Raw genomic sequence first — 56,429 nt, 5'->3', positions numbered from 1 at the left:
GTGATGCCCTCCTGCGCGGGGATCGGCATCGTCACGATCTGCATGTTGACCTTGCGGAGCTTCTCCACGAACGGGACGACCGTCGTGAAGCCGGGCGACCGCACCTCGCCGACGGCCCGTCCGAGGCGGAACACCACTCCGCGCTCGTACTGCTTGACGACCCGTGCCGCCGCCGCGACGTACACCACGCCCGCGGAACCGGCCGCAGCCGCCGCCACCAGCAGTTCCTGGAGCATCCTGGCCCCCTCGCGGAGAGGTCCGGGCAGTGTGTCTGTCCGTTCCTCCCACGATATGCCCGGTACCGTCCCGGGGCCACGACCGGCCACGACCGGCGAGGACCGGCCACGGGGGCGGCTACCGGTACGGCCCGGCCGGAAGGGAGCGGGAGCGGGCCCCGAACCGGCGCGGGCTAGGCGTTCTCGACCAGTTTCTCGGCGTCCCGGGCCAGCGCGGTCAGCCGGGATATCGCCCGGAAGTACTTCTTGCGGTAACCGCCGTTCAGCATCTCCTCGCTGAACAGCCGGTCGAAGGGCTGCCCCGAGGCCAGCACCGGCACCTCACGGTCGTAGAGCCGGTCCGCGAGGACGACGAGCCGGAGGGCGGTCGACTGGTCCCGCACCGGCCGCACCCCGGTGAGGCAGACCGCGCGGAGGCCGTCGGTCAGCGCTCCGTAGCGGCTGGGGTGGACGTGGGCGAGGTGGTCGAGGAGGAGTGCGAAGTCGTCGAGCGAGGCGTCCTGCGCGGCGTAGGCGGCCTTGGTGACCTGCTCCTCGGAGTGCGGCGCCGGTGCCTTGGGCAGGCCGCGGTGGCGGTAGTCGTCGCCGTCGATGCGCAGCGCGCGGAAGTGCGCGGACAGGCCCTGGATCTCCCGCAGGAAGTCGGCCGCCGCGAACCGGCCCTCGCCGAGCTTGCCCGGCAGGGTGTTGGAGGTGGCGGCGAGCGCCACGCCCGCGTCGACGAGCTTGCCCAGCAGTGTCGAGACCAGGACCGTGTCGCCCGGGTCGTCCAGCTCGAACTCGTCGATGCAGAGCAGCCGGTGGCCGGAGAGCGTCTGGACCGTCTTCTGGAAGCCGAGGGCGCCGACCAGGTTCGTCAGCTCGACGAAGGTGCCGAACGCCTTGAGCGCCGGCTCGGCCGGGGTCGCGTGCCACAGGGAGGCCAGCAGGTGGGTCTTGCCGACGCCGTAGCCGCCGTCCAGGTAGACGCCCCGCGGGCCGGCCGGGGTCTTCGGTGCCCTGGCCCTGCCGAAGCCCAGGAAGCCGCGTTTGGCGCCGCCCGCCGGGTGCGCCCCGCCGAGTCCGGCCGCGAAGCGCTCCAGGACGCCGACCGCCTCGGTCTGGCTGGGCCGGCCGGAGTCCGGGAGGTACGTGGCGAAGCGCACGGAGTCGAAGCGCGGCGGCGGCACCATCTCGGCGACCAGCCGGTCCGCGGGGACGTACGGCTCACGGGCGCACAGGGACAGCGGGGCCGCGTCTGCTATCTGGCTGATCCCGGAGGCTGCGGTGGAGGACGACACGGTCACCCACTCTAGGGCCTGTCCGCGGGGGACGGCCGGGCCGGGGCGGGCGGCCCCGGCGGGTGCCAGGGCGGGCGGCGGCCCGCGCTCGGGGCCGGGGGGCCGTGCGCGCCGGGACGGCGGCGGCCGGCGCCGCGCGCACCGCGGCGAGGGCTCTCACCTGCGCGGGGGCGGTCCGCGACGGGCGAGCGGCGGGGCGTCGAGGTGCGCGTGCCGGAGCGCGCGCCCCCGTCCGGACCGGCCGGCGGGGGCGCATGCCGTGCCACACTGCACGGCATGCGACGCCTGTTCCCTGTGACCGACGAAACAGCACTTCCCGCCTCCGGTGAGGCTCCTGACGCGCGTGCGGCGGACCGGGAGTGGGCTCTCGCGGAGCTGGCGGCGGCGTACGCCTACCCCGCGGGCGCCGGGCCCTGGCTGCGCGCCAACATGGTGTCCTCGCTCGACGGCGCGGGCCAGCACGAGGGGCGCTCGCAGCCCCTCTCCGGCCCCGCCGACATGCGGATCTTCGGCACCCTCAGAGCGTTGGCGGACGTCGTGCTGGTCGGCGCGGAAACGGTACGCCAGGAGGGTTACCGCCCGGCACGCGCGCGTGCGGAGTTCGCGGCGGCACGGCAGGCGGCCGGACAGGGGACCGTCCCGGCGATCGCGATCGTCACCGCCAGTCTCGATCTGGACTTCACGCTGCCCCTCTTCACCTCGCCCGAGGTGCCCACCCTCGTCCTGACGGGTGCCCTGGCCCCTCCGGAGCGGATCGCGGCGGCCGAGAAGAGCGGTGCCCGGGTGGTGATCGCGGGTGACGGCACCGGCGTCGATCCCGCCCGCGCGGTCCGCGCTCTGGCGGAGCTGGGACACACCCGGCTGCTGACCGAGGGCGGCCCCCGGCTGCTCGGCCAGCTGATCGCCGCCGGGGTGCTCGACGAGCTCTGTCTGGCGCTGTCGCCGACGCTCACGGCGGGGGGCGCGCAGCGGATCGCGGGCGGGCCCGCGATCACCGTTCCGCTCCGCTTCGAACTGGTGTCCCTGCTGGAAGAGGCCGGGTTCCTGTTCGGGCGGTACCGCCGGTCCTGAGAACGGCCCCGGGAACGGCGGAAGCGTCCGTTCCGCTCAGCGCGCGACGGGCACACTGAATCCGGCAGTACCCGTCGGATCACGGGGCAGGATGGTTTCCGCAGGGCCGGTCGCGGTCCGCGCGGGAGAGCGGGCCCACGGGTCCTCGAAGGAGAAGGGGCGCCTGGTGTTCACAAGCGTACTGATGATCGAGAAGGCCCTCACGTCCGCCGACGTGGAGTTCGTCACCACCTTGCACGGGGACGAGCCGGTCACCTTCCATGTGCTGCTCCAACCCCGCGGCGACCAGGCCGACCGGCTGCTGCGGGCCATCGACGACGTGGCGCTGGGCGAACTGGACGAGGCGGCGCACGAGCGGGAGACCCCCGAGGGCGAGGACGCCGCCGCTCTCGGCGCGCGCGCCTTGGAGGTGTCCCTGGCCGCCCTGCGCGCGGCGGGCAGCGCGGCGGAGGGCCTGATCGTCGAGGACCATCCGCTGGACGCGCTCAGAGCAGTGGTCGACGAGGTCCACGCCGACGAGGTCATCGTGCTCACCGACCCCCACTACGTGGAGGAGTTCTTCCACCGCGACTGGGCCTCCCGGGCGCGGCACAAGGTCGGCGTACCGGTGCTGAAGCTGTTCTCGCACAGCAAGGCGTGAGCGCCGCGGGCGGCCCGCGCGCCGGCGAGCGTGCGGGCCGCCCGCGCGCGCCTGCCGGCCCGGAGCCCGCCGCGGCCACGCCGCAGGCCGCCCACCGGCCCGCCCCGCCGTGCTCGGCCGCCCGGCCGGTACGGTCCGGCGCCCCCTACGCGAGGCGGCCCCCCCGCACCGCATAGGCTGGCGCCGAACGTCCGCCGTACCAGTACGCACAGGGAGACACACATGGCACCCGGCCTTCCCGCCGCCATGGACCGACCGCACTTCATCGGCATCGGCGGGGCCGGAATGTCGGGCATCGCCAAGATCCTCGCCCAGCGCGGGGCGCGGGTGGCGGGCAGCGACGCCAAGGACTCGGCGACCGCCGACGCCCTCCGTGGCCTCGGCGCCACCGTCCACATCGGGCACGCGGCCGGCCACCTCGCCACCGACGCCACCTGTGTGGTCGTGTCGTCGGCGATCCGCCAGGACAATCCGGAACTCGCCCGCGCGGCCGAACTGGGCATCCCCGTGGTCCACCGCTCGGACGCCCTCGCCCGCCTGATGGACGGGCTGCGCCCGATCGCCGTGGCCGGCACGCACGGCAAGACGACCACGACGTCGATGCTCGCCGTGTCGCTGACCGAGCTGGGTCTGCGGCCGTCGTACGCGATCGGCGGGGACCTGGACGTCCCCGGCTCCAACGCGCTGCACGGCGACGGCGAGATCTTCGTCGCCGAGGCGGACGAGTCGGACCGCAGCTTCCACAAGTACGCCCCCGAGGTCGCGATCGTCCTCAACGTGGAGCTGGACCACCACGCCAACTACGCCTCCATGGACGAGATCTACGAGTCCTTCGAGACGTTCGCGGGCCGGATCGTGCCGGGCGGCACCCTGGTGATCAACGCCGACAACGAGGGCGCCCGGGAGCTGGCCCGGCGGCTGCCCGACTCGGTGCGGACGGTGACGTACGGCGAGTCCGAGGACGCCGACGCACGGGTTCTCTCCGTGACCGCCCAGGGCCTCAAGAGTGAGGTGAGGGTCCTGCTGGACGCCGAGGAACTCACCTTCACCGTCTCCGTCCCCGGCCGGCACTACGCGCACAACGCGGTCGCGGCCCTCGCCGCCGGTGTCGCGCTCGGCCTCCCGGCCGCCGAACTCGCCCCCGCGCTCGCCGCGTACACCGGCGTGAAGCGGCGCCTCCAGCTCAAGGGCGAGGCGGCGGGCGTCCAGGTGATCGACTCCTACGCCCACCACCCCACGGAGATGACCGCCGACCTGGAGGCGATGCGCGCGGCGGCCGACTCCGCGCGGCTGCTCGTCGTCTTCCAGCCCCACCTCTTCTCCCGCACCCAGGAACTCGCCAAGGAGATGGGCCAGTCCCTCGCCCTGGCGGACGCCTCGCTGGTCCTGGACATCTACCCGGCCCGCGAGGACCCGATCCCCGGGGTCACCAGCGACCTGATCATCCAGGCCGCACGGGTGGCGGGCGCGGACGTGACACCGGTCCACGACAAGGCGGACGTGCCCGAGGCCGTCGCGGGAATGGCCAGGCCCGGTGATCTCGTTCTCACCATGGGAGCGGGCGATGTGACAGACCTCGGCCCGCGGATCCTGGACCGTCTGTCGAAGTGATCGAAGCGAGGGGTTGAGGCTCATGTCGTACGACGTCGAGAAGCCGGACGAGCAGTGGCGCACGGAGCTGACCCCGGCCGAGTACACGGTGCTGCGCCGGGCCGGCACCGAACCCGCCTTCACCGGTGAGTACACCGACACCAAGACCGAGGGCGTCTACTCCTGCCGCGCCTGCGGAGCCGAACTCTTCACCTCCACCGAGAAGTTCGAGTCGCACTGCGGCTGGCCGTCCTTCTACGACCCGAAGGACACCGACGCGGTCGAACTGATCCAGGACCGTTCGCACGGAATGGTCCGGACGGAGGTGCGCTGCGCCCGCTGCGGCTCGCACCTCGGCCATGTCTTCGAGGGGGAGGGCTACGCCACTCCCACGGACCAGCGGTACTGCATCAACAGCATCTCGCTGCGGCTGACGCCGCAAGAGGGCTGACCGGAGAGGGCAGTAGCGATCGGCGCGGTCGTCGTCGCCGGTGGACGGACGGGCGACCGGCCCGTCCGTCCACCCCGGCCGGCGTCGGGGTCACTCCCGTACGCCGGCCAGTGCCACGACCCCGCGCCGCAGTGACAGCGCGGCCGGGAGCACCGCGGAGACCACGGCGAGGATCGCGCAGGCGCCCGTCGCCGAGCCGACCGCGGCCCATGGGACGACCAGCGGGCCGCCCACCGAGAGCAGCGCCAGGGCGGCCCGCATGCCGAGCAGGTCGAGGACGGTCGCCAGCAGCCCCAGCACCCCGCCGACCGCCACGACCAGCAGCGCCTCGGCGGCGACCAGGCGGAGCACCTGCCCGGTGGTGGCCCCGGCCAGCCGCAGCGCCGCCTGCTCCCGCACCCGGTCGGAGGCCGACATCACCAGGGTGTTGGCGAGGGAGACACCGGTGTAGAGGAGGGCGATGCCGAGGACCAGCAGGAGGCCGGTCCGGGTCGTGGCGTCGGACCCGCGCCGACTGGCGCGCAGCCACTGGGACTTGGTCCGCACCTGCCCGCCGGACGCGGCCAGCGCCTTGGCCAACTCCCTTTGTACGAGCGCCGGTCGGGCGCCGCTCGCGACCTTCACGTCGATCCGGTCGACGGGCGCGCGCGGAGCGTTGGCCGGGGTGACGTAGACGCCGTTGTCGCCCGTACCGGCGGACATCACCGCCGCGATCCGCAGCGACGTGCGGGTGCCGTCGCCGAGCCACACGCTCACCCGCTCTCCCACGGTGTGCCGCGCCCACTCCTCGTTGACGATGATCGAGTCGTCGTCGAGACCGGCGACCCGGCCGGCGGTGACCGGCAGCCGTACCGTGGCGGCGAGCGGTCCCGGCACGGCCGCGCGGGCCTCGGACCTGACGAGGGCCACCCCGTCCTCCAGGACGTAGACGGCGCTCGACGAGGTGGCGGAGACCTCGGCGCCGGGCACCGCCCGCAGCCGCTCGACGGTCGCCCGGTCGAAGCCCGCGCCGCCGGCCGGTGAGACGACGAAGTCGGCCCGGGTCCGCGCCCGCAGCTGGGCGGCGTCGGCCTCGCGCAGGGTCGCGGTCGCGCCGAGCAGCGATCCCGCGAGGGCGACCGTGACCAGCACGGGGGCGGCGACGGCGGCGGTACGGCGGACCGCGGCGGTCGCGTTCTCGCCCACCACCACGCCGTACGCCCCGGGCAGCCGGGCGGGCAGCCAGGCGAGCGTCCGGCACAGCGGGCGCACCAGCAGCGGCGTCAGCAGCGCGACCGCCGTGATCAGCAGCATGGGGCGCGCGATGTACGTCTTGCGGTGCAGCAGGTCGCCCGGCGCGGAGACCAGCGTCAGGACGAGGGTCAGGAGGGCGGTGAGGAGGAGCGCCCCGCCCAGCAGCCAACGGCCGCGCGTCATCGACTCGTTGTCCACGGACGCGTCGCGCAGCGCCTGCGTGGGAGCGGTCCTCCCGGCCCGCCAGGAGGCGGCCACCGCACCGCACAGCGCCACCGACAGCCCGCTCCAGAAGGCCACGTGATACGGCCAGAGGTGCTCGCCGATGCTGAACCAGTCCGGCGCGAGACCGTCCTGGACGACCCGGCGGGCCAGGCGGGGCGCCGCGTACGCGCCGAGCACGCAGCCCGTCGCCGAGGCGAGCACGCCGACGGCCAGTGCCTCGGCGAGGACCGTCCGGCGCAGCTGTCCCGGGGTGGCGCCCGTGGTGCGCAACAGGCCGAACTCCCGGCGCCGTTGGGCGACGGCGAAGGCGAACGTGGACGCCACCACGAACACCGACACGAAGCCGCTGATCCCGCCGGCCGTGCCGAACATCGCGTTCATCGCGACGAGCGCCTCCCGGTCCCGGTCGGGATCGGCGTCCGCGAGCCGCCGCGCCGGCCCGGTGAGCACGCCGACGCCGGGAGTGCCCGCCACCGCCCCCAGTACCGCCGAGGCATCGGCCGCCACCACCAACTGGGTACTGTCCGGGGCGAGTCGGGCCGCGCGTTCGGCGGTGTAGAAGACGGCGTTCTCGAAGCCGAGCCCGCGCACGGTGCCGACCACCGTCACGGTGCCGGACCCGGTGCGCAACTCCGCTCCTACGGCAGCCCAGTCGCCGCTGATGACCACCTCGCCGGCCGTCTCGGGCGCTCGGCCGGCGTCGAGCCGGTACGGCGCGAAGGCGGCGGTCGGCCATGGGTGGCCCACCAGGTCCGCGGGCGCGCCCTTCGCCCGGACGGCGAAGGAGCGGTCCTCGGTCACGGTGCCGAGCCGTCTCAGCGCGGCGAGGGTCCTCGCCGGTACGGGGTTCGGCCGGGCCAGCCGCGCGCTGCGGACGCCGTGCGGGGTGGCGACCCGCACGGTGTCCCGGCCCTGCACCACGACGGGGGCGGCGGCGAACCGTTCGGGCCGCCGCTCGGGCGCGTCCAGCGACGACGCCAGGGCGAGTCCCATGACGGCGATCAGCGCCACGCCGAGCGAGAGCGCGACGAAACTGCCCACGAAGGTGGCCCAACGGGCGCGCAGCGTAAGGAAGGTGACGCTCAGCACGGCACGGCCTCCAGCTCGGTCAGCCGGGTGGCGATGCCGGCCGCCGTGGCGCCCGCCAGCTCACCGCTGACCCGCCCGTCGACCAGGAAGACGACCCGGTCCGCGCGGGCGGCGGCCACCGGGTCGTGGGTGACCATGACGATTGTGCGGCCCTCCGTGTCGGCCATGGCGCGCAGCAGGGACAGCACCTCGTGGCCGGTCCGCGAGTCGAGCGCGCCGGTCGGCTCGTCGCCGAAGAGCACCTCCGGGCGGGTGATCAGGGCGCGGGCCAGTGCGACGCGCTGCTGCTGGCCGCCGGAGAGCTCGGCGGGGCGGTGCGCCGCCCGGTCGCCGAGCCCGACCTGACGCAGCACCTCGCGGACCCCGTCCTTCGGCGGGCGCCGGCCGGCCAGGCGCAGCGGCAGGGCGACGTTCTGTTCGGCGGTGAGCGACGGCAGCAGGTTGAACGACTGGAACACGAACCCGACGCGCTCCCGCCGCAGCAGCGTCAGCCCCCTCTCGCTCAGCCCGGTCAGTTCGGTGCCGCCGACGGTGACCGAGCCCGCGGTGGGCCGGTCGAGGCCGGCCGCGCACTGCAACAGGGTCGACTTCCCCGACCCGGAGGGCCCCATCACGGCGGTGAACGTGCCGCGCCGAAAGCCCAGCGAGACCCGGTCGAGGGCGGTCACCCGGGCGCCGTGCGCCCCGAACACGCGGCTCACCGCCCGTAGTTGGATCGCGTAGTCGGTCATTTCTCCCCAAGTCCCGCTCGTTCGCTGCCGTTCCACCGGCGGCGCCGGCGACTCCACGAAACCGTGTGCCGGCCCTCGCGCGCAGTGCGGCGGAACGGAGACCTGGGGTAGGGCTGGGCCTACCTTCCCTACCCCCGCTGGACCGATGGCGGCGCGGCCGACCCGCCTTCTACGGTGAGCCCATGCGTCCCCGAAACCTGTGGCAGGCCATGTCCCGGCCGGGCTATCTGCTGTCGCCGTGGCCCTGGCGTGCCGTCGCCTACCTGGCGACGGGCGTGGTCGCGGGCGTCGGCGTGCTGGTGGCGCTGGTGTTCCTGGTGGCGGTCGGCGGCGTCCTCACGCTCGCGCTGGTCGGGGTGGTGCCGCTCGCCGTCACCCCTCTCGTCGGCCGGCCGGTGGCCTCGGCCGAACGCCGCAGGCTGCGGTTGGTCGACCACGCACCGGCTCCCCGCCCGCCGCACCGGACACCTCCGGCGGCGGGACCGTGGAGCTGGTACACCACCCGGCTGCGGGAACGGCTCACCTGGCGGGAGTTCGGCCACGCGCTGCTCTTCGCCGGGCTGTTGTGGCCCGCCGAGGCACTGGTGGTCACCGTCGCCCTCGCCGTGCCGCTGGCGTTGACGCTGACCCCGCTGCTGCTGGCCACCGCGGGCGACGGCCGGGGAACGAAGGTGCTCAAGCACTGGACGGTCTCGGAGTGGCCGACCGCCGTCGGCGTCGCCCTCCTCGGCGTGCTCCTGCTGGCCGCCGGAGCGTACGTCCTCGGGGTCGCGGCCGGTGCCGCGGCCGGACTGACCCGGCTCCTGATCGCCCCGCACGACGCGGAGTTGGGTGTACGGATCGTCGAACTGACCCGGTCCAGGGTCCGGTTGGTCGACGCCTTCGAGGCGGAGCGGCGCCGGATCGAGCGGGATCTGCACGACGGTGCCCAACAGCGCCTCGTCGCGCTGACGATGACCCTCGGCCTGGCCCGCCTCGACGCGCCGCCGGGGCCGCTCGCCGGCCAACTCGCCACCGCCCACGCGGAAGCGGGCAAGGCCCTCGCCGAACTGCGCGAACTCGTCCACGGTATCCACCCCAAGGTTCTCACCGACTACGGTCTGGCGGCCGCCGTCGCCGACGCCGCCGACCGCAGCACGGTCCCCGTCGACGTCGACCTCCACCTGCCCGGCCGACTGCCGCCGGCCGTCGAGTCCGCCGCCTACTTCGTCGTCTGCGAGGCCCTGGCCAACGTCGCCCGGCACAGCGGCGCCGGCCGCGCGCGGGTGACCGGCGGACACAGCGGCGCGCGGCTGTCGCTGGAGATCCGTGACGACGGACACGGCGGCGCGGACGCCGGCGCCGGTACCGGACTGACCGGTCTCGCCGACCGGATCTCGGTCCTGAATGGCAGACTCGCCCTGTCCAGCCCGCCGGGCGGACCGACCCTGTTGCGTGTGGAGATCCCTTGCGAACCCTGCGAGCCGACCGCTCCCTGCGGGTAGTCCTGGCCGAGGACAGCGTCCTGCTGCGGGACGGGCTCATCGGTCTGCTCACCCGCTGCGGGCACGAGGTGGCCGCGGCCGTCGGCGACGCCGTGGCGCTGCTCGCCGCCGTCGCCGAGCACCGGCCCGACATCGTGGTGACGGACGTACGCATGCCCCCCGGCTTCCAGGACGAGGGCCTGCACGCGGCCGTGCGACTGCGCGCCCAACACCCGGCGCTGCCGGTGCTCGTCCTCAGTCAGTACGTCCAACGCGCCTACGCAGCCGACCTGTTGGACTCCGGTGACGGAACGGGCGTCGGCTATCTGCTCAAGGACCGGGTCGGCCAGGTCGAGCAGTTCGTGGACGCGCTCGCCGAGGTCGCGGCCGGCGGCACGGTCGTGGACCCCGAAGTCGTACGGCAGTTGCTGCGCAGGCGCCGCGATCCGCTGGAGCGGCTCAGCCCGCGCGAGCGCGAGGTGCTGGCCCTGGTCGCGGAGGGCCGGTCCAACGGCGCGATCGCCAAGGCGCTGGTGGTGTCCGAGGCCGCCGTCGGCAAGCACATCGGCGCCATCCTCATGAAGCTGGACCTGCCACCGGCGGAGGCGACGCACCGTCGGGTGCTGGCGGTCCTGGCGTATCTGCGGGCTTGAGAAGGGGAGCCGCGGCGGGGGCGGGCCACTGCGCGAGGGAGATCATCCCGGTCACGCGGCGGATCAGATAACCGGCCAGGGGCAGTTCGGCGAAGACCGCCAGGGCCACCGCCGACCAGACCTCCGAGGTGCCGAAGGCGAGCGAGATGTCGAACCAGGCGTCGCAGATCAGCAGGGTGGCCGTGGCGAGCGCGGCCACGATGACGGCGCGGTGACGCAGCCGGCCGAGGATCGCGGTGGACGCCATCGCGACGACGAGCAGGGCGTCGAACCCGACCCAGGTCAGACGCCAGTGGTGCACCTTGTACCCGGAGGGCAGCGAGAGCCCGAGCAGGATCGTCCAGGGGACGAGGCCGACGGCACAGACGGTGAGCAGTTCCAGGGTGTGGCGCCGGTGCCGCCGTATTCGCTCGGCGAGGTCGGGGTCCGGGGCCGGCGCCGCGGCCCCTCCACGACTGCCGGTCTCTGTGTCATTCACGTGGGCTGATCCGTTCCGGTCGTTCCGAGGGACACCGGACGGAATTCTCGCAGGCCCTGTGCGTCCCGGTGTCCGGGGGCCGCCGATGATCCAGCCCGGTGCTGCCCACCCTGAGCCCGGGTCCGCCGCACGTCAAGCGGCCCTCGCGGAGGGCGGGGGACGGCGTCCGTCGCTCAGAGGACCCCACGGTGGGCGAGCGCGGAGAGCACGAGCGCGCCCGGGAGCAGGGGGACCCAGACCGCGATGACCCGGTAGCCGATGACCGTCGCGGTGGAGATGTCCATCGGGGCGCCGAAGCCGACCAGGGTGACGACCAGCGCCGCGTCCACCGGGCCGATGCCGCCGGGGGCGGGTACGGCGCCGGCCACCGTGCCGGCCGCCAGGAAGGCCAGCACCACCTGTGCCCACGACAGCGGCAGGCCGAGCGCGGCCCCGACCGAGGCGATCACGGTCGCCTGGAGCACCGGCATGGCTGCCGCGCCGCCCCAGAGGGCCAGGACGCGGGCGGGACGGGTGTGCAGCAGCCGGGCGTCAATGAGGGCGGTGCGGACGAGGTCGGACGCCGGACGGCGCAGCGACCGTACGAACGTCAGCAGCAGGGCGGCCGTGGCGAGGGCGGTCGCCGACCCGGCGACGGCCAGCAGCAGGGTCCAGCCGTCCGGGAGGAGGCGGCCGAGGGGCGGCAGGTCCGGGCAGGCCAGCACGGTGACGACGAGCACCAGGGTCTTCGCCAGCGGCTTGACCAGCGAGTACAGGGCGAGGGACGCCGTGGCCCTGGCCGGGGGAATGCCGCGGCTCTGGAGGAAGCGCAGGGTGACGGCGTGCGCGCCGAGGCCGGCCGGCAGCGCGTGGTTGGCGGCGCCGGCGGCGAACTGCGACGCGAGCAGCGGTCCGAACGGCAGCCGCTCGGGCAGCGCGCCCTGCCGGACGCAGGCGGCGGCCACCCAGCCCAGGGCGGTGCAGAGCGCGGCCGACAGCAGCCACCGGGGGTCGGCGGTGGCGAGCCGGGCGGCACCGTCCCACACCGCTCGCCGGTCGACCGCCGTCCACACCGCGACCAGCAGGAGCGGCAGCAGCGTCAGGACCCGGGTGACGAGCCGGGCGGCGCCGGGCGAGCGGAGCGGGGAACGGGGGGAGGCGGGGGCCGGGACGTCGTCGAGCGGGAGCAGGGACACGGCGCACGCCGTCCTTCCGCGTCACGCCCCTGGGGACCGGGGCGGACGTGTGCGAGGCGAAGCGGGAGCAGGAGGGGACGCCGGATACGTTCCCCGCCGGTGTGACGCCGCGGTGTCCTGGAGTCGACGGGGCGTGGGCGGACCGGCGACCCGGGCGGGCGCCGTACCGCCGTACTCGCGCGGCTGCTTGCTCGTGGCCGCCATGGTCGGCGGCGAGCCACGACCCGAACCGGCTCCTCGTCGACGCGGCCCCGCCGGGCGACGCCCTCCGGCCGCTCTCTCGGCGGTTCAGTCGCGCCGGGCCACCAGACGGTAGGCGTTCGACACTCCCAGCCGGTGCGAGAGCGGCTTGACGCCGAGGCGGTCCAGGAGGGTGGCCAGGAGCAGCGCCGGGATGCCGGCGATCAGGACCGCGGCGCGGAGCGCGCGGGCGAGGGCGGTCGGCGGGTTCGGCAGCCAGGGGAGGTCGTCGCGCGGAGCGGTCGCGTCCAGCGCCAGCCAGACTCCGGCGAGCAGGTCGACCGGGTCGTGCGGTTCCGCGTGCTGCTCGGCCACGACCGTGAAGCCCAGCTCGGTGAGCCGGCCGCGCAGGTTCGCCACCGGCACGAAGTGCAGATGCTGCGGCTGGAGCCAGGGCAGCCACCAGCGGCCGAGGAGACGGGCGTAGCGGCTGTCGGGGTCGGGCACCTCGATCAGCAGATGGCCCCCGGGGCGGATCGCCCGGCGTGCCGCCGCCAGTTCGCGGTCCGGTTCCGTGCTGTGTTCCAGGTAGTGGAACATGCTCACCACGTCGTAGTGGCCCTCGAAGCCGGGGGCGAGTTCGGGGAAGCTGCCCCGGTAGCCGCGCTCCACCCGCCCCGCCTTCTCGGCGAGTTCGGCGCCGTCGGTGAAGTCGAGCCCGTCGAACACCGTCTCCGCGTAGACCGTGCGGGCGGCGGCGCAGAAGTGGCCGTGACCGGTGCCGACGTCCAGCCAGTTCGCGGGAGCCGGCGAGAAGGGCACCAGCGACCGGGCGCGCTGCTCGTACATCTTCGTGCGGGCCGCGAAGGTGTTGCCCAACTGCTTCTCGCCCAAGCCGTCGTAGAAGTCCCGGTAGTAGAACTCCAGCCCGGCCGGGCTGAGTCGGGGGTTCTGGAAGGTGTGCCGGCACGCGGCGCAGCGGTCCAGGACGAAGGTGCCGGGCTTGTGCTGGATGAGGTCCTCGGTGCGCAGCCGGGTGGTCAGCCGGGGCGATCCGCACCAGGGGCAGGTGGTGCGCCGGGGTTCGAAGAAGCGGTCCAGCCCCTCGGCCAGATCGGCCTGGTAGGCGGGGCGCACCGCGGCCACGCGCTCGGTGCGGTTCGGGGGCACGGTCTCGGGCTCGCTGCTCACTGGTCCTCCTCGGGGGACGCGCCGGTCGCCAGTCGTTCCAGATGGTCCGCCGCCGCGCGGGTGCCGCCGGCCGCGCGGAACGCCGTGCGGATCCGGCCGGCGGCGGTCCGGTAGCCGGGTTCGTGGAGTACGGCGTCCAGGGCCGCGCCCAGTCGGGGAGCGGTGACCCGGCCGAAGCGGACCCGGACGCCCGCGCCGGCGCCGGTGACCTGCGCGGCCACCACGGGCTGGTCGTCGCGGATCGGGGCGACGACCAGGGGGACGCCGTGCCAGAGGGCCTCGCAGACCGTGTTGTGCCCGGCGTGGCAGACGACCGCGTCGACCCTTTCCAGGAGCGGGAGTTGGGGGACCGACGGCAGGACCAGCAGGTCCTTGTCGGGTGCGCCGGGGGTGTTCAGCGCGCCTCCGGGGTCGGCGATCACCGCTTGGACGCGGTCGGTTCGGTCGCGCAGCGCGGTCACGCACTCGGTGAGGAAGCGGGCGCCCACGTCCGGGTTGGCGGTGCCCAGGCTGACCAGGACCTTGGCACGGGCCGGGTCCAGCCACTCCCAGGGGAAGTCCGGTACCGCCGGGCGGGCGGCGATCGACGGGCCGACCCAGCGGATCCGGTCGTCCCCGCGGGCGTCGGGGCCGACGAGTTCCGGGGCGCTGAACGCCAGCACCAGGCGGGGCGAGAAGCGGGGGTCCGGGCCGTCCGGCGGGGCGCCGACGCGGACCCGCAATCCCTCCAGCAGTCCGTCCAGCCAGCGCGCGACCTTGGGCATGCCCGCCAGTACGTCGGTGAACTCGGCCGAGGTGGTGGCCGAGGTCGCCCACGGCAGGCCCAGCCGCTCCGCCACCAGCCCGCCGGCCAGGGCCTGTTGGTCGGCCACGACGGTGTCGGGGCGGAACTCCGCCACGGCCGCGGCGACGCCCGGCGCCATCTCCTCGGCGAGCGGCACCAGGAAGTGCTCCCACAGGAACTTCAGCGCCTCCGGGCCGCGGATCTCCGCCGGACGTACGCCGTCGCCCTCGCCCGGCACCGGTCCGGCGCACGGGAACACGGTCGCCGTGGCGCCCGCGAGCCGCCGTACGAGTGCGGGATCGGCGCACGCCCACGCCATCTCGTGGCCGCGGGCAGCCAGTTCGGACGCCACCCCGGCCGCCGGGTTGATGTGGCCGACCAACGGCGGCACCACGAACAGGAACCGGCTCACCGGACCGCCGCCCCGGCCCGGTGGGCCGCGCTCGCCCCCTGGATCAGCGACAGCACATGGCCGCCGACCACGCCCGCCGCCTCCACCAGTACCGAGTGCTCGTGCCCCGGGACCACGACCGTCCGGCAGTCGGGCAGCACCGACTCCAACCACGGTGCCAGCAGGGCCAGTTCGGAGTCACCGCCGTAGACACCGAGCACCGGACAGCGTACGGCAGCGATCTGAGTGTCCGTCAGCACGCGGCTGGCCGGGATGTCCTGGGCCAGGGTGGTCTCCCGGGCCAGCCGGGCCGCGCCCCGTGCCAACCGGGCCGTGTTGTGGCTGCGGTTGGCACTGATCCAGGCGAGCGCGTCGGACTCGTTGTGCGCGAGTTCGTGCACGACCCGGCGCAGGATGCCGCCGAGTTTCGGCGCCCAGGCCGCGGTCGCCGGTTCCGACTCGATCAGGGAGAGACTCGCCGCGCGTTCCGGATGCCGGGCCGCGTACCCGAACGCGACCGTGCCGCCGTAGGAGTTGCCGACCAGATGGACCGGGCCGGTCAGCCCGAGGCGGTCGAGGAGCGCCTCCAGGTCGTTCACGCCGTCGTCGAGGGAGTAGCCGTCCGCCGGACGTCCGCTGCGGCCGTGGCCGCGCAGGTCGTACATGACCACGTCGAGGCCGGCCAGCGCGAACGGCGGCGCGAGGGTGAAGTAGTAACTGGCCAGGCTGTCGGTGAGCAGACCGTGCACGAGGACCACGGTGGCCGTCGGGGGGCGGCCGTCGGGAGGGCCCATCCGCTGTACGTGCAGCCGGAGTTGACCGGTGTCGACCATCGCCATGGGTCAGCCCGCCTCGGCTGCCTTGAGGCTCTGCACCACGTACTCGACCAGCCGGCCGACGGTGAGTTCGATGATCTCGTCGAACTCCATCCCGGCCAGGAATTCGGCGAAGTTGACCTTCGTGCCGTAGTGCTCCTGCAACAGCCCGGCGAGGGTCACCAGGTCGATGCTCTCCAGCTCCAGATCGCGGTTGAAGGTCGTCGTCATGGTGATCTCGGCGTCGTCCAGGCCGTACTCGTCCTCCAGGAGGGCGGTGAGCATACGGGTGATGTCGGCCAGGACGGCGTACTCGTCGGGGGCGGCCTGCTCGTCGGGGTTCATCGGGCGTACTCCTCTTCGGGTGTCGGTCCGGTCGTCCAGGCCACCACGTAGGTCCTGTCCGGCAGTCCGGGGGGATTGCCGGCCGGCTCGCAGTGCACCGGGTAGGCGCGTTCCAGGCGTCCCGAGACCAACAGCTCGCGCCCGTCGGCTGCTTCGAGGACGGTGAAGTCGCGAGGGCGGCCCCGGAAGCCGGTGCCCTCGGCCTTGGCGACCGCCTCCTTGGCGGCCCAGAAGCGGGTGAACCACAGCGCCTCGGACTCGCCGGTGGCGGCGATCCGGGCCCGCAGCAGGGCGAGTTCATCCTCGCCGAGCGCGGTGGCGAGCGTCGACGCGTCGCGCTCGACGACCTCCTCGATGTCGATCCCGGGACCGGGTCCCGGCCGGTGCGCCCCTGCGATCGCCACCCCCGTCTCCCCGCTGTGGGCCAGCGAGACGTCCAGCTGGGGGAGGATCCGGCCGTGCAGTCCGCTCACATACGGGCGGCCGGTCTCGTCGTTGCGGACGCGGATCTCGGCCGGGAAGACCGGGCCCTCCCCGTGGTCCCAGAGCCACCGCCGCACCGCGTCCTTGACGGCGATCCGGCCCAGCAGCCACTGCCTGCGACCGCGCGGGGGATGGCCGGCGTACTCCGAACGCTCCTCGCGGCTCAACGAGTTGCGCATGATCAGCTCGCGGGAGGCGAGGTCGGGCCAGCGCTCGTGGACCATGGTCCGGCCGCCGGGACGGCTCTCGGAGAGGGTGTTGCGGTCGGGGAACCGCTCCACCGGCCGGGTCTGCGGGTCGTTGTCGAACCGCCGGTCCTGCCAGCCGGTCAGCTCCGCCCACACCTCGCCCGCCACGGTGAGCTGCGCGTCGGCCTCCAGCAGGGTGTCGGTGAGGGAGGTGATCCGCACCAGGCACTCCACCTCCGTACCGGGGGGCGGGTGGGGGCCGTAGAAGCGCATCTCGTTCATCTGGACGGGGAAGACGACGGTGCGTTCGGTGCGGCTCGACATGATCCAGTAGCCGAGCAGCTGACCGACGTTGTCGAGCAGCGCGCCGGGGGCCGGGGGTGTGGTGATCACGCCCCGCACATGGTGTCCGCCGATCGCGGTGAGTTCCGTGATGCCCTGGAACGCCGGTCCGTGGAACATCCAGCGCTCGTCGTAGAGGTGGGACGCGGTGTGGTCGGGGGTGCGTTCCGTGCCGGGGTCCGTACGGCGGGCGGGACGCGCCGACGGGTAGTGGGCGGCGAGTTCCACGACACCGCGGGCCTGCGGGCCGAAGGAGACGGCGAACCGGTCCGCGCCGACGGGCGTCGCCGTGACCGGAATGTCGACCGCCGGCGTGGCCGTCAGCCAGCGCTCGAACCGTGCCCCGTGCACCGCCACCGCCCGCTTCCCCGGGGCGGCTTCCTCGGCCGCGTCCATCAGGTGCCGCACGATCGTCGTGGCCGGCACGACCGGCCAACGGTCCTCCACCTCGGGCCAGTCGGCCCGCTGCGGGAAGAAGCAGTGGTCCAGGAGGTAGGGCATGGTCTCGGGGGAGACGCGGACCGTGGTGCGCCGGGCGGTGGGAGTGGCCGGGGCCGTGGGCGGGCCGGCGGTCGCGGGGCTGGTGACGGGCGGGAGGGCGGCCGGGGCCGGGGGGTGGTGGCGACCGCTCGCGGCGATCACTTCCGCCGCCGTGTCCGCCGTGTCGCGCAGCAGGGCGCCGAGTTCGGCCGCCGCCGGGAAGCGGGCGGCGAGCCCGTCCAGCGCGGACGGCGACCCGGTGCGGGGCGCGCCGCCGACGGGCTGAGGCCCAACTCCGTTGCGTGTAGTAGGAGTTGTGTTGCCCGCCATCGCTGTGGACAGCTCGGCGCGCAGCTCCGGCAGGGCGGCCTGTCCCTCCAACGACACGAGCGGGCCGCCGAGTTCGAGCCGCACCGGCGACCGGTCCCGCCGTACGGACGCCCCGGCGCCCCCGGCGCCCCCGGCGCCGCCGGCCGTCACGGGGTCCACCGTCCCGCCCACGGTCCACAACGCCGTGACCACCCGCCGGAGTTGGGCCAACCCGGAACGGTGCGGCGAGTTGGCGGCCACCACCAGGTGGTCGCGGCCGGTCAGGGTCGCGTCCACGAGGGAGCCGAGCCCGCCCGTGCCGACCTGCACGAAGGCGCGGTGGCCGGCGGCGTGCAGGGCCTCCACCAGCCCGCGGAAGCGGACCGGTTCGAGGAGGTGGCGGATGAAGAGGGCCCGGATCGCGCTCTCCTCGGCCGGGTACGGCGACGCGGTCGTCCCCGACCAGAGGGGGACATCCGGCGGACGCAGCCGGAAGCGGTCCGTGGCCGCCTCGATCGGCCCGAGGTAGGGCTTCAGCATCGGTGTGTGGAAGCCGGAGCGGAACGGCAGCACCTGGCTGATCACGCCCCGGGCGCGGAAGGACCGTACGAACTCCGCCACCGCCTCGTCCGGTCCGCACACCATCGACTGGCCGGGCGCGTTGTCGTGCGAGAGCACGATCCCGGCCGCCGTTCCGCCCGCCGCGAGAGCGGCCGTCACGGTGCCGGCCGACGCGCCGATCGCGCCGAAGGCGAGGCCCGGCACGGTCAGCGCGTCGGGGTCGAACGACTCCATGAAGTCGCTCACCTCGTCCGCCGAGTACACCCCGGCGGCGATCATCGCCGACCACTCGCCGACGCTGTGCCCCGCCACCGCGTCCGGGACGACCCCCATGCGGCGCAGCGCGGTGTCCAGGAGCCGGCCGACACCGATCACGCCGAAACCGTGCCGGCCCACGTCCCCGACCCGGGCCGGGCCGTCGCCCCCACCGGCGTCGCGCAGCCCGAAGTGGGCGGCCACGTCCTCGACCCGGGGCGCGAAGTCCCCTTCCAGGCCCGGGAAGAGGAACACCAGCTTCCCCACCCCGTCACCGAGCAGCGGGTCCGGCGCGAACCACACGTCGCCGCGCCCCTGCCACGCCCGTCCCTTGGCGAGGACCCGGCGGGCCAGCGCCAGCCGTTTGGCGTTCGGGGCGACGATCCCGAGCCGGGACCGTCCGGCGGCCCGGTCCGAAGAGGGGGACGGTGTACGGGCCGAGGCCGCCAGCACGGCGGAGTCGTCGGCGTCGAGCAGCGCGGCGAGCGCGGCGGGGCTGTCGGCGGCGAGCGCCAGCACGCGTTCCGGTTCGTCGACGACCAGCGTGGCGGAGCGCTTCGCCGGGGCACCGGGCGCCTCCTCCAGGACGACGTGGGCGTTGATGCCGCCGAAGCCGAACGCGTTCACCGCCGCCCGGCGTACCGCCTGTCCCGCGGTCAGCTCCCAGGGTGCCGCCTTCTCCAGCGGGCGGAACCGGGTGGCCGCGAGCCCCGGATGCGGGTCCTCGCAGTGCAGCGTCGGCAGCAGCATGCCGTGGTGGACGGCGAGGGCCGCCTTGACCAGCCCCGCCACCCCGGCGGCCGGCATGGTGTGCCCGATCATCGACTTCACCGAGCCGATCACCGCGCCCCCGCCGCTGTCGCCGGGACCCCCGAACACCTCGGCGAGGGTGGCCAGTTCGGCCGTGTCACCGGCCGGGGTCGCCGTGCCGTGCGCCTCCAGCAGCCCGATCGAACCGGGCAGCGCGGGGTCCAGCCCCGCCGCCCGCCACGCCTGTCGTACGGCGTGGGTCTGGCCCCCCGGGTCCGGGCTGACGAGACTCGCCGTGCGGCCGTCGCTCGCCACCCCGGTGCCCCGGATCACGGCGTAGATCCGGTCGCCGTCCCGTTCGGCGTCCGCGAGCCGCTTCAGTACGACGACCCCGGTGCCCTCGCCGATCAGGATGCCGTCGGCGCCCCGGTGGAAGGGGCGGATGCGCTGGCTGGCGGAGAGCGCGCGCAGTTGGGAGAAGACGCTCCACAGGGTGATGTCGTGACAGTGGTGCACGCCCCCGGCGAGCATCATGTCGCAGCGGTCGGAGCCGAGTTCGCGCACCGCCTGGTCGACGGCGACGAGCGAGGACGCGCAGGCCGCGTCCACGGTGTACGCCGGGCCGCGCAGATCGAGCCGGTTGGCGATCCGGGACGCCGCGAGGTTGGGCACCAGGCCGATGGCGGACTCGGGACTGTCCGGACCGAGCCGGTCCGTGAACGCGGTCCGGATCCTGTCGAGTTGGTCCGCGTCCAGGCCCGGCACCAACTCGCCGAGCGTCCGGATGAGTTGGCCCGCCGTCCGGACGCGTTGGTCGAGCCGGACCAGACCGGGGGTGAGGTAGCCGCCCCGGCCCAGGACGACGCCGACACGCTGCCGGTCCGGCAGGCGGTCCTCGCCGCCCGCGTCGGCGATCGCGGACGCGGCCACGTTGAGCGCGATCAGCTGGTCGGGTTCGGTGCCGGCGACGGAGTTCGGCATGATCCCGAACCGGGTGACCTCGACGTCGGCCAGGCCGTCCACGAACCCGCCGCGCCGGCAGTACACCCGGTCGGCGACGGCCGGTCCGGTCGCGGCGTCCGGCCGGTAGTAGCCGGCGTCCCAACGCCCGTCCGGCACCTCGCTGATGGCGTCGGTCCCGTCCAGCAGGTTCCGCCAGTACGCGTCGAGGTCGGCGGCGCCCGGCAGCAGCACCGCCATTCCCACGATCGCGACCGGCACCTGACGGGCCGTCACCAGCCCGAAGCGGTGTAGACGACGGCACCGGCCGACTCGTCGCCCCAGGCCAGCTCGCGCAGCAGGGCCGCGGTGCCCTCCTCGGGGTCGATCAGTCTGATCCCGCGCCGGGCGTACTCCCGTCCCAGCTCCGGGGTGACCATGCCGGTGTGGCCGCCGGTCGGCGCCCAGGGGCCCCAGTGCACGGTCAGCGCGCGATGCCCGGTACGGGCGGCCCACGCGGTACCGAGGCTCTGCAAGGCGTCGTTGGCGGCGGCGTAGTCGGCCTGGCCGCGATTGCCGAGGACGGCCGAGATACTGCCGAACAGCACGGTGAAAGCCGGGCCGTTGGGCAGTTGTTCCAGCGCTGCCAGGAGCGTCTCGGCGCCGTTCGTCTTCGTGCCGTAGACACGCTGGAAGGACTCGGCGGTCTTCTCGTCGATCAGCCGGTCCTCGATGACCCCGGCCGCGTAGACGACACCGTCGAGCCGGCCGTGCTCGGCGTGGATCTCCTTCACCGCCTGGAGCGCGGCGTCCGGTTCGCGGAAGTCGACGGACTGGTAGCGCGCCGGACTGCCGAGCGCTTCGAGCTCCGCCAGCGTGGCGGTGATCTCCCGCTGCGCCAGCAGGAGTTCGGCCGCGCGGTTGATGTCGGCGGGGGAGCGGCCCGTGCCGGCGGCGGCGAGTGCCGCGCGCAGAGCGGCGGGGGTGCGGGCGGCGGCGGTCGCCGGGTCCTCGGGTCCGGCCGGGGCGGGCGTTCTGCCCAGCAGTTCGATCCGGCACCGGGAGGCGGCGGCGAGCGCGGTCGCGAAGCGGGCGGTGATCCCCCGGGCGCCGCCCACCAGCAGTACCACCGCGTCCCGGTCGAGCCCCAGGGCGGCGGCCTCGGCGGCCCCGTCGCCGGCCGGCCCGGCACCGCTGGTCGCGAGCGGGCCGAGCGGTGCCTCGGCCAGTTCGAGACCGTGCCGTCCGGCCGTCGTGCGCAGCACGACCGGCTCGGCGTCGGGCGCCAGCAGTTCGGCGATCACCGCCTCGGCCACGGCGGCCGGTTCCGTCACCGCCAGGTCGACGACGCGCGCGAGGGTGTCCGGGTACTCCCGCGCCACCGTACGGAACAGCCCGTGCAGCCCCAACTGCCCGCCGTCCGCCCGCCGTACGGCGAGCAGCCGGCGCGGGGCGCGGCGCAGGGCCGCCCGCAGTACCGGGAACGCGTCGGGCAGCACCGGCGCGCGGGTGTCCGCGAGCGGTGCCAGGTAGAGCACGCCGTCGACCCGGCCGTCCGCCTCGGTCAGCAGGTGCTCGGGGCTGAGGGTCACCGTCTCGGCACCGTGGGAGGCGAGGCGGGCCGCGACCGCCTCGGAACCCTCGCCGGCCCCCTCCGCGAGGAGCACGAACCGCCGGCCGGCCAGTGCGCCGGCGGGGTCCGCGAGGCCGTCGGCGTCCTGGTGGGCGAGGCGGACGGGGCGCAGCCGGAGCCGCTTGGGGGCGTCGCCGCGCACCTGTTCCGGTGTCCCGTCCCGGCCGGGGGCGGCCGGCTCCGACGGGCTCGCGCCGGGCGGGGAGCCCGGTCCGGCGCTCGCGTCGTGGTCCGGCTCGGCGGCGGGCGCCGTCAGCCGGGCGGCGAGCCAGGCGGTCACCGAGGCCGCCGTCCGCGCCTTGGCGAGCTCCTCCAGCTCGGCGTCGTCGAGCGCGGTCACGTCCGCGCCGCCGCCGATGCCGAGCCGCTTGGCCAGTTCGCCGGCGATCTCGGCCCGTTTGATGGAGTCGATGCTGAGGTCCGCCTCCAGGTCGAGATCGGGCTCGATCATGTCGACGGGATAGCCGGTGCGCTCGCTGATGATCTCCATGACGGTCCGCAGCACATCGGTCTCGCTGACGGGCCCGGCGGCCGGCACGGGCTGCGGTATCAACTCAGGTTCACGCAAAGGCTGTTGGGCAGGCGCCAGGTCGGCCGCCACGGGTATCGGTCCCGGTGCGGCGGGGGCCGCCGGTACGGCCGCGGGGGCGGCGCCGAAGTACGTCAGCAGCACGTCCCGCTGGGCGGCCACCATCTCCCGGCTGGTGCGCAGGAACTCGGAGATCAGCGCGTCCCGGTCGACGGGGGCGGGGGCACCGTGGGGATCGTTCGTCGTCACAGTCGTCTCCACAACGCGTCGGGCCGGTGCGAGGGCACCGGGGAGGAGGTCACCGGCGGCGGTACGGACCAGTTGCCCGTCGACCGTCCAGCCGGGCCGGGCGGGAGCGGACGTCCGGGCCGCGTCCACGGCGTCGCGCCCGTGGAAGAGCCGTCCGGTCCGTACCGGCACCCCCGCGACGGCGAGTCGGGCCAGCGCGTCGAGCCAGCCGGGCAGGCCGCTGTCGGGCCGGGGCTCGCAGGCGACCGTACGGTGCGGACGGTCGCCGAGGATCTGGTCGACGAGCCGGGTGAGCACCGCGCCGGGGCCGGCCTCGACGAAGATCCTCGCCCCCGCCTCGTACATCGCCTCGATCTGGGCGACGAAGCCGACCGGGGCGCCGATCTGCGCGGCGAGTTCGGCCCGTACCGCATCCGGTTCGGTGCCGTACGGCCGCGCGGTGCGGTTGGACCACACCGGGAACTCGGGTGCGTGCACGGGGTGTCGGGCGAGCACCTCCGCGAACCGTGCGCCGGCGCCCGCCACCAGCGGGCTGTGGAAGGCGCAGGCCACGGGGATGCGCTTGGCCCCGAGACCCACCTCCCGTAGCACGCGCACGGCCGTGGTGACCGCTTCCGTCGGGCCCGAGATCACCGTCTGGCGGGGTGAGTTGAGGTTGGCGACGACCACCGAGCCGGGTGTGTCGGCCGCGCGCAGCGCCCGCCGGACCTCTTCGTCGCCGGCCGCGACGGCGGCCATCGTCCCGGGATCGTCCGGGCCGGTGGCCGCGAGGATCGCCGCCGCCCGTTCGGCGCTCAGCTCCAGCAGCGTCTCGGGTGCGATCGCGCCGGCCGCGCTCAGCGCGACCAGCTCGCCGTAGCTGTGCCCGGCCGCCATGTCGGGCCGTACGCCCGCCTCGGTGAGCAGCGCGTACGCGGCGAGCCCGGCGATGCCCAGCGCCGGCTGGGCGACCCGGGTGTCGGTCAGCGCGGCCTGCCGGCGGTCCCGGGCCTCGTCGTCGAAGGGGGCGGGCGGATAGAGCGCGTCGGCGTGGTCGCGGCCCAGGTGCAGATAGTGCTGGAGGTCGGGGAAGGCGATGAAGACCTCGGCGAGCATGCCGGGGCGCTGGCTGCCCTGCCCGGGGAAGAGGAAGGCGACCTTGGCGGGCGTGGCGGACTCGGCGTCCGGCTCGGCCAGATGGATCCCGGCCGTGGGGTCGTGCTCGCCCGCGAGTGCCCGGCGCAACTGTCCGAGGAGGCCCTCGACGTCCGTCGCCACGACGGCCACCCGCACCGGTTCGTGGCGGGCGTCGGAGCGGCGGGAGGCGCTCAGGGCGAGGTCGCGCAGCCGCCAGTGGCCGGTCTCGGCGGCCCGCAGGATCTCCTCGACACCGCGCAGGGCGGCCGTCCGGTCCGCGCCCCGGAAGGTGAACAGCTCGGCGGGCCACGCGTCCAGTCCCTGGGCGGGCGGCACGGCCGCGCCGTAACCACGGAGCACGGCATGGAAGTTGGTGCCGCCGAAGCCGAACGCGCTGAGCCCCGCGACCCGTTCCTCGGCCGGGGCCGCCCACGGTCTCGCGCGGGAGTGGAAGGCGAAGGGGCTGTCGCCCTCCTTCCAGGCGGAGTTGGGGCGTTGCATGTGCAGAGTGGGCGGCTTCACCCCGGTGTGCAGGGAGAGGACGGTCTTGATCAGGCCGGCGAGTCCGGCGGCGCACTTGGTGTGCCCGATCTGCGACTTGACCGAACCGAGCGCGCACCGGCCCGGCCCGGCGCCCGACTCGGCGAACACCTCGCCGAGGACCGTGAGTTCGGTGCGGTCGCCGACGACGGTCCCGGTGCCGTGGGCCTCGACCAGACCGACCTCGGCGGGAGACACTCCCGCGTTGCGGTAGGCGCGGAGGAGCGCGGCCCGCTGGCCCTCGGGGCGGGGCGCCGTCAGGCCGAGCGAGCGGCCGTCGCTGGAACTGCCGACCCCCTTGATCACGCCGTAGATCCGGTCGCCGTCCCGCTCGGCGTCGGCGAGCCGCTTGAGGACGACGCAGGCCACGCCCTCGCCGAGCGCGATGCCGTCGGCCGAACTGTCGAAGGCGCGGGAGCGGCCGGTGGGGGAGAGGGCGTGCACCGAGGAGAAGAGGACGTAGTCGTTGATGCCGTTGTGCAGATCGGCGCCGCCGCACAGCACGACGTCACTGGTGCCGCCGACGAGTTCCTTGCACGCCACGTCCACGGCGGCCAGCGAGGAGGCGCAGGCCGCGTCGACCGTGAAGTTGGCGCCGCCGAGGTCGAGCCGGTTCGCGATCCGGCCCGAGATGACGTTGGCGAGCATTCCGGGGAAAGAGTCCTCGGTGAGCGCGGGGAGTTGGTGTCCGACGCCCTCGGGGAGCGTGCCGTAGTAGGACGGCAGCACGGCGCGCAGGGTGGTGGCGTTGGAGAGGTCGCTGCCCGCCTCCGCGCCGAACACCACCGAGGTGCGCGAGCGGTCGAACTCCCGTCCCCGGTCGCCGTACCCGGCGTCCTCCAGGGCCCGCCGGGCGGCTTCGAGCGCGAGCAGTTGTACGGGTTCGATGCTGCCGAGCGAGGTCGGCGGGATGCCGTAGCGCAGCGGGTCGAAGGGGATGCGGGGCAGGAAGCCGCCCCACTTGGAGGGCGTCGCGCCGGTGCCGTCCGCCGCGTAGTGCACGGCCGGGTCCCAGCGGTCGGCGGGTACCTCGGTGACGGCGTCGTGACCGCCGAGGATGTTCGCCCAGAAGGAGGCGAGGTCGGGAGCCTGGGGGAACATGCAGGCCATGCCGACGACGGCGATGTCGAGCGGGGCGGGCGGTTCGGCCGCCTCGTCGGCGGTGCCGCCGGGCCTGGCGCGGAGCACCACTGACCGCCCGGTGAGGAAGTCCGCCGCCCCGTCCGTCACCGAGCGGTGCAGGGCGTCGAGCGTGGTGGTCGCCGAGCGCAGCACCGCCACCTCGCCGGCCATGAACATCCCCTCGGCGAGCTGGCGTTGCTCGTCGACCGGGGCGAGCGAGCCGGTCGCGTCCCGCTCCACACCCTTGCTGGCGATCCGCAGCCGGCCGACGTTGAGCCGCTCCAGCTCCTCCCAGATCTGCCGCCCGGGAACACCCCGCTCCACCAACTCGGCTTCGAAAGCGCGGTAGTCGGCGCTGAAGGGGCTCGGCACACAGCGGGTGGCGTGACCGGGCGCGGTCTCCAGGAGCGTCGTCGACTCCGCCCGCAGGACCTGTTCCTGGAAGAGCGGCCGGACGGCCCCGCGCGCCACCGCCTCCTCGGTGAAGAGATAGGCGGTCCCCATGAGGACCCCGACGGCGGCCCCGCGCGCGGTCAGCGGGGCGGCCAGCGCGGCCACCATCGCCGCCGAGCGCTCGTCGTGCACCCCGCCCGCGAAGAACACCTCGACGGACGGCGCGACCGTACCGTCGGAGCCGTCCAAGAAGTCTTCCAACACGGCGAGTTGGGCTTCCCAGAGCGGGAAACTGGCGCGCGGTCCGACATGGCCGCCGCACTCGGAGCCCTCGAAGACGAACCGGCGCATCCCCGCCTCCAGGAACTGCCGCAGCAGTCCGGGCGACGGCACGTGCAGGAAGGTGCTGATGCCGGCCCGCTCCAGCGCCTCGGCCTGGGAGGGCCGCCCGCCCGCGATGATCACGTGCGTGGGCCGCAGCTCCCGTACCCCTGCGAGCTGGGCGTTCCTGGTCTCCTCCGGCGCGAAGCCGAGGATTCCGACACCCCACGGCCGCCCGGCCACCGCGTCCCGGGTCTCGGCCAGCACCTCCCGGGTCCGTTCCCCGCTCGCCAGCGCCAGGGCGACGAAGGGCAGCGCGCCCTCCTCGGCCACGGCCGCGGCGAACCCCGCTTCGTCGCTGACCCGGGTCATCGGCCCCTGCGCGACCGGCAGCCGGGTGCCCAGCGCCCGGCTCATCGGGGAGCCCGCGACCAGCGCCCCGGCGGCCGTGTCGTCCCGCACGGTGTCCCGGATCGCCGCGGTCAGTGCGCGGATCACGCCGCCCGCGTCGCCCCACCGCTCGGCGAAGCGCGCCGCGAGAGAGCCGTCCTGCCCGACCGGCAGCAGCTGACGGCGCGGGTCCTGCGCGCCGAGCGACCGCGACACCTCCTCGTCCGGCACCCGCGGGGCATCCGGGCCGCGCCGCCGCAGCACCCGGTGACCGGCGACGACCGTGGTCTCCGAGCCATCCATCGACCGCAGCGCGGCGACCGCCGCCTCCGGCAGCCCCGACTCGGCCAGCAGCGCCAGCTGGCTGTCGAGTACGACGCCCGCCGCGCCGCCCGCCACCGCTGCCGCCGCCGTGCGGGGCCCGATGCCACCGCAGGCCCAGACCGGGAGGTCGACGCCGGGCCGGGAGAGGAGCTGTTGCAGCAGGACGAACGTGCTCGCCGAGCCCACCCGGCCGCCGCTCTCGGCACCCCGCGCGATCAGCCCGTGCGCGCCGTCGCGGACCGCCGCCAGCGCTTCCGCCGGACCGGTGACCTCGACCAACACCCTTAATCCTGGGGGCAGTTCTTCGATCCGCCAGGGCGAGTCCAGGCCCAGCACCACGGTGTGCGGACCGTCGCCGTCGCCGGGCGCGAGATCGGCGGGGTCCAGCCGGCAGTGCCGCGTGACGCGCACCCCGTACGGGCCGGGCGCCCAGCGCCGGAGACAGGCCAGCGCCTCTCGCGCTCTTCGGTCGCCGGCGCCCAGGTCGAGCACCCCGAGCCCACCGGCCCGGCTGACCGCCGCCGCGAGCCTGGCGTCCGGTTCCTGGAACGGGGTGATTCCAATGATCATTGCTTCCGCGCGTACAGCAGGCGTCATGATTCTCCGAATAAACGGTGAAACTGCACGGTGGGGGGCGTCGGCCTACAGACGGCGAATCGACTCGCAAGGGCGCACCATTTCCGGTGTGCCGCGAGAGAACCCGCGTAGATAACTGGAGGCAAGCTAGCCCGGTGTTACTCAAGGGTCAACAACGCCCAGTAGCCCAGTTGTCACAGGGGGCTGATTCGGCCACACGGGTCCGCCTGGGCAAACGCGCGAAAAACCGGCCAATGCCCTGCGGAAGCCCGGCACCGGGACCGCAGTGGCGCAAGCGGTCCAAAACTCCCGCCTATTCACTCGCGGCTCATGGCGACGAAACACGGCGGTCGGCGCGGCGGCATTCTGTAAACATTGGATGTCGATGCCGGACGGCGCCGGCAAGGCCAGTCGGTGCCACTCGCGGGCAGTCGACGGCAGGTGGTACCGGGCGGTGCCAATCAGGGAGCCCCTCCAAAAGCCCGCGCTAGAGTGGGCGCGCATGAGCACTGCGCGGGACCTGATGATCGTCACCCTGGATGTCACACCCGGCCGTCCGGTCGAATCGGGTGATCTCTCGCTCGCACTCGCGGGCGCCGAACTGATCGACCTCAACACCGACGAGTCGCTGACCCTGGACGGTGACCGGATCCTGCCGAATGTCCGGCTGCCCCAGACCGACCCGCTGCTGGACGAGGCGTCGGCGGCGCTCCTGCGGGAGGAGCCCTACGAGCCGGTCGAGGAGTGGCTGTGGCGCCGGGGCCAGGGGCTGTCCAAGGCGTACGTCGCCGTCCTGGAGGCGGAGGGGCAGATCGCCCGGCAGCGCGGCCGGTGGATCCCGGTCCGCACCGGCCGCACGGCGCTCGTCGACTCGCCCGCCCGGCAGCGGGCCGGTGCCCGCTGGGCCGCCGGCGAACCCGTCCTCGCGGCCCTTGCCGCCGCCGTGGGCATCCGTGACCTGCCCGTCGAGGACGACCCGGGCCTCACCGACGAGAGCAGGCTGACCGTGCTCGCCGCCGTCCATGACGCCGTGATGGAGCTGGAGGGGGTCCGGCAGCGACGGAAGATCGAGGACGCGGCCTTCGACAACATCTGGCGCGGCCAGTGACCACCCTTCCGGCCGACGAGATGTGACGACCGGTCACGTCCGCCCAGTGGGACTGGAGTTCGCGACCGGAGTCGGTGACCGTCCAGGATCAGCGGATCGACGCCGTAGAGCAACGGCCGTTCAAAGAAGGGGGGAAGTTGGGGCAGATGGCGGCGAGTGTGCGCATCACCAAGCGGGGCCCTGTCGCGGACGGAGGAATCGTCTACGACTGGGGAATCGACGACAGCTCTACGGGTCATGTCCTCCTCCGCGAGGACACCGCAGTGGTCCGACCCTGCACGCCGAACGCCGCACCGATCGGCGACATGCTGGCGCGCAGGGGTTCAGGGAACGTGGAGAACCCGGACCCGGCGACACGCAAGGATTTCGTCGTTGTGGTCGCGGCGCTGTTTCAGGAGTGGAAACGCACGGGTCATCCGCCTGAGACCGTGATGCGGACCTATTGGTGATGCGCACGACGTGACATCGGCCGTGCGTCACGTCCTCCACTGACTTGATCTTTCACCGTCCGGCGTCGAACGGTGCGTCGAACTTGATCACTCGGTCCGGTAACTGCCGTACGGGGGAGCGGCCTTCGTTTGAACATGTGCTTCGACGAAGGAACACACACGTCCACGACCAGGAGTCGAGCTTTTTCCACCCACTCATAGTGCGTCACCGGCCGGCTGGCGCCGGACCCGGTGGTCCGCTGTGCCCGGTGGTCCGCCGTACCCCCATCGGGAGGAAACGGGGAACTGCTCACCGACGCCACCCGCGCGGGGCCGCCGGACATCCGGCGGCCCCGCGCGGGTGGCAAGCGGTGGGCGGAGTGGCTCAGCCGACGTCTGAGGCGTCGAGGCGGTAGAGGCCGCCGCTCGTCGAGGAGCCGGTGGTGGAGCCGGACGAGGACGACGAACTGCTGCCGTAGGCCGAGGACTTGACCGCCGTACCGTGCTTCTTCACCCAGGCGGTGATCTCCGAGCCGGTGCTCTGGCCGCCGCCGCTGCTGACGAGGAGGTAGTGCAACGTGCCCGACTTCACCAGGCTCTTGAGCTTGGCGAGCGTCATCGCGTTGTCGCTGCCGGACCAGCCGCCCATGGAGATCACGGGCTGCCCCGACTCCAGGATGACCGAGGACGCCGTCTGGTCGGTGGCCACCGCCAGCAGCCAAGTGGCGCCGTCCTGGTGCTTCTTGAGGTAGGTGATCATCGCGGACGAGACCTGGGTACCGCCGCCCGCTCCCGCTCCCGCGCCCGCACCGCCGGCGTTGCCGCTGTCGGCGCCGGAGGGCGCGCCGCCGGTCGGCGGCTGTCCCGTCGGACGGCCGGCCGAGCCGCTGCCCGTCGTGCCGGAACCGCTCGGCGCCGTACCGCTCCCGGCGCCGCCGGGGCCGCCGCCCGTTCCGCCTCCGCCGCCCATACCGCCACCGGTGCTCGGACCGGCCGTCGGGTTGGTGCCGTCGGTGGCGGACGTGGCGGCCGCGACCGAGTAGGCGGCGGGTCCGGCGAGGAGGGCGACGACCGCCGCGAGGGCCGCGAGGCCCATCAGCCGGTGCCGTCGGGTGAACCGGCCCAAGAGCAGGCCCAGCACCGAGCCCACGCCCGCCACGCCGACCACGATCTCCGCGACCGTGTACCCGGTGCCGGAGCCGGAGACCCGGTGCAGCACCACGACCGCCCAGGCCGCGCTGACGGCGATCGCCAGCGGCAGCACCCAGCCCCACTTCGCCGCCGCGCCCTCGCGGAAGGCCCGGTACAGCAACACCCCGCCCGCACCGGCCAGGGCCGCGACACCGGGCGCCATGGCGGTGACGTAGTAGGGGTGGAAGGTGCCCTCGGCCAGCGAGAAGGTCAGGAAGTGGAGGACGAACCAGCCGCCCCAGAGCAGCAGCGCCGCCCTCTTGCCGTCGGTGCGGGGAGCACGGCCGCGCAGTACCAGCCCGCCGACGAGGGCGATCGCCGCGAACGGGATCAGCCAGGAGATCTGGCCGCCCATGATCTCGTTGAACATCCGGTAGAGACCCGAACTGCCGCCGAAACTCGCCCCGTTGCCCGGTGAACCGACCGACGAACCGGCGCCGAAGATCCGGCCGAAGCCGTTGTAGCCGATGACCAGGTCCCACACCGTGTTGTCGGTGGAGCCGCCGATGTAGGGGCGCGAGGACGCCGGGACGAGGTCCACGACCACCATCCACCAGGCGCTGGAGACGACGAGCGCGACCGTGGCGACGGCGAGGTGACGCAGGCGCCGGCCGAGCGGGGCGTCGGCGGCCCAGAGATAAACGACGAAGAACGCGGGCAGGACGACGTACGCCTGCATCATCTTGGTGTTGAACGCGAAGCCGATCGCGACCGCCGACCACATCAGCGGCAGCGCCCGTCCGCTGCGGACGGCCTTCAGGAGGGCCGCCGCGCCGAGCATCATCAGCAGCACCAGGATCGGGTCCGGGTTGGTGTCCCGGGTGAGGGCGACCGTGATCGGGGTGAGGGTGAGGACCAGGGCCGAGACGGTTCCGGCGACCGCGCCGAAGTCCCGCTTGACGAGGCGGTACAGCAGGGCGACCGAGCCGGTGCCCGCCGCGACCATCGGCAGCGCCAACTGCCAGGAGCCGTAACCGAACACGCGGGCCGACAGGCCCATCACCCACAGGGCGAACGGCGGCTTGTCGACCGTGATGAAGCTGCCGGAGTCGAGCGCCCCGAAGAAGAACGCCTTCCAGCTCTTGGTGCCGCTGTACACGGCGGCGTCGTAGAAGGTGTTGCCGGTGAGGGAGGTCAGGTTCCAGGCGTAGAGGGCGGTGGCGAGGAGGAGGATCGCCCAGAGGGCCGGGCGGGCCCAGCGCGGGTCCTCCTCCGGGCCCGTGAAGAGCCTTCTGGCGCGGGCCGCCGCACCGCCGTCGGCCGGCGGGCCGGCCCGGTGCGAGCGGCGGGTGTCTTCCTGGCGGGGCGGCGGGGCGAGGGTCGTCATGCCGGTGACGATCCGGGTGCCGCCTGTGCGGTCGCTGAGGCCACGCTGAGCGAGGCGTGAGAATCAGCGGACTCACAGCGAGGACACAGCGGACCCGGGGCAAAAGCCCAGGCGGCGGCAGCCGACTCCCGACAAATTCCCGCAACATGAGCGGTCTAGACTCTTCCCTCGACGGCCTGAGACGGTGGCCGAGAACGGGCACTTTCTGCCAGACCCGAAGGGTATTCGGCGTTTTGATACGGATAGATTCAGTCACCAAGCGGTACCCGGACGGCACAGTGGCCGTCGACGAACTGTCACTGGAGATACCGGACCGTTCGATCACCGTCCTCGTCGGCCCCTCGGGCTGCGGCAAGACGACGACACTGCGCATGATCAACCGGATGATCGAACCCAGCGAGGGCACGATCCTCCTCGACGGCGCCGACATCACCAAGCAGTCGGTCAACACGCTGCGCCGGTCGATGGGTTACGTCATCCAGAACGCCGGTCTCTTCCAGCACCGCACGATCGTCGACAACATCGCGACCGTGCCCCGCATGCTCGGCTGGGGCAAGGAGAAGGCGCGGGCGCGGGCCACCGAACTCATGGCCCGGGTGGGGCTCGACTCCTCGCTCGCCAAGCGGTACCCCTACCAGCTCTCCGGCGGACAGCAGCAGCGCGTCGGGGTGGCCCGGGCGCTCGCCGCGGACCCGCCGGTGCTGCTGATGGACGAGCCGTTCTCGGCCGTCGACCCCGTCGTACGCAAGGGCCTCCAGGACGAACTGCTGCGACTCCAGGAGCAGTTGGGCAAGACCATTGTCTTCGTCACCCACGACATCGACGAGGCCATCAAGCTCGGCACGATGGTCGCGGTGCTGCGCACCGGCGGGAAGCTCGCCCAGTTCGCGCCGCCCGCCGAGCTGTTGAGCGCCCCCGCCGACGCGTTCGTCGAGGACTTCCTCGGCGCCGACCGGGGCATCCGCCGGCTCTCCTTCTTCTCCTCCGCCGGCCTCGACCTCGAGACCACGCCGATCGTCGCCGTCGACTCCACCGCCGAGCAGATCGCGGCCCGCGTCGCACCCGGCGTCCCCTACCTCCTCGTCACCGACCTCGACGGCAGGCCCCTCGGCTGGAGCGAACCGGACCGGCTCACCGCCGGAGCCGTCGACCGCGGCCGACTCCTGTCGCACGGGCGCCCGTTCGCGGCGGGCAAGGACTCGCTGCGGGCCGCGCTCGACGGGTCCGTGCTCTCGCCCACCGGCTGGGCGGTCGGCGTGGACGACGACGGCCGGGCGGTCGGGGTGGTCTCGCAGCAGGCCGTCGGCGAGGCGATCCGCAAGGCCCACGCCGAGGGCGTCAGCTTCGCCAAGGCCGCCGGATGACCGACTTCTTCCGCATCCCCAGCGACCTCCAGAACAGCTACCTCGGCCTGGTCGGCCTGCATCTGCGCGAGGCCGTGATCCCGGTCGTGATCGGCCTGGTCGTGGCGCTGCCCATCGCCCAGCTCTGCGTACGGCTGCGCTGGCTGTACCCGCCGGTGCTGTGGGTGACGACCGTGCTCTACGCGATCCCGTCGCTGGCCTTCTTCGTCGTCCTCATCGACTACACCGGCCAGACCGAGACCACCGTGATGATCCCGCTGGCCGTCTACAGCCTGGTGGTCTTCGTCCCGGCGATCGTGGACGGCGTCCGCTCGGTCCCCCAGGAGACCCTCGACGCGGCCACCGCCATGGGCTTCGGACCCGTACGCCGTTACGTCCAGGTGCAGTTGCCCATCGCCGTGCCCGCGATCATCGCCGGCCTCCGGGTGGCGACGGTGTCCAGCATCTCCCTGGTCAGCGTCGGCATGCTGATCGGCAACCAGGGCGCGCTCGGCAACCTGCTCAACGACGGCCAGATCTACCACCAGCCGCGCCTGATCTGGCTCTCGGTGATCACCACCGCGGTCCTCGCCATCGTCGTGGACGCCGCGCTGGTCGTCGTACGGCTGCTCCTCACCCCCTGGATGCCGCGCGGTACCCGCAAGGCCCGCCCCGCCGAGGACCGGCCCGAACCGGCCGTGCCCGCACTGGAGGACGCAGTCCGGTGAACGTACTCCACTTCATCCACGCCTTCTTCAGCGACAGCTCCCACTGGCACGGCTACGACGGCATCCCCACCCGGCTGCGCGAGCACGTCCAGTACTCGCTGATCGCGCTTGCCATCGCCACCGTCATCGGCCTGCCCGTCGGCCTGCTGACCGGCCACACCGGGCGCGGCGGCAACACGCTCGCCCTGATCGCCACCGCCGCCCGCGCGCTGCCCAGCTTCGGCCTGCTGGTGCTGATGTTCGTGCTGATCGGCTTCGGTCTGGTTCCGGTGATGATCCCGCTGGTCGTCCTCGCCGTCCCGCCGATCCTGGTCACCACCTACGAGGCGATGCGCTCCGTCGACCCGGCACCGGTCGACGCCGCCCGCGGCATGGGCATGCACGAGGCGAACGTGCTCTTCCAGGTCGAACTCCCCGTCGCGCTCCCGCTCATCCTCAGCGGACTGCGCTCGGCGGCCATCCAGATCGTCTCCACGGCCACCATCGCGGCGTACGTCAGCCTCGGCGGCCTCGGCCGCTACATCATCGACGGCCTCTACCAGCGCAACTACGAGAAGGTCGTCGGCGGCGCCACCCTGGTCGCCGGGATGGCCCTGGTGACGCTGGGACTGTTCTGGGCGGTCGCCCGGGTCGCGGTCTCGCCCGGCGTCCGCAGGAGCAACTGACCGGCGCCGTAAGGAAAAAGACGACGCAGGGCCCGGGTGCCTTCCGGGCCCTGCGTGCGTCACGTGTCACCCCTCGGTGCGCGCCAGCGCCAGTTCCAGTACGACCAGGAGCGCGTCCCGCACCGAGCCGCGCTCCCGGGCGTCGAAGACGATCACCGGGACCCGGTCGGCGACGTCGAGCGCCCAGCGGACCTCGTCCAGGGAGTGGTCGACCCGGCCGTCGAAGGCGTTCAGGGCGACCGCGAACGGGATCTGCTTGTGCTCGAAGTAGTCGACCGCCGCGTAGCAGTCGTCGAGCCTGCGGGTGTCGACGATGACCAGACCGCCGACCGCCCCCTCCACGATGTCGTCCCACATGAAGCCGAAACGGTCCTGTCCGGGCGTGCCGAACAGGTACAGCTTCAGCGTCGGGTCGATGGTGAGACAGCCGAAGTCCATGGCGACCGTGGTCGTGGTCTTGCGCGGGGTGTGCGACAGATCGTCCACCCCCGCCGCGACCTCGGTGATCGCGGCCTCGGTGGTCAGCGGCTCGATCTCGGAGATCGAGCCGACCGTCGTGGTCTTGCCCACGCCGAAACCGCCCGCGATGACCATCTTCACCGGCAGCGGCGGTCGTACGGGGGTCTGCGCAGCCACGCCGCGGGCGACCGGTTCAGTCGTTGTCACGGAGTACTCCCCGGGAGTTGGGGATGGCGCGGAGGCCATCGATGACCCTTCGCAGGACGGATGCGTCGTGGGTGATGTCGGTGTTCGGCACGTGCACCGTCAGCTGTCCGGCGGCCCGCAGGTCCTCGGCGAGGACCCGGACCACGTTCAGGTGCAGCCGCAGCCGGGCCGCGATCTCCGCGAGGGACTGCGGCTGCCGGCAGGCGGCGACGATGTCGTGCTGCTCGAAGGAGAGCCGGTCGAGCACGTCCAGCCCCGCGGCGGTGGCCACCACCTGGGTCTCGACCGGGATCGGCCGTTCGGACGCCGCCGCCCCCGCGCCGGCCACCCGTCCGGCGGTGACCAGAAAGGGCCGTACGGCGGGAGCGGGGCGCACCGGGTCCTGGCCCCGGGGCGTCGCTCCGTCCTCGCCGGCACCGCTCGGAGTGCGGCCGTCGGCCATGGAAGGTTCTTCCTCTCTCGACCGGTCGGGGACCGGTCACCCCGCCGAGGTGACGCCGACGCTGTTCTTCAGCTGGAGGACCAGCTGGGGATTGAGCGCGGAGCCGGCGCGGTTGGCGAACAGCGTCATCTCGTAGGCGATGTTGCCGAGTTTGGCCTCCTTGTCGGTGACCACGCCGAGGACGGCGCCGCTGCCGATCGCGGAGATCAGGACGTGGCCGCCCACCAGGTCGATGATGACCTTGTTGAGACCGCCGAGACCGTAGTTGCCCGAGGCTCCGGCGGCCAGGCTGGTGATGCCGGAGACGATCGCGGCGAGCCGTTCGGAGTCGGCGTGTTCGCGCAGTTGGGACACGGCGATGAGCAGGCCGTCAGAGGACACCGCGATGGCGTCGACGACACCCGCGGTCTCCGTCGCGAAACGGTTGAGCAGCCAATTGAAGTCGGCTGCGGCGGCCTGGAGTTCGGCCGGCGTGGTGGCCTCCGTGGAAGTGTCACCTGTCGACGTACTCACTGCTCCGCTCCTTCCGGGAGGTGGTTCGGGTCGTGCGAGCGGGGGTTCGGGTACGGGCCGGTGGGCCCGCCGCCACCCGGTTCCCGCTCGCTTCCGCTGTCGCGGTGCGCCTGCTCCACCGCGGCCTCGAACTCTTCCAGCGCCGAACGGACGGCGTCCGCGTCGGCGGGCGGGAGAAGCTGACGCGCGGCCGACTGGGCGGGATCCGCGGTGCGGAGGGTGGCGCCCCGGACGCGTCGCCGCAGGGGGCGGGCGGCACCGGGGGAGTCTTCGGGGTCGGGCAACGCCCAGCCGGGGCGGGGGCGCGGCACGAACGGCGTGTTCCCGGCTACGGCCCCGGCGTTCCCGCTCCGCGCTCCGGCGCCCGTCGAAGTCCCGTCGCCGGGTACCGAGTTGCCGGGGGCCGGGGTGGCGGGTGCCGAGGTGTCGCGGGTCGGGAACGGGGTGGTGGACCGCGAACGTCCGCCGTCCGAAGCCGAGTCGGAGGGCCACGAAGCCCTCGTGTCCGGAGCCCGGTCGGTGGGTGCGGCGGTCTCGCGGACCGGTCGCCGGGTGGCGGGCTGCGAAGCCCCGTCGTCCGGGGTCGAGTCGGCGGGGGCCGGGGTGTCACGGGCCGGGTACGGCGCGGCAGCCGCCGAAGTCCCGCTGTCCTGCGCCGAGTTGGCCGGAGCCGGGGTCTCGTCGGTCGCGTCCGTGTCGTGCCGGGGCACCCTGCGGGGCAGCGGAGTGGGGTGGTCGCCGACGCGGGAGTGCTCGTCCCAGGCGCCCCTGGAGTCCGTGCCGCCGACGGCGCCGGTGGCCTCCATGGCCGAGGGCCGGGGACCAGAGACGGCGGCGGGGCCGGCGCCGGCGGTGACACCGGGGGTGATGCCGGTCGCGACGGTCTCCGCGGGGGCCTGAACCGGCCGGGTGGTCGTGTCTCCGTGCACCGGCCGTGCGGTCGTGCTCGCCGGTGCCTCGATCGCCGCGGGACGCGCCGCCACCGTGGTCACCGCGGGCCGGGCGGCCGGGGCGCCCGGCGTCATCGGGCTCATCCGCAGCAGCAGCGACGCCGGAATGGTGATCTCGGCCGTGACGCCGCCACCCGGGGTACGGGTCAGCGTCACATCGATCTCCCAGCGGCGCGCCAGCGTACCGACCACGAAGAGGCCCAGCACCTTCGTCGGCACCAGGTCCAGACGCTCGCGGCGGATCAGCCGGGCGTTCTCCTCGGCGATCCGGTCGGCGCTCATCCCCAGACCGTGGTCGACGATGACGATCAGCGCGCCGTCGCCGTCGGGGTCGGCCCGGACCACCACCTCGACCGGACTGCCGGCCGGCGAGAACGCCACCGCGTTCTCCAGGAGTTCGGCCACCATCAGCGTGAGGTCGCCGATGATGTCGGGCTCCACCATCAGCTCGGACTCGGCGCGCAGCCCTACCCGCTGGAACCCCTCGATCTGGCCGAGCGCGGCCCGTACGACGTTGGTCAGCTCGGTGGGACCGCCGTCCAGCACGGTCTCGCGGATACCGGCGAGCAGCATCAGACTGTCCGCGTTGCGGCGCAGGCGTACGGCGATGTGGTCGATGGAGTAGAGCCGCTCCAGCAGCGCGGGGTCGGTCTCGCCGCGCTCCACCGCGTCGATCAACGCGAGTTGACGAGTCGTCAGGTTGCTGACGCGGCGCCCGACGTTGCCGAACATCTCGGCCACGTTGCGGCGGCTGAGCACCTGGCGCTCCAGCAGCGCGGCGGCTGTGGTCTGCACGTGGTTGAAGGCCTCGGCGAGGTCGCCGATCTCGTCGCGCGCGGTGACGGGTATCTCGCGCAGCAGCGGTGGGCCGGTGTCCTCGGCGTCGTCGTCGGCCACCCGGGCCAGCTCGCGGCCCGCCACCTCGGCGACCTGCTTGGCCGCGCCGGTCAGGGCCTGTACGGGCCGGACCACCGAGCGGCGCACGATCACCACGAAGGTGAGCCAGAGGGCGAAGCAGAGCAGCGAGATGTTGAGCAGTATCCCGGCGCGCCAGGAGGCGTCGCTGGAACTGTCGTCGGCCCGCTGGGCGATCTGGTCGATCAACGACGTGGTGATCTTCAGCCGGGCCGCCGCCTGGGCCGGATAGAACGGGTAGTCGCTCATCGCGTCGGCGAACGTCGCGCGGATCCGGCTCGGCGTCTCGGCCTGGAGTGCGCTCGGGTCGATCTGCAGCTCGGCGTAGGCCTCGGCGATCGACCGCTGGGCCTTGTTGTGCTCGATTCCGGAGAGCTGCTCGGCCTGGTCCGCGCTGGCGAACCGGGCGAAGCGGTCGGCCTGGTAGGTGTACACGTCGTAGGAGCCGACCGCGTTGGTGAACTCGATGAGCGCGTTGCTGTCACCCGTGGTCGCCGAGAACACGCTGGTCTCGAAGGCGCTGTGGGCGGCGTCGGCGCGCAGCACCGCGTCGAGCAGGTTGCCGGTGAAGGTGGTGGAGAGGTTCTCGTTGTGTTCGAGGCCGAGGCCCTCGATCAGGCCCTCGGAGGCGTTGGCGTACGCCGGGTCGATGTTGTCCGCGGGCAGATAGCTCTGCGCGACGGTGGCGCGCAGCGTCTCCAGGCCGCTGATCTCCTTCAGGGCCTGCGCCTCGGTCGCCGGCAGCCGGTCGCCGAAGGTGGAGCGCACCTTCTCGATCTGCCGGTCGACGGCACCCTGGGCCTTGCGGTACGGGGACTGGGACGGGCTCCCGCCGTCGTGCGTGGCCTCGAAGCGGACGGAGAGCAGGACGGCCTGCTGGTGCTCGGCCTCCACCAGGTTCACCAGCTCCGCGACCTGTTCGCTGTCCCGGACCAGCCGGGCGGCGGACGACGCGTCCTGGGACTGGCCTATCTCGTCGGCGATGAGGTACGACAGCAGTACGGCGACCACGGCCAGCGGAATGCCGACCAGCAGGTTGAGCTTGCGCCTGAAAGGCCAACGGTCTGCGAAGCCCCGTATGGACACCAGGCCTCCTTCGTGGGGTGTGTCACGGTTTGCCGGACATCACGCGTGACTGTTTTTGATCCGAGCGGCCCCCGCACACCGCTGTGACCGATGCCAACTTCCGGGAGACTACCTTCTCGATGAACGATCAAGCGCGTCGCCCTACGTCAAGAATCCATCACAGATCGACCGCCGATCGCTCCCTGTCTGTTCGCGCTTCCTTCACAACTGGGCACGTATTGAGGCCGATCGGTGACCTGGCTGCTCTTGACCCGCGCGGAACACGCTGGATTGGATCGATGGAGTGCGGAGTTCGGGCCCGCCCGGGCCCGTCCTCGCCATGCCCTGAGCCAACATCCGAGCCCGGAACGGGAATTGTGACCTCCAAAGCGAAGAACAGCTGGTCCACCACTAGGTACCCCGGCGCGGCGGCCGTCGCGCTCGCCGCCACGGCCGCGCTCGTCACGGGATGTTCCTCGTCCTCCGACAGCAAGTCCTCCGATCCGCTTTCGGACGGCAAGGCGAGCGGCAACACCGTCGTCGTCGGATCGAACAACTTCGCGGAGAGCATCCTGATCGCCGACATCTACGGCGAGGCCCTCAAGGCCAAGGGTGTCAAGGTCACTTACAAGCCGAACATCGGCAGCCGTGAGACGACCTACGGTCTGCTCAAGAACGGCTCCATCACCGTGCTGCCGGAGTACAACGGCGCGCTGCTGGCCTACCTCGACGCCAAGGCCACCCCCACCACGGTCGCCGCCACCACGGCCGCGATCAACGCCAAGCTGGCGGCCAAGCTGTCCCTGCTGGAGCCGGCGCCGGCGCAGGACAAGGACTCGGTCACGGTCAACGCCGCGACGGCGAGCAAGTACCACCTGACCTCCGAGTCCAGCATCGCCGACCTCAAGAACGTGGCGAAGGACCTGGTCATCGGGGCCTCGCCGGAGTTCCAGACCCGGCAGCAGGGCCTGGTCGGCCTGAAGTCGGTCTATGGCCTGGAGTTCAAGTCCTTCAAGGCGCTGGACGCGGGCGGCCCGCTGACCGCTGCCGCACTGAAGAAGAACACCGTGCAGGCGGCGGACCTCTTCACCACGGACCCGACCATCGTCAAGGAGAAGCACGTCGTCCTCCAGGACCCGAAGAACCTCTTCGGCTTCGAGAACGTGCAGCCCCTGGTCTACAAGAGCGGTCTCTCGCAGACCGGTGTGGACGCGCTGAACGCGGTCTCCGTCAAGCTGGACACGGCGGCCCTGCTGGACCTCGACACCCAGGTCCAGTCCCAGAACAAGGACCCGCTGGACGTCGCCAAGGCCTGGCTGAAGTCGGTCGGCCTGGCCTGACCTTCCCGGCCGCGCTCCGACGTGCGGCCGACGCGGGTGTCCCCGGTCCCGGGGGCACCCGCGTCGTGCTCAGTACCCCACGTAGAACGTCGCGTCCCGCTGGTCGGTCGCCGTCGAGATCGGATCGATGCGCAGGACGTAGTCGGAGTGCCGGAGGTAGCGGGTCGGGTTGTTGTACGACCTGAAGGACGCCCAGGACGAGTCGGCCAGCCCCGCCGTCCGGTAGAAGGTGGCGTCGCCGGCGAACGTGGACGTGCCGTCGTTCACGTCCAGGCGCAGCTGGTAGTCGTAGTGGCGCAGGTAGCGCGTGGGGTAGTTCACCGACTGGAAGGACACTCCCGTGCTGTCGGCGAGCCCTGGCACGAGTTTCCACTGGGAGTCGGTGTACGGGTCGAAGGCGTACTCGTCGATCCGGCCGACGTAGTCGGAGTGCCGGACGTAACGGGCCGGGTAGTTGTAGGACTTGAGCCGGTTCCAGGCGGGGGTGCCCCACTGGGCCACGAGGCCGGCGTACTGGGCCGTGGTGATCGGCGTGATACCGCAGTGCTTGGAGTTGAGCGGCTGGGTGTAGCGCTTCTGGTCCAGAGCCGTCCAGGTGCCGGCCGCCAGGCTGCTGGTCTGCCAGGCGTAGAACACGCCGTTCGGCGACCAGGTGTCCCCCCACAGGTACCAAGTGCCGCTGGAGGCAAGGGACTTGACCAGGGTCGGCGCTTCGGTGCCGTTGTGCGAGACCGCCGTGCTGAACTCGCTGAAGCTGCCGGGGTCCAGTGAGCTGGAGCGCGCGCCCACGAGGGTCGAGTTCTTCTTGAAGTACAGGTAGTTGACGCCGTTCACCCCGACGGCGAGGTCGCCGTCGATCACGTCGTAACCGGGGTCGAAGAAGACCTGCGGCGCGCTCGCGGTCACGAAGTCGCTCGTGTAGTTGACCATGATCACGTTGTGTCCGCTGCTGTTGACGGACGAGTAGATCACGCCGTACTGACCCCGGCCCGCGTCCCAGAACGCCTCGGGCGCCCAGCTGTGGGTGTTCATGTCGTGCAGCTTCACCCGCCGGTAGCCGGTGAACGTGCGCAGGTCGGCGGAGTCCCAGACGTGGATGTACTGGCTGACGTACGTCCAGTCCGTGCCGTTGAGGTCGGTGGCGAGGACCACGAACGTGCCGTCCTGCTTGCGCAGGATGAACGGGTCGCGCAGGCCGAGCGAGCCCGCCGTCGGGGTGGCGACGGGGGCGTTCTGGTTGAGCGGGGTCCACTGGAGGCCGTCGGTGCTGACGGCCAGGTGCAGCCCGTAGTCGGCGCCCAGCATGTCCGGCGACTCGGTGAAATAGCACATCACGTACGCCGAGTCGGCGGCCTGCGCGGAGCCGGCGCCCAGGGTCAGCGCGCCGGTCATGGCCAGCGGCACGGTCGCCGCCATGCCGAGGAAGAGCCGGCGGGAGGGTGGGGGGACGGACGTCATGGAGTTCTCCAAGGGGTGCGGGTGCCCTGGCAGTTGAACGGCGTGAACGGCGTGAGCGCGGCGAGCGGGCGAGCGGGGGGAGCGCGGGAGCCCTGCGACGACCGGGCCGATATGTCGAACGTGGTTCGGGGGATCGGTCGAAAGGTAGGGAGGAGGCGCGAGTGCGTCAATCACGCGGTCGCGGTTGGCCGGAACCGATCGTTCACCTTGCCGTCCGCGGTGCGGAACCCGTGTGGATCACCGCTGTGCCGGTCCGTCCGCCGGACCGGCGAACCCCCGGCCGCACCTCACCGGGGAGGGCGGGTGAACGGGCCCTCGGTGCCCTCGGCCTCGGCCTTGGCGATCAACTGGTCGAGCAGGGCGACCAGGACGTCCCGGCACGAGTCGCGCTCCCGCGCGTCGCACAGCAGCACCCGCACGTCGTCGGGGAGCGCCAGCGCCTCCCGCACGTCCTCCGCCGGATACGGATGCTCGCCGTAGAAGCCGTTGACGCCCACCACGAAGGGGATGCCCCGGCGTTCGAAGAAGTCGACGGCCGCGAAACTCGACTTCGGCCTGCGGACGTCGATCAGGACCACCGCGCCCAGGGCGCCCAGCGCCAGGTCGTTCCACATGAACCAGAAGCGCTGCTGGCCCGGCGTGCCGAACAGGTACAGCACCAGGTCCTGGCCGATGGTGATGCGGCCGAAGTCCAGCGCCACCGTGGTGGCACGTTTCTCCTCGATCCCGTCCAGGTCGTCGACGTCCAGCCCGGCGATGGTCAGCCGCTCCTCGGTGCGCAGCGGGGCGATCTCGCTGACCGAGCCGACCATGGTGGTCTTGCCGACGCCGAAACCCCCGGCGATCAGGATCTTGACCGTGTCGGGCGGAGCGGGCGCCGGAAGGATGGTGTCAGAGCCGGCCAAGGCCGTCCCTCACTTTCTGCAGCAGGTCCAGGTCGGGGCTGGTGCGGGAGACCGGGTGCGGTGGATGGGCCGTGATCAGGTCCGCCTCCAGCAGATCGCAGAGCATGATCACCACCACGCTCACCGGCAGGTCGAGATGGGCGGCGACCTCCGCGACGGCCAGCGGCTCCCCGCACAGCCGCAGGATCCGCGCCTGCTCCGGCTGCGGCCGGGGCGCCCGCGGAGGGGGCGGGTCCGTGGCGGTCACGGTGGTGATGAGGGTGAAATCGGCGCGGCTGGGCCGGGTACGTCCACCGGTCAGCGTGAACGGCCGTACCAGACGGCCCGCCGCGTCGCCACCGCTCACCTCACTCGCCGGGGGCGGCCACAGGACCGGCATTGGCCCTCGGTGCCGCGCTCAGATGCTCGCCGATCTTCTTCACCAGCATGTTCATCTGGTACGCCACCACCCCGACGTCCGCGCTCGGCCCGGTGAGGACGACGAGGTGGGCGCCAGGACCGGCGGAGGTGAGGATCAGATAGCTGTTGGCCATCTCGATCAGCGCCTGGCGCACCGGGCCGCCCCGGAAGTCCATGCTGACACCCTTGCTCAGACTCATCAGTCCGGACGCGGTGGCCGCCAGCCGTTCGGCGTCGTCGCGCAGGAACCCGGTGGACTTGCTGACGACCAGCCCGTCCTCGGAGAGCACGACGGCCTGGTTCACCTCGGCTACCCGGTCCACCAGTCCGGTGAGCAACTGGTCGAGCTGGGTGTGTGTGGCGGGTGCGGGAGGTGTCATGGCGGTGTCCTTCATGAGCGTTCGGGGGGCGGAGTCGAGGCGAGCGTCGGGCCGTCGGGTGCGGTTGCTTCCTCCTGGTCGTACTGCGGTGACGCGTCCTCGTCACGTGCCTTGAGGGTGCCGCGCTGGAACCCGGACAGGGAGGAGGCCGCGCGTTCCGCGGTGAAGTCGACGAAGTCGTCGGAGTCGGCGAGGCTGCCGCCCTTCCCGTCCGGCCCCGCTTCCTCCAGCAACTCACTGGCCAGGCTGGTCTGCGGCACCCGGCGCGGCAGCGGGGTCAGGCCCTGCACGGCGACGACGGGCGGTACGGCGCTCTCGACGGCCCGGACCGCCTTCACGTGCCGGGCCGCGTGCGGCAGCGGCTTCTCCTCATCGACCGGGCCCGGTGCCGTCGGCGCGGAGGCCTCCCGCACCACGATCTCGTGCGGCACCAGCACGATCGCGGTCGTCCCCCCGTACGGCGAGGAGCGCAGCGTCACCGCGATGCCGTGCCGGGTGGCGAGCCGGGCGATCACGAACATGCCGAGCCGGAGGTCATCGGCGAGCGCCACCACGTCGAACTGCGGGGCCACCGCCAACTGGGCGTTGAGCGAGGCGTACTCGTCGTCCGACATGCCGAGGCCGCGGTCCTCGACCTCGATCGCCAGCCCCTTGGCGACCATCGCCGCCCGCACCCCGACGGGGCTCGGGGCCGGCGAGTACACGGTCGCGTTGTCGATCAGCTCGGCGAGCAGATGGATCACGTCGGCCACCGCGGGCGGCGCCAGGCACACCTCCTCGTCCGTGTGCACCTCCACCCGCTGGTACTCGGCGACCTCGCCCACGGCGCTGCGCAGGATGTCGATCAGCGCCACCGGTTCGGTCCAGCTGCGGCGGGGCTGCTCGCCGCTGATGACGACGAGGTTCTCCTCGTAGCGGCGCAACTGGCTTGCCGTGGAGTCCAGTTCGTACAGGCCCTTGAGGACGTCCGGGTCGTCGTGCCGGCGTTCCAGCGCGTCGAGCTTGGTGAGCTGGAGGTTGACCAGGTTCTGGCTCTGCCGGGCGATGCCGAGGATCACCTTCTGGAACCCCCGCCTGGTGTCGGCGAGTTCCACGGCGGTGTGTACTGCGGTGCGCTGCGCGGTGTTGAACGCCTGTGCCACCTGGCCGAGTTCGTCGTCGCCGTAGTCCAGCGGCGGGGTCGCCGACTCCACGTCCACCTTCTCGCCCCGGTCGAGGCGGGCCACCACGTCGGGCAGCCGGTCCTCGGCCAGACTCAGGGTGGCCAGCCGCAGACCCAGCAGCCGGCGGGAGAGCGAGCGGGTGATCCGCACCGACATGCCGACGCAGAGCAGCAGCGCGACGAGGCCGCCGGCGCTCAGCGAGGCCGCGGTGACCAGCAGGCCGTGCGCCTTGTCGGCGCTCCGGTCGAGCAGGCCCGAGGTCTGCCGGGTGATCATGGCCGCGTACTGGTCGGCGACGGCGGAGAACGCGGAGTCCCACTTCTTCCGCGCGTCGGGCAGCGGGATCCGCCCGACCGGACCGCCGCCCGGCGCGTGGGCCGCGAGGACCTGGTCCTCCACGCTCTCCAGCGTGGTCCAGTCGGGGCCCTGGAGGATCTTCTCGGTCTCCGTCTTGGCGCTGCCCCGCACCGACGGCACGATCTGGTCCTGCACCAGCCAGCGCCGCGCGTTCACCAACTGGGCGAAGGCGGCCCAGGTCTTCTCGTCGAGACGCCCGGACGGCCAGGCCAGGGTGAGCTGCGCGTCCTCCTGCGAGACGAGTTCCGCCGCGTGCTCCAGGGCGACGAGCGGCCCGGCCTGCGAGGTGAGGTCCCCGTCGTCGACCTGGGACAACTCCTGGAAGGCATAGATCTGGTCGTCGATGATCGACGTGTACTGGTCCAGGGCCTGCGCCGCGGTGATGTCGGTGGGGTTGTCCACCTGCCCCCGGTAGTACTCCAGACTGCCCACCGAGGCGACCACCGAGTACATCCGGTCCTTGACGCGGGCCGGCGCCATCTGGATCGCGCTCGTCTGCCCGACCAGCTTGGCGACCGCCTTGTCGGTCAGCTTGCGCTGCGCGTCCAGCGCGGCCCGCGACCCGCGCGGCGAGGCCAGCCAGGCCGCGGAGAGGCTGCGCTCCTGCTGGAGCGCGAGCGCAGCCTCGGTGCCCATGGCACCGGTCGACCTGCTCAACTGCGTCTGGGTGCGCAGCCGCAGTCCCTCCGTGAACATCTGCGTCGTCGTCACGCCCCACACGGCGGCGAGCGTGACGCTGGGGACGAGCGCCAGCAGGATCAGGGAGAGACGTATGGAACCGACACGGCGCCGGGCACCTGTCCGTGGAGACATCGTCGTCCTAGAGCGGTCAGCGGGGCGATGGGGGAGTGGCGAGGGGACGGGCGCGACGGGTGACTGCGTGTCCGGTACGGCAGGGGTGCGCTGGATGCTAGCCGCACAACCCGGCTCGCGCACGGGGGTCGGGCAATCCGTCGCGACATCGTTGTACGAAGTGTCCGCTCAGCGCGTGCCGTTGGCCGCGAACCTCGCGACCGCCCCGGCGTTGGTCTGGGTCACGAACGCCGGGCCGGTGAGCACCGGAGCCACCCCGCCGCCGCTGATGTTGCCGTTGGTCTTGTAGAGCCACAGCGAGTCGACGGCGTAGTAGCCCTGCAAGTAGGGCTGTTGGTCGACGGCGAACTGGATGTCTCCGCCGCGCACGGCCTTGACCAGGTCGTTGTTGAGGTCGAAGGTGGCGACCTTGGCCTTGCTGCCCGCCTGCTGCACGGACTTGACCGCGGTCAGCGCGAACTGGGCGCCCATCATGACCACTTCGTCGATGCTCGGGTCCTGCCTCACCTTGGCGGTGACGGTGGCGGAGACGGCGTCCATGTCCGTGCCGTCCACGTAGAGGATCTCGGTCTGGCCGGTGAACGTCTTCTTCACACCGGCGCAGCGCGCCTCCAGCGCCACGTTGCCCCGCTCGTGGATCACACACACGGCGTGCTCTGCCTTGAGGTCGTCGAGCTTGTCACCGACCGCGCGGCCGGCGACGCTCTCGTCCTGGCCGAAGTACTCCAGGACGCCTTCCGAACGCCAGGCGTCGATACCGGAGTTGATTCCGACGATCGGGATGTCGGCCGACTTCGCCGCGGCGATGGGGCCCTTCATCGCGTCCGGCTTGGCCAGCGTCAGCGCGATGCCGTCGACCTTGTCCCGCACCGCGTCCCGGACCAGCTCGGCCTGACCGGAGGCGTCGGGGTCGCTCGCGTACGTCAGGTCGACCCCGTCCTTGGCGGCGGCGGCCTCGGCGCCCTTGCGCACCAACTGCCAGAAGGCGTCGCCCTTCGCGCCATGGGTGACCAGGGCGATCTTGAGCCGGGCGGAGCTTCCGGCGCCCGAGCCGTCCGTGGCCGAACCGGAGTCGTCGCCGCCCGAGCCGGAGCAGCCGGACAGGAGCAGGGACGCGGCGACGGCGAGGGAGAGGGCCGTACCGCGGAGACACCGGAGGGCGGCGTGAGGTGGGGGAGGAGTGGTCATCGGGGTACGGCACCTCGCTGTGCGGCCGAGCAAGAGGACGGGGAGAGCGTGAACGGCGCCGCACCGCGTGCGCCGGCCGAATGACTCTCGCTGGGCCGGAGCCAATCGTGTGTGACCGGTGGTAGTCAAGTGAGCAGCCACATGCTGTGAGTTGTCGCTGCCGCATCGTGATCAACTCGACGCCGGACGGCGGCCGGGTGAGAACCGGGCGGGGGCCGCGCGAAAGGCGGCCCGGAGCCGAGGGGGCCGGGGCGGCAGCCGGGCGGACCGGCCCGAGGCGTCGGAGGCGTCGGAGACGTCCGAGGCCGTCGGGTAACTGCCGTGCGCCGGGGCACGGTTCGGGGCCGCACAGGTGTGTCCCGGGCCGCGTGTAGGGGGTTCCCCGCGGCGGCACCGGGGTCCGGCGGTCGGGAAACGCGTCGGACCCCGGTGTCGCCCGGGGTGGGCGCCGTACGGCTGTCAGGTCCCGCTGACGGGTCAGGTCTGCTGCTGGAGCGACTTGCCGGCCACCCGTTCCTCCCGCTTGCGGCGGCGGCGTTCGCGGCGCGGTTCCTGGTCCGGGAGCCAGCCGAACGTCAGGCAACTGCCCACCACGCCGAGCAGCAGCCCGACCATGAAGCCGCCGAGGTTCGAGGTGACCCAGGTGCCGAGGGAGCACAGGACCCCGACGATCGAGTAGAAGAGCCGCTGGCCCGGACTGAAGAGGACAAGCACTCCGCACAGCAGCATCACGACCGGGAGCAGGTAGCCCGTCATGCCCTGCATCCCGATGTGCATCACGACCTTGAGCGACGCCTTCTCCGTGACGAGGATCTCCGCCCCGCCCAGGGCGAGCAGCAGCCCGCCCCAGAACGGACGGCGGGCCCGCCAGCGTCGGAAGGCGGGCCCGGTCCCCGGTCGCGAGTCGGACATCAGCAACCCGAGTCGCTGAAGCTGAGCTTGAGACCCGGCAGCTTGAACACGCCCGCTGTGGTGGCGTAGTTGGTCTGCCGCAGGTTGTTGATGTGCACGGTGTCGGCCTGCTGGCTGAAGACGCCCTTGTTGCCCTGCACCCCGGCCTTGTTCAGGGTGCTGGCGTCGTTGCCGATCTCGATGTTCTTGAACGACGCGTCGCCGGTCAGCTGGGTCGAGTCCGTGGCCAGGTCGGTGGCCGTGACCTTCGTCGCGCCGCTGCCGGCCTTGATCAGCAGGTTGGTCCCGCCGAGGTCGACGCTCTGGCAGAGGCTGTCCAGCGTGGCGGTCTTGATGGCGGAGGTGATGATCAGCACCTGGCCGCCGGTGTCGCCCGCGTTCGGGCTGTCGTCGATCATGTTGTCGAGACCGCCGAACTGCTCGAACCCGGTGCCGTCGAGCGACTTGGCGGTGACCGTGAACGGCATACCGGAGATGGAGAACTGCACGCCCAGGGCGCCCTGGGCGGTGAGTATCGCGAGGCCGGCGGCGGCCAGAGCGGCCGGTACCGCCATCACGGCGGCGCGGCGCAGGCGGACCTGACCGCGTCGGTCGGGACCCTCGACGGCCGCGGGTGCGGAACCGCTCTCGGGGTCCTCTGGGGTGTTGCCGGCGGACGAATTGACGTCCGAGGACGAGGCCATGTCTGCTCCCATGTGCATAGTTCAATGCGGGTTGGGCTTCAGTGGCACGTTGTCCTGGCGCGGACAGCGGGTTGCCGCGCACCTCCTCACAACTCCCGGCGGATGCGAGGTAGTTCAGGTTACGCAGCAGTAGCCGCCGAGGAAGTTACCGGGGGTTACATTGAAGGGTCAAGGGAGTTGTGGAAAAAGAGTGTTGGTCATGTGTCACCACCTGCGCACCAGGAGATCGAAGGGTGTTCCGCCGGACCGGAACCGGCAGCCCAACTTGCGTACAACACCTTGACGGTGACGGAGCATCAGGTCTAGAACTCTCCCTGGCTTCCCCTGGATCCGTGGCGCCGGATCCGCCGGCGCGGCATCGGCCGCGCTCCCGGACTTCCCTTTCAGCAGGGGCACTTCACCGCCCCACGAGTCCGAACCGCCGCGGTACCGGCACGGCTCACTTCCCCCAGGGACCCGTGCCCGGCCGCCCATCCGCCCGGTCCGGCCGGAGGCCCACACCCAGGGCTGTCCGGCAGGTCACCGGCCGGTAGCCGTTGTCGGTCCGTCGCGCACGGAGAAGGCGCCACGGGCCGGCAGCGGCACACCTCACGCGCGCCGCAACCCCTTCACCACCCCACCCTCGACAGAAGAGGTACACCCGCATGCGTACTCGCTCTGCCCTCATCCTCGTCGGCTCCGTCGCCGCGCTCACCCTGCCCTTCACCGTCCCCGCCTCGGCGGCCGCCACCCCGGTCCTCACCACCGGCGGCGCCGCCGGAACGCCCGTCGCGGTCGGCGCGGTGCTCACCGCGCCCCTGGCCACCGGCACCAACGCCACGCTCTACTCCAGCGCCACCGGCACCAGCGGCATCAAGTGCACCTCGTCGACGTTCACCGCGAGCGTCACCAGCAACCCGACCGCGCCGGGCACCGCCACCGAGTCCGTGACCGGGCAGACCTTCACCAGCAGCAGCTGCAGCAGCAACGTCCTCGGCGTGACCGGCGTCAGCAGCATCACGGTCAACAACCTGCCGTACACCAGCACCGTCGCCTCCAACGGAACCGTGACCGTCACCCCGGCCAGCGGCTCCACCATCCAGACCACGGTCAAGCTGAGCACCCTGCTGGGGAGCATCACCTGTGTGTACCAGGCGCCCAGCCTGTCCGGCACCGCGAGCAACACCGACAACAGCATCAACTTCGTCAACCAGGCGTTCACCAAGACGTCCGGCTCGTCGCTCTGCTTCGCCAACGGCTACTTCACCGCGAAGTACGCCCCGGTGACCGGCCCCGGCGGAACCGTCTACGTCAACTGACGTTCGTAGGCGCGGCGGTCACCGCCGACGCAGACGTGCGACCAGGGCGGCGCCGCCGGTGAGTACCAGCACGGCGGCGGCGCCGCCCGCCAGCAAGGGGGCCGAGGGGCCGCCCGCGGCGGCATCGGTGGTGGACGCCACCGGGGTACTGCCGGGCGCGGCGCTCCCCTCGGCCTTCGGCGTGGCCGCATCCGCTCCCGCGGCCGAAGAGGACGCGGCCGAGGGCGACTCGGCGCTGCTGGAAGGCGTCGCCCGGCCGGAGCGGGCGGCCGTCGCCGAGGACGCCGGCGACGCCGACGGCGACTTCGCCGGAGTGTGCCCGGCCGACGAGGAGCCGGCCGCCGCGAGCACCACGTCGGAGCACGAGTAGTAGGTGTCCTCCGTGCTGCTGTTCTGCCAGATCGTGAGGAGCACCTGATGGCCGGTCCGCCCGGCCGGCAGGGTGGCCCCGATGCGGTACGCGCCGCCGGTCAGCGGCGGGTCCGTCACCGCCGCGAACGGCCGCGCCGGAATGTCCGACCAGGTCAGCGGCTTCGACGAGTCGTAACCGGGCTTCGTCAGATACAGCCTGAAGGTGCCGGTGTGCGCGATCGTCGAGGCGTACGTCATGGTCAGCCGCGTGCCCGCGCCCAGCCGCGTCGAGGGCCAGTCGGAGCGGGCCAGGTCGAGCCCCTTGTAGGCGGGCAGCCCGCCGCTGCACAGCTTCCCGTCGGGAATCACCTGCCGGTCCCGGCCGTTCACGCCGCCCACCCGCACGTTGTCCCAGAACGTGAAGGGCGCCCCGTTCGCCGCGACGGCCGCCCGGCAGGCGGTCGACCCCTTCTGGGCGCCGTCGGGCGAGCAGGCGTAGACCCGGCTCACCGGATACGTGGGAGCCCCGTGCGCCTGCGCCGGGCCCGCCGCCCACACGGTCAGCAGCAGCGGGGCCACGGCGGCGGCCGCCAGGGCGGTGCGATGTGCGGTCATCCGGTCCATCCGGAACGTCTCCTCGGCCGGCGCGGCAACGGTCTGTTCCGTCCAGTACGGGAACGAGGCCCGCCGTGTTCAGACCGCCGGACGGCGGTGACGAGCGCCGTCCCGGAACGCGGACGCCGGTGCCGTCGTGTTCTGCTGACGGCCGTCGCGATCCCGGGTGTCCTCGCCGAAGATCTCCTCGCGGCCGGAAGCCGACGGTCCGACGGGGCGGGCGCGCCCCAGGTGGCGGGGCCGGACCGGGGCCGTAACCGGACGAAGGGCGGGAGTTGAGCGGACCGGCACGTCCGGAACCACCGGGTCCGTCACCTGGCGGACACGTAAGCGGCCCTAAAAACAGACCAGTTGCCCCGCGCTGTCGAAAGATGTCGGACGGCGGGGCGGTCCCGTGCCAGATCGCCGGAGGTGGCCGAGAGTGGTCGCTGACACGTGCCATGGCCACTTGAGGTAGTCAAGAGATGTAGCGGGGGTGGCAACGAGACGCAAGTGATGGGAACGTGAGAGGAGTTCATGGTGTCGGGGTGCGAGGTCGACACGGTCGGAGTGTGAGCTACCGTGTACAGCGGGTAAGAAACAAACGGCGAGAGCCGTTCTTTATGGTCCAGGAGTGTTCAGCCGATGGCGAGGCAGTTACGTGCCGAACAGACCCGCACGACGATCATCACGGCCGCCGCCGAGCTGTTCGACCGGCGCGGCTACGACTCGACCAGTCTGAGCGACATCGTCGAGCAGGCCCAGGTCACCAAGGGCGCCCTCTACTTCCACTTCGCGGCCAAGGAGGACCTGGCCCACACCATCATGGAGATGCAGTCCAGGGCCTCGCGGCAGCTGGCCAAGGAGATGGACAGCAGGGGGTACTCGTCGCTCGAAGCGCTGATACGCACCACGTTCGGCCTCGCGAGGATGGCCGCCGAGGGCCCGATCCCGCGCGCCGGACTGCGACTCGCCACCGGGGGAGTCGACGTCCGCCCGCCGCTGACGCACCCGTTCACGGAGTGGCTGGACATCACCTCGCGCAGACTCATGGGCGCCGTCAAGGACGGTGACGTCCACCCGGACCTCGACGTGGACGCCGTCGCCCACTCCCTCGTCGGCTTCTTCGTCGGCACCCGTGTCGTCGGCCGCTCCCTCGAACACGTAGCGCTCCAGCCCCGCCGGATCGCCGAGATGTGGCACCTGATGATCCGGGCCCTGGTCCCGGTGCCCCGCCGCGCCCGCTATCTCAGCCTCGCCACCCGGCTGGAGCGGGAGATCGAAGCCGGATGACCCGGCCGGTACGGTGAGGCGCATGCTCCCCGCCCCCGCACCGCCGGTGATCCTCGGCGACGAGCCCGGTTCCTTCCCGCACAGCGTGCTCTCCGAGCGCCACCCCGCGATCGTCCAGCAGGTACGGGACGCCTTCCCGTACGGGCCCGAGCAGCACCGGGCCCTCGACGCCCTGGTGCACAACTGCACGCGGGGCGTCCTCCCGCCGCTCCCCGCCGACGCGCCCGACGCCGGGCTGTGGGCGGCCTGGGGTGCCGACACCCACACCGGCCGCTCCTGGTTCGACGTCCCCTGGCTCTGGTCCGAGAGCTACTTCTACCGCCAACTCCTCGACGCCGTCGGCTACTTCGGCCCCGGCGCCTGGCAGGGCATCGACCCCTTCCGCCCCTTCAAGAGCGCCGAACTCGCCGCCCCCGAGACGGACGCCGAACTCGCCGCCCTCGACGAGTTGTCCGACCGGACACCCGACGAGCGGGCCCGTGCCCTGCTGCACGGATCGCTGTGGGGCAACCGCGCGGACCTCGGCTTCCGTCTGTCGGCCGCCGCAGCGGAGACGACGGAGGCCGTCCCCGCGCTCGTCGCCGACGACACCGAACTGCTGTGGCCGCTGCTCACCGGCACCGGCACGCTCTGCCTGATCGCGGACAACGCCGGCCGGGAACTCGTTCCCGACCTGCTGCTCATCGCCCACCTCCTCCAGCACGGGCGGGTGGAGCGTGCCGTCCTGCACGTCAAGCCGTACCCCTACTACGTGTCCGACGCCACCACCGCCGACGTCGTCGACGCGCTGCGCCGGCTCGCCTCGGCGCCGGGCACGGCGGCGAGGTACGGACGGGAACTGTGGTCGGCGCTCGCCGACGGCCGGCTCACCGTGCGGGCCCACCCCTTCTCCTGCGGCCCGCTGCCGTACGCCGAGATGCCCGCCGACCTCCGCGCCGAGTTCGCCGGGGCGGCCCTGACGATCGTCAAGGGCGACCTCAACTACCGGCGCCTGGTGGGCGACCGGCGCTGGCCGCCGACCACACCGTTCGAGGACGTCACCGCCGGCTTCCCGGGCCCGGTCGCCGCCCTGCGCACCCTCAAGTCCGATGTGATCACCGGCCTGGACACCCGCACCGAGGCCGCCCTGGTCGCGGCCGAGGGGCAGCGCTGGCGCACCGCCGGCACCCACGCCCTGGTCCAGGTCAGGCCCTGACCCACGGCGAATCCACAGAACGCCCTCGCACCGTGCCGGTTCACGCCCGATTCACGCGATGGTGTGATCATGTCCCCCGGCGCGGATGGCCGTCGGGGGGCACGGGTAGGGCCCGGCCATGACCCAGCCGTTCGAACTCCCGCACTTCTACATGCCGTACACCGCGCGCCTCAACCCGCATCTGGACGAGGCCCGCGCCCACTCGTCGACGTGGGCGCGCGAGATGGGCATGCTGGAGGGCTCCGGGATCTGGGAGCAGGCCGACCTCGACGCGCACGACTACGGCCTGCTCTGTGCCTACACCCATCCCGACTGCGACGGTCCCGCCCTGTCGCTGATCACCGACTGGTATGTGTGGGTGTTCTTCTTCGACGACCACTTCCTGGAGATCTTCAAACGCAGCCAGGACCGGGCCGGCGGCAAGGCCTATCTGGACCGGCTGCCGCTGTTCATGCCGCTCGATCTCGCCACCCCGGTGCCGGAGCCGCGGAACCCGGTCGAGGCGGGCCTCGCCGACCTGTGGGCCCGCACGGTGCCGTCGATGTCCGCCGAGTGGCGCCGCCGCTTCGCCGTCGCCACCGAGCACCTGCTCAACGAGTCCCTGTGGGAGCTGTCCAACATCAACGAGGGGCGGGTCGCCAACCCCGTCGAGTACATCGAGATGCGCCGCAAGGTGGGCGGCGCCCCGTGGTCGGCGGGACTGGTGGAGTACGCCACGGCCGAAGTGCCCGCCCCGGTGGCCGGGTCGAGGCCGCTGCGGGTGCTGATGGAGACCTTCGCCGACGGCGTCCACCTGCGCAACGACCTCTTCTCCTACCAGCGGGAGGTGGAGGAGGAGGGCGAGTTGAGCAACGGTGTGCTCGTCCTGGAGACGTTCTTCGGCTGCACCACCCAGGAGGCCGCCGACACCGTCAACAACGTGCTGACCTCCCGGCTCCACCAGTTCGAGCACACCGCGTTCACCGAAGTGCCCGCGCTCGCCGTCGAGAAGGGGCTCACCCCGGACGAGGTCGCCGCCGTCGCCGCCTACACCCAAGGCCTGCAGGACTGGCAGTCGGGTGGCCACGAGTGGCATCTGCGCTCCAGCCGCTACATGAACGAAGGGGCCCTCGACGCGTCGCCGTTGCGCGGGCCGTCCGGACCCGGCACCTCCGCCGCCGACGTCGGCGCGCTCCTCGCCGCGGCCGGCGCGGAGCGGCTGCGCGCCTACACCCACGTCCCGTTCCAGAAGGTCGGCCCCTCCCTGCTGCCCGACTTCCTCATGCCGTTCCAGGTCGAGTTGAGCCCGCACGTCGACGGCGCCCGCCACCGGCTCGTCGGCTGGATGCACACCATGGGCATGCTGGAGGAGGGGGTGTGGGACGAGGAGAAGCTCGCCGCCGCCGACCTCCCGCTCTGCTCGGCGGGCATCGACCCCGACGCCACCGAGGAAGCCCTCGACCTCAGCTCACGCTGGCTCGCCTGGGGCACCTACGGCGACGACTACTACCCGCTCGTCTACGGCAACCGCCGTGACCTGGCCGCCGCCCAACTCACCACCGCACGGCTGTCGGACTGCATGCCCCTAGAAGGAGCCGAGGCCCCGGTGCCGGTCAACGGCATGGAGCGCGGCCTCATCGACCTGTGGGCCCGCACCACCGCGGAGATGACCCCGGGCGACCGGCACACCCTGAAGGACGCGATCAACACGATGACCGAGAGCTGGGTCTGGGAGGTGAACAACCAGATCCAGCACCGCATCCCCGACCCCGTCGACTACCTGGAGATGCGGCGCGCCACCTTCGGCTCCGACCTCACCCTCAGCATGTGCCGCATGGGCCACGGCCCGAAGGTCCCGCCCGAGGTCTACCGCAGCGGCCCCGTGCGCTCCCTGGAGAACGCCGCCATCGACTACGCCTGCCTCCTCAACGACGTGTTCTCCTACCAGAAGGAGATCGAGTACGAGGGGGAGATCCACAACGCCATCCTCGTCGTCCAGAACTTCTTCGGCATCGACTACCCGACCGCCCTCGGCGTCGTCCACGACCTGATGACCCAGCGCATGCGCCAGTTCGAACACGTCGCCGCCCACGAACTGCCCGTCGTCTACGACGACTTCGACCTGTCCGACGAGGCCCGCGAGATCATGCGGGGCTATGTGACCGACCTCCAGCACTGGATGGCGGGCATCCTCAACTGGCACCGCGAGGTGGACCGCTACAAGGCCGCCTACCTGGCGCGCCGTTCGCACGTCTTCGTGCCGGACCGGGTGCCGGTCCTGCCCTTCAGCTGAGGCCGCGGACCCGCTCGGCCGCCTCCGCGGCCCGCTCCCGGACGGCCGCGGCGGCCGGCCCCGAGAGGCCGCCGCGTATCGCCTCGCCGGCGGCCAGGACCGCGCGGGCCTCCTCGAGGAGGCCCGCGTCGGCAAGGGCGCGCACCAGGGCGTAGTGCTCCTCGGCGACGAACCGGCCCAGGTTCACCCCCCGCCAGTGCCGCGACGAGTCGTCACCGGGGGCCGCCAGGACCTCCCGCAGGCCGGTCAACGTACGCTCCGCCCGCCCGAGTTGACCGGCCTCGCGCTCCAGCCGGGCCTGGGTCAGACGGGCCGAGACGCGGCCCCAGGCGGTGTCCTGGAGGGCGGTGAGGAGGCGCTGGGCGCGCAGCGCCTGGACGAGGTCCCCCAACCGCTCGAACCCGGCGGCGAGCGTCCGCAGGGGAGACGGGTTGAGCGCCTTCGGCGCGCCCGGCAGCCGCAGCAGGCTCTGGTCCGACTCGATCGCGTCCAACTGCCGGATCAGGGACGCCCGGGCCAACTCGGTCAGACCCTGGTCGGCCGCCAACTCCGTCCAGAGGCACAGCGGTTCGTCGGACGGGTCGCTGCCGAAGAGGGACCCGTCCCGTTCCCGCGCCCACTCCCGCAGCGCGGCGCCGTCCGCGTCGCTTCCCGGCAGCCCGCCCAGCGCGAGGGAGAGGTCGAAGTCCGTCCTGTGGATCTCGTCGAGCAGCGGCAGATCCTCCGCGTGGCCGTGCAGCCCCACCAACACGATGGCCAGCTGGAGTTCCTCGGTCCGCGCCGACCGGGCCTCGTGCCGCAGCAGGTACCGCAGCGGCCCCAGATCGTTGTCCCCGCGGTCGAACTGCGCGGCCCGCAGCACGAGTCGACGCCGTACGGGATCCACGGCCACCGCGTCCCACACCGTGCGCTCGCCCGTCCGCAACCCCGCCAGATCAGCGCGCCCCCGGGCCAGTACCGGCTCCC

Annotated in this window: 43 protein-coding genes (1 of these 43 cut by a window edge); 16 read left to right on the top strand and 27 right to left on the bottom strand. The window is 72.7% G+C overall.

Annotated elements, in window-relative coordinates; translation table 11 throughout:
• Together ABZT12_RS09960 and zapE are read right to left on the bottom strand one after the other, a co-directional pair.
• Window positions 1-236: SPFH domain-containing protein (locus ABZT12_RS09960; RefSeq protein ID WP_356380248.1), on the bottom strand; the 236-nt coding region annotated here is incomplete at its 3' end.
• Window positions 237-409: 173 nt separating this feature from the next.
• Entirely contained in the window at window positions 410-1,516 is a 1,107-nt protein-coding gene (zapE, locus tag ABZT12_RS09955) for a cell division protein ZapE (RefSeq protein WP_356380245.1), read from the bottom strand.
• A gap of 276 nt (window positions 1,517-1,792) precedes the next feature.
• Between zapE and ABZT12_RS09950 the strand changes: the two genes are divergently transcribed.
• The 4 genes from ABZT12_RS09950 (at window position 1,793) to msrB (ending at window position 5,268) form a co-directional block, all read left to right on the top strand.
• Window positions 1,793-2,587 (top strand): pyrimidine reductase family protein, encoded by a 795-nt coding sequence (locus ABZT12_RS09950; RefSeq protein ID WP_356380242.1) that lies wholly within the window; start codon window positions 1,793-1,795, stop codon window positions 2,585-2,587.
• 166 nt (window positions 2,588-2,753) lie between these two features.
• Complete coding sequence (locus ABZT12_RS09945) at window positions 2,754-3,227, top strand: indole-3-glycerol phosphate synthase (protein ID WP_356380239.1); 474 nt, start codon at window positions 2,754-2,756, stop codon at window positions 3,225-3,227.
• A 222-nt stretch (window positions 3,228-3,449) separates the two neighbouring features.
• Entirely contained in the window at window positions 3,450-4,838 is a 1,389-nt protein-coding gene (murC, locus tag ABZT12_RS09940; RefSeq protein WP_356380237.1) for a UDP-N-acetylmuramate--L-alanine ligase, read from the top strand.
• A 22-nt stretch (window positions 4,839-4,860) separates the two neighbouring features.
• Window positions 4,861-5,268 carry a peptide-methionine (R)-S-oxide reductase MsrB gene (msrB, locus tag ABZT12_RS09935; protein WP_356380234.1) on the top strand — a complete coding sequence of 136 codons (408 nt, stop codon included), beginning with the start codon at window positions 4,861-4,863 and terminating at the stop codon, window positions 5,266-5,268.
• A gap of 90 nt (window positions 5,269-5,358) precedes the next feature.
• On the opposite strand, the gene ABZT12_RS09930 is transcribed toward msrB, so the two are convergent.
• Together ABZT12_RS09930 and ABZT12_RS09925 are read right to left on the bottom strand one after the other, a co-directional pair.
• On the bottom strand, window positions 5,359-7,815 hold the full coding sequence (locus tag ABZT12_RS09930) for an ABC transporter permease (RefSeq protein WP_356380231.1): 2,457 nt from the start codon (window positions 7,813-7,815) through the stop codon (window positions 5,359-5,361).
• Window positions 7,809-8,546 (bottom strand): ABC transporter ATP-binding protein, encoded by a 738-nt coding sequence (locus ABZT12_RS09925; RefSeq protein WP_356380228.1) that lies wholly within the window; start codon window positions 8,544-8,546, stop codon window positions 7,809-7,811. The genes ABZT12_RS09930 and ABZT12_RS09925 overlap by 7 nt, the downstream gene beginning before the upstream one ends.
• Window positions 8,547-8,728: 182 nt before the next feature.
• On the opposite strand from ABZT12_RS09925, the gene ABZT12_RS09920 reads away from it, so the two are divergent.
• Together ABZT12_RS09920 and ABZT12_RS09915 are read left to right on the top strand one after the other, a co-directional pair.
• Window positions 8,729-10,030: a sensor domain-containing protein gene (locus ABZT12_RS09920; RefSeq protein ID WP_356380225.1), complete on the top strand. Its 1,302-nt coding sequence runs from the start codon at window positions 8,729-8,731 to the stop codon at window positions 10,028-10,030.
• The gene (locus ABZT12_RS09915; RefSeq protein ID WP_356380285.1) at window positions 10,003-10,662 is read left to right on the top strand and encodes a response regulator transcription factor; all 660 of its coding nucleotides are present in this window, start codon (window positions 10,003-10,005) and stop codon (window positions 10,660-10,662) included. The genes ABZT12_RS09920 and ABZT12_RS09915 overlap by 28 nt, the downstream gene beginning before the upstream one ends.
• Here the strand turns inward: ABZT12_RS09915 and ABZT12_RS09910 are convergent.
• The 8 genes from ABZT12_RS09910 to ABZT12_RS09875 form a co-directional block, all read right to left on the bottom strand.
• On the bottom strand, window positions 10,586-11,140 hold the full coding sequence (locus ABZT12_RS09910; RefSeq protein WP_356380222.1) for a hypothetical protein: 555 nt from the start codon (window positions 11,138-11,140) through the stop codon (window positions 10,586-10,588). The two genes, ABZT12_RS09915 and ABZT12_RS09910, sit on opposite strands and share 77 nt — an antisense overlap.
• Before the next feature lie 173 nt (window positions 11,141-11,313).
• Window positions 11,314-12,315 carry a lysylphosphatidylglycerol synthase transmembrane domain-containing protein gene (locus ABZT12_RS09905; protein ID WP_356380219.1) on the bottom strand — a complete coding sequence of 334 codons (1,002 nt, stop codon included), beginning with the start codon at window positions 12,313-12,315 and terminating at the stop codon, window positions 11,314-11,316.
• A 288-nt stretch (window positions 12,316-12,603) separates the two neighbouring features.
• Window positions 12,604-13,686 carry a class I SAM-dependent methyltransferase gene (locus tag ABZT12_RS09900; protein WP_356380216.1) on the bottom strand — a complete coding sequence of 361 codons (1,083 nt, stop codon included), beginning with the start codon at window positions 13,684-13,686 and terminating at the stop codon, window positions 12,604-12,606.
• Window positions 13,683-14,882 carry a glycosyltransferase gene (locus ABZT12_RS09895; protein WP_356380214.1) on the bottom strand — a complete coding sequence of 400 codons (1,200 nt, stop codon included), beginning with the start codon at window positions 14,880-14,882 and terminating at the stop codon, window positions 13,683-13,685. Before ABZT12_RS09895 ends, ABZT12_RS09900 begins: the two co-directional genes overlap by 4 nt.
• Complete coding sequence (locus ABZT12_RS09890) at window positions 14,879-15,700, bottom strand: alpha/beta hydrolase (protein WP_356380211.1); 822 nt, start codon at window positions 15,698-15,700, stop codon at window positions 14,879-14,881. The genes ABZT12_RS09895 and ABZT12_RS09890 overlap by 4 nt, the downstream gene beginning before the upstream one ends.
• Before the next feature lie 3 nt (window positions 15,701-15,703).
• Complete coding sequence (locus ABZT12_RS09885; protein ID WP_356380206.1) at window positions 15,704-16,021, bottom strand: phosphopantetheine-binding protein; 318 nt, start codon at window positions 16,019-16,021, stop codon at window positions 15,704-15,706.
• On the bottom strand, window positions 16,018-20,625 hold the full coding sequence (locus tag ABZT12_RS09880) for a beta-ketoacyl synthase N-terminal-like domain-containing protein (protein WP_356380203.1): 4,608 nt from the start codon (window positions 20,623-20,625) through the stop codon (window positions 16,018-16,020). The genes ABZT12_RS09885 and ABZT12_RS09880 overlap by 4 nt, the downstream gene beginning before the upstream one ends.
• Complete coding sequence (locus tag ABZT12_RS09875; RefSeq protein WP_356380200.1) at window positions 20,622-27,515, bottom strand: SDR family NAD(P)-dependent oxidoreductase; 6,894 nt, start codon at window positions 27,513-27,515, stop codon at window positions 20,622-20,624. The genes ABZT12_RS09880 and ABZT12_RS09875 overlap by 4 nt, the downstream gene beginning before the upstream one ends.
• 508 nt (window positions 27,516-28,023) lie before the next feature.
• On the opposite strand from ABZT12_RS09875, the gene ABZT12_RS09870 reads away from it, so the two are divergent.
• Together ABZT12_RS09870 and ABZT12_RS09865 are read left to right on the top strand one after the other, a co-directional pair.
• The gene (locus tag ABZT12_RS09870) at window positions 28,024-28,629 is read left to right on the top strand and encodes a GPP34 family phosphoprotein (RefSeq protein ID WP_356380197.1); all 606 of its coding nucleotides are present in this window, start codon (window positions 28,024-28,026) and stop codon (window positions 28,627-28,629) included.
• Window positions 28,630-28,703: 74 nt separating this feature from the next.
• Complete coding sequence (locus tag ABZT12_RS09865; protein ID WP_356380194.1) at window positions 28,704-29,078, top strand: hypothetical protein; 375 nt, start codon at window positions 28,704-28,706, stop codon at window positions 29,076-29,078.
• A gap of 364 nt (window positions 29,079-29,442) precedes the next feature.
• Here the strand turns inward: ABZT12_RS09865 and ABZT12_RS09860 are convergent, their stop codons facing one another.
• Complete coding sequence (locus tag ABZT12_RS09860) at window positions 29,443-31,575, bottom strand: glycosyltransferase family 39 protein (RefSeq protein ID WP_356380191.1); 2,133 nt, start codon at window positions 31,573-31,575, stop codon at window positions 29,443-29,445.
• Between the two features lie 233 nt (window positions 31,576-31,808).
• Between ABZT12_RS09860 and ABZT12_RS09855 the strand changes: the two genes are divergently transcribed.
• Genes ABZT12_RS09855 through ABZT12_RS09845 form a run of 3 tightly spaced genes read left to right on the top strand, consistent with a single transcriptional unit; the run spans window position 31,809 to window position 34,311 of the window.
• A complete protein-coding gene (locus ABZT12_RS09855) occupies window positions 31,809-32,939 on the top strand; it encodes an ABC transporter ATP-binding protein (RefSeq protein ID WP_356380188.1) in 1,131 nt (376 codons plus the stop codon).
• Window positions 32,936-33,646, top strand: coding sequence for an ABC transporter permease subunit (locus tag ABZT12_RS09850; RefSeq protein WP_356380185.1), 711 nt, complete (start codon window positions 32,936-32,938; stop codon window positions 33,644-33,646). Before ABZT12_RS09855 ends, ABZT12_RS09850 begins: the two co-directional genes overlap by 4 nt.
• Entirely contained in the window at window positions 33,643-34,311 is a 669-nt protein-coding gene (locus ABZT12_RS09845; RefSeq protein WP_356380182.1) for an ABC transporter permease, read from the top strand. The genes ABZT12_RS09850 and ABZT12_RS09845 overlap by 4 nt, the downstream gene beginning before the upstream one ends.
• Window positions 34,312-34,377: 66 nt before the next feature.
• On the opposite strand, the gene ABZT12_RS09840 is transcribed toward ABZT12_RS09845, so the two are convergent.
• The 4 genes from ABZT12_RS09840 to ABZT12_RS09825 are packed head-to-tail and all read right to left on the bottom strand — an operon-like array spanning window position 34,378 to window position 38,883.
• Window positions 34,378-34,977 (bottom strand): ATP/GTP-binding protein, encoded by a 600-nt coding sequence (locus tag ABZT12_RS09840; protein WP_356380179.1) that lies wholly within the window; start codon window positions 34,975-34,977, stop codon window positions 34,378-34,380.
• The gene (locus ABZT12_RS09835; protein ID WP_356380176.1) at window positions 34,964-35,419 is read right to left on the bottom strand and encodes a DUF742 domain-containing protein; all 456 of its coding nucleotides are present in this window, start codon (window positions 35,417-35,419) and stop codon (window positions 34,964-34,966) included. The genes ABZT12_RS09840 and ABZT12_RS09835 overlap by 14 nt, the downstream gene beginning before the upstream one ends.
• Before the next feature lie 36 nt (window positions 35,420-35,455).
• Window positions 35,456-35,932, bottom strand: a complete 477-nt coding sequence (locus ABZT12_RS09830; RefSeq protein ID WP_356380173.1) for a roadblock/LC7 domain-containing protein — start codon at window positions 35,930-35,932, stop codon at window positions 35,456-35,458.
• The gene (locus tag ABZT12_RS09825; RefSeq protein WP_356380170.1) at window positions 35,929-38,883 is read right to left on the bottom strand and encodes an ATP-binding protein; all 2,955 of its coding nucleotides are present in this window, start codon (window positions 38,881-38,883) and stop codon (window positions 35,929-35,931) included. The genes ABZT12_RS09830 and ABZT12_RS09825 overlap by 4 nt, the downstream gene beginning before the upstream one ends.
• Window positions 38,884-39,239: 356 nt before the next feature.
• On the opposite strand from ABZT12_RS09825, the gene ABZT12_RS09820 reads away from it, so the two are divergent.
• Window positions 39,240-40,202: an ABC transporter substrate-binding protein gene (locus tag ABZT12_RS09820; RefSeq protein ID WP_356380167.1), complete on the top strand. Its 963-nt coding sequence runs from the start codon at window positions 39,240-39,242 to the stop codon at window positions 40,200-40,202.
• A gap of 69 nt (window positions 40,203-40,271) precedes the next feature.
• Here the strand turns inward: ABZT12_RS09820 and ABZT12_RS09815 are convergent, their stop codons facing one another.
• The 8 genes from ABZT12_RS09815 to ABZT12_RS09780 form a co-directional block, all read right to left on the bottom strand.
• Complete coding sequence (locus ABZT12_RS09815; protein ID WP_356380164.1) at window positions 40,272-41,660, bottom strand: glycoside hydrolase family 43 protein; 1,389 nt, start codon at window positions 41,658-41,660, stop codon at window positions 40,272-40,274.
• 287 nt (window positions 41,661-41,947) lie between these two features.
• Window positions 41,948-42,565 carry an ATP/GTP-binding protein gene (locus tag ABZT12_RS09810; RefSeq protein ID WP_356380162.1) on the bottom strand — a complete coding sequence of 206 codons (618 nt, stop codon included), beginning with the start codon at window positions 42,563-42,565 and terminating at the stop codon, window positions 41,948-41,950.
• A complete protein-coding gene (locus ABZT12_RS09805; protein ID WP_356380159.1) occupies window positions 42,552-42,911 on the bottom strand; it encodes a DUF742 domain-containing protein in 360 nt (119 codons plus the stop codon). The genes ABZT12_RS09810 and ABZT12_RS09805 overlap by 14 nt, the downstream gene beginning before the upstream one ends.
• 1 nt (window position 42,912) lies before the next feature.
• Window positions 42,913-43,344 carry a roadblock/LC7 domain-containing protein gene (locus ABZT12_RS09800; protein WP_356380156.1) on the bottom strand — a complete coding sequence of 144 codons (432 nt, stop codon included), beginning with the start codon at window positions 43,342-43,344 and terminating at the stop codon, window positions 42,913-42,915.
• Window positions 43,345-43,355: 11 nt separating this feature from the next.
• Window positions 43,356-45,677, bottom strand: a complete 2,322-nt coding sequence (locus ABZT12_RS09795) for a nitrate- and nitrite sensing domain-containing protein (protein ID WP_356380153.1) — start codon at window positions 45,675-45,677, stop codon at window positions 43,356-43,358.
• Window positions 45,678-45,845: 168 nt separating this feature from the next.
• Window positions 45,846-46,865 carry a substrate-binding domain-containing protein gene (locus ABZT12_RS09790; protein WP_356380151.1) on the bottom strand — a complete coding sequence of 340 codons (1,020 nt, stop codon included), beginning with the start codon at window positions 46,863-46,865 and terminating at the stop codon, window positions 45,846-45,848.
• Window positions 46,866-47,342: 477 nt separating this feature from the next.
• Window positions 47,343-47,777, bottom strand: coding sequence for a DUF6114 domain-containing protein (locus ABZT12_RS09785; protein WP_356380148.1), 435 nt, complete (start codon window positions 47,775-47,777; stop codon window positions 47,343-47,345).
• On the bottom strand, window positions 47,777-48,460 hold the full coding sequence (locus ABZT12_RS09780) for a DUF6230 family protein (RefSeq protein ID WP_356380282.1): 684 nt from the start codon (window positions 48,458-48,460) through the stop codon (window positions 47,777-47,779). Before ABZT12_RS09780 ends, ABZT12_RS09785 begins: the two co-directional genes overlap by 1 nt.
• A 644-nt stretch (window positions 48,461-49,104) precedes the next feature.
• Between ABZT12_RS09780 and ABZT12_RS09775 the strand changes: the two genes are divergently transcribed.
• Complete coding sequence (locus tag ABZT12_RS09775; protein ID WP_356380145.1) at window positions 49,105-49,758, top strand: Tat pathway signal sequence domain protein; 654 nt, start codon at window positions 49,105-49,107, stop codon at window positions 49,756-49,758.
• An 18-nt stretch (window positions 49,759-49,776) separates the two neighbouring features.
• Here the strand turns inward: ABZT12_RS09775 and ABZT12_RS09770 are convergent, their stop codons facing one another.
• Complete coding sequence (locus ABZT12_RS09770; protein ID WP_356380142.1) at window positions 49,777-50,733, bottom strand: lytic polysaccharide monooxygenase; 957 nt, start codon at window positions 50,731-50,733, stop codon at window positions 49,777-49,779.
• Window positions 50,734-51,348: 615 nt separating this feature from the next.
• Here ABZT12_RS09770 and ABZT12_RS09765 point away from each other — a divergent pair.
• The 3 genes from ABZT12_RS09765 to cyc2 all read left to right on the top strand — a co-directional run bounded on the left by ABZT12_RS09765 (window position 51,349) and on the right by cyc2 (window position 55,463).
• The gene (locus ABZT12_RS09765; RefSeq protein ID WP_356380139.1) at window positions 51,349-51,996 is read left to right on the top strand and encodes a ScbR family autoregulator-binding transcription factor; all 648 of its coding nucleotides are present in this window, start codon (window positions 51,349-51,351) and stop codon (window positions 51,994-51,996) included.
• Between the two features lie 22 nt (window positions 51,997-52,018).
• Window positions 52,019-53,191, top strand: coding sequence for a damage-control phosphatase ARMT1 family protein (locus ABZT12_RS09760; RefSeq protein ID WP_356380136.1), 1,173 nt, complete (start codon window positions 52,019-52,021; stop codon window positions 53,189-53,191).
• Between the two features lie 118 nt (window positions 53,192-53,309).
• Entirely contained in the window at window positions 53,310-55,463 is a 2,154-nt protein-coding gene (gene cyc2 / locus ABZT12_RS09755) for a germacradienol/geosmin synthase Cyc2 (protein WP_356380133.1), read from the top strand.
• On the opposite strand, the gene ABZT12_RS09750 is transcribed toward cyc2, so the two are convergent.
• Window positions 55,456-56,429, bottom strand: partial view of a hypothetical protein gene (locus ABZT12_RS09750; protein WP_356380130.1) — the 3' portion only. 550 nt of this gene lie beyond the right edge of the window; the window shows 974 of its 1,524 coding nt (coding positions 551-1,524); its start codon lies beyond the right edge, outside the window — the gene reads right to left on this strand; it ends in the stop codon at window positions 55,456-55,458. The genes cyc2 and ABZT12_RS09750 overlap by 8 nt on opposite strands.

This window comes from Streptomyces sp. NPDC005423 (assembly GCF_040606415.1).
Lineage (GTDB): Bacteria > Actinomycetota > Actinomycetes > Streptomycetales > Streptomycetaceae > Streptomyces.
Note: the sequence above shows the minus strand (reverse complement) of the source record. Positions and strands in the feature narration are given on the sequence as shown.

Coding starts and splice junctions, on each gene's coding strand:
- ABZT12_RS09885 (WP_356380206.1), bottom strand. CDS start 16,021: ATGAACCCCGACGAGCAGGCCGCCCCCGACGAGTACGCCGTCCTGGCC.
- ABZT12_RS09815 (WP_356380164.1), bottom strand. CDS start 41,660: ATGACGTCCGTCCCCCCACCCTCCCGCCGGCTCTTCCTCGGCATGGCG.
- ABZT12_RS09860 (WP_356380191.1), bottom strand. CDS start 31,575: ATGACGACCCTCGCCCCGCCGCCCCGCCAGGAAGACACCCGCCGCTCG.
- ABZT12_RS09800 (WP_356380156.1), bottom strand. CDS start 43,344: ATGACACCTCCCGCACCCGCCACACACACCCAGCTCGACCAGTTGCTC.
- ABZT12_RS09775 (WP_356380145.1), top strand. CDS start 49,105: ATGCGTACTCGCTCTGCCCTCATCCTCGTCGGCTCCGTCGCCGCGCTC.
- ABZT12_RS09950 (WP_356380242.1), top strand. CDS start 1,793: ATGCGACGCCTGTTCCCTGTGACCGACGAAACAGCACTTCCCGCCTCC.
- ABZT12_RS09920 (WP_356380225.1), top strand. CDS start 8,729: ATGCGTCCCCGAAACCTGTGGCAGGCCATGTCCCGGCCGGGCTATCTG.
- ABZT12_RS09835 (WP_356380176.1), bottom strand. CDS start 35,419: ATGGCCGACGGCCGCACTCCGAGCGGTGCCGGCGAGGACGGAGCGACG.
- ABZT12_RS09780 (WP_356380282.1), bottom strand. CDS start 48,460: ATGGCCTCGTCCTCGGACGTCAATTCGTCCGCCGGCAACACCCCAGAG.
- ABZT12_RS09790 (WP_356380151.1), bottom strand. CDS start 46,865: ATGACCACTCCTCCCCCACCTCACGCCGCCCTCCGGTGTCTCCGCGGT.
- ABZT12_RS09870 (WP_356380197.1), top strand. CDS start 28,024: ATGAGCACTGCGCGGGACCTGATGATCGTCACCCTGGATGTCACACCC.
- ABZT12_RS09925 (WP_356380228.1), bottom strand. CDS start 8,546: ATGACCGACTACGCGATCCAACTACGGGCGGTGAGCCGCGTGTTCGGG.
- msrB (WP_356380234.1), top strand. CDS start 4,861: ATGTCGTACGACGTCGAGAAGCCGGACGAGCAGTGGCGCACGGAGCTG.
- cyc2 (WP_356380133.1), top strand. CDS start 53,310: ATGACCCAGCCGTTCGAACTCCCGCACTTCTACATGCCGTACACCGCG.
- ABZT12_RS09795 (WP_356380153.1), bottom strand. CDS start 45,677: ATGTCTCCACGGACAGGTGCCCGGCGCCGTGTCGGTTCCATACGTCTC.
- murC (WP_356380237.1), top strand. CDS start 3,450: ATGGCACCCGGCCTTCCCGCCGCCATGGACCGACCGCACTTCATCGGC.
- ABZT12_RS09760 (WP_356380136.1), top strand. CDS start 52,019: ATGCTCCCCGCCCCCGCACCGCCGGTGATCCTCGGCGACGAGCCCGGT.
- ABZT12_RS09770 (WP_356380142.1), bottom strand. CDS start 50,733: ATGGACCGGATGACCGCACATCGCACCGCCCTGGCGGCCGCCGCCGTG.
- ABZT12_RS09850 (WP_356380185.1), top strand. CDS start 32,936: ATGACCGACTTCTTCCGCATCCCCAGCGACCTCCAGAACAGCTACCTC.
- ABZT12_RS09875 (WP_356380200.1), bottom strand. CDS start 27,515: ATGATCATTGGAATCACCCCGTTCCAGGAACCGGACGCCAGGCTCGCG.
- ABZT12_RS09785 (WP_356380148.1), bottom strand. CDS start 47,777: ATGTCCGACTCGCGACCGGGGACCGGGCCCGCCTTCCGACGCTGGCGG.
- ABZT12_RS09765 (WP_356380139.1), top strand. CDS start 51,349: ATGGCGAGGCAGTTACGTGCCGAACAGACCCGCACGACGATCATCACG.
- ABZT12_RS09890 (WP_356380211.1), bottom strand. CDS start 15,700: ATGGCGATGGTCGACACCGGTCAACTCCGGCTGCACGTACAGCGGATG.